Raw genomic sequence first — 53,936 nt, 5'->3', positions numbered from 1 at the left:
TTCCAGGAGCACCTCGACCAGCAAGGTATCCAGCGCTTGCGTTCCTGGCGAGCCGTCAGCTGACGCCGTAGCGACCAAGATCCCCGACAGAGTCAAGACTAGGGCGTGTTTGCAAAGTCGCGTCGGACCAGGCCGCGGCGGTGGGCGCCCGGCTGGGCGTGCGCCGGGATCGTCCTCGTACTGGACGTACTTGGGCGATTCGGGCGTGCGTCCAGGCGGGATGCCCGGCGCCGCGGACCCGGCGGGACTTTGCAAACACTAGGGCCGGTCCGGCCCTGGTCAGTCCGCCAGCCCCAGCGGGTCCGGTGAGGTGTCGAGCAGTTCCGGGCCGTTGGCGCGGACGCTGTTGACGGCGGTGGAGACGGCCCGCACCCGCAGGGCGCCGTCGGCGGGGCGGCGCAGCAGGTGGTGGAGTTCGCCGGCGTCGGTGAGGTCGGGGGCGAGCCAGGCGGACAGGTCGTCGGGGGCGATGGTGAGCGGCATCCGGTCGTGGACGCGCCCGGCGCTGTCGGTGGCGTCGGTGGTGATGACGGTGGTGGTGGCGAGCCAGGCCGCCGGGTCGTCCTCGGGCCGGGTGCGGTCGCGCCAGAACTCGTAGAGGCCGGCCATCAGCATGACCGAGCCGGTGCTGAGGAAGTACGGCTGCTTGTACTTCCTCCGGTCGGCGGTGGCGGGGACCTCGCGCCACTCGAAGTAGCCGTCGGCGGGGATGACGCAGCGCCGCGTGGTGAAGGCCTTGCGGAAGGCGGGCTTGAGGTGCACCGTCTCCGAGCGGGCGTTGATCATGCGGGCCCCGCCGGAGGGGTCCTTGGACCAGGACGGCACCAGGCCCCAGCGCAGCGCGCGCACCTGCCGCGACAGTTCGCCGGTCTCCCGGTCGACGCGCTCCAGGACGGCGGGCACCGGGTCGGTGGGCGCGACGTTCCAGCTCGGGGCGAAGGACTCGGCCGGATCCCAGCGGAGCTCCCCGAGCAGGGCGGCGAGGTCCTGGGGCGTGGTGGTGGAGACGAAGCGACCGCACATGCCCCCCACCCTGCCACCTCCCTCGGACAGCCGCTCAGCCCGCCGGGTGGCGGCCCGGGGTGTGGCCGAAGGTGCGGCGGAAGACGTCGATGAAGGCGCTCGCGGAGGACCAGCCGCAGCGGTGCGCGACCGCGGTGACGGGCAGGCCCTCGGCGAGCAGCACCAGCGCGTGGTGCAGCCGCAGCTGGGTGCGCCACTGGGGGAAGGTCATGCCGAGGTCGGCGCGGAACAGCCGGGAGAGCGTCCGGTCGCTGGCGCCGACCGCCCGGCCCAGCTCGGCGAGGGTGCGCGGGTCGGCCGGGTCGGCCTGCAGGAGGTCGCAGAGCGTGCGCAGCAGCGGGGTGGTGGGGGTGGGCAGGTGCAGCGGCTGAAGGGGCGAGGCGCGCAGCTGGTCGAGCAGGACGCCGCGCAGCCGGGCTCGTTCGGGGCTGTCGTCCTCGGGGGCGCGGGTGTAGGCGACGATCAGCTCGCGCAGCAGCGGCCCGACGGCGAGGACGGTCGGCTGGTCCAGGGCGAGCGGGTTCTCGGTGGCGGGCAGCCCGACCAGGTGGAGTTCCAGCTCCCCGTGGGCCTGGTGGGCGTGCACGGTGCCGGCCGGGACCCAGATGGCGCGGGTGCCGGGGGCGACCCAGGAGCCGGCGTCGGTGGTGATGGCCAGGACGCCCCGGGCCGCGTAGGCGATCTGGTGGTCGTCGTGGCGGTGGGCGTCGATCCCGGCGCCGGACGCCAGCCGTTGGGTGCGGGTCGGGGCGACGGGGTCATGGCGGATTGTCGGCATCACCTGTCAGATTATCGGAAGCCCGACAGGTGGCGGTGCGCCGAACATGGCGGCATGCCGACCAGCACACCTGACAATCCGCCGACGAGTACACCCGGCACCCCGGACGGAACGCCTGCCGAGCCGCACCGCACACCCGACGGGCTGAGCGGAACACGCGGCAGGCCGCACGGGACTCCCGGCAGGCGGAACTCCTCGATCACCCTGCTGTCCGTCGGACACGCCTGTGTGGACGTCTACCAGGGCGCGGTGGCCGCCCTGGTCCCGTTCTTCGTCGCCGAGCGCGGCTACGGCTACGCCGCCGTCTCGGGCGTGGTGCTCGCCGCCTCGCTGCTCTCCTCGGTGGCGCAGCCGCTGCTCGGCGCGATCACCGACCGGCGGCCGCTGCCCTGGCTGCTGCCCGTGAGCACGCTGGTGGGCGGTGCGGGCATCGCGCTCAGCGGGGTGAGCGGCTCGTACCCGCTGACCCTCGCCTTCGTGGCGCTGTCCGGGGTCGGGGTGGCCGCGTACCACCCGGAGTCCGCCCGGGTGGCCCGGCTGGCCGCGCGGGACGGCCACCGGGGGATGGCCTGGTTCTCGCTGGGCGGCAACCTGGGCTTCGCGGCGGCCCCGCTACTGGTGACCGTGGTGGTCGCGGGCGGCGGCCTGCGGCTGACCCCGCTGCTGGTGCTGCCGGCGCTCGCGGGCGCCGCACTGTGCCTGCCGGTGCTGCGCGAACTGGAGCGGCGGCGCGCCGCCGGGACCGGACCGGCACCGGTGACGGGGCCCGACGACCGGGCCTCCTTCGTCCGGCTGTCGCTGGCCGTGGTGTGCCGCTCGATCGTCTTCACCGGCCTGAGCACCTTCCTCTCGCTGTTCGCCACCCAGCGCGTCGGCGGCGGTACGGCGGCGGGCACCGCGGCGCTGGCGGTGCTGTACGCGGGCGGCGCGGTGGGCTCGGTGCTGGGCGGCGCCCTCGCGGACCGCTGGGGCCGGGTCGCGGTGGCGCGCTGGTCGTACCTGGTCGCGGCGGTGGCCGTGGCGGGCGTGCTGCTGGTGCCGGGCCCGGCGCTGTACGGGTGCGTGGCGCTGACCTCGGCGGGCCTGTACGTGCCGTTCTCGCTGCAGGTCACGCTGGGGCAGGACTACCTGCCCTCGCGCATCGGCACCGCCAGCGGGATCACGCTGGGGCTGACCGTCAGCATCGGCGGCCTGGCGAGCCCGCTGATCGGCGGCCTCGCGGACGCGACCTCGCTGCGCACCGCCCTGCTGCCGCTGGTGCTGATGCCGGTGCTGAGCTGGCTGCTGTTCCGCACCCTGCCGGAGCCAGCCGCGCCAGCCGCGCCGGTCGCGCCGGTCGTGCCCGAGGACCGGTCGGCGGCCGCGAAGGCGGGGGGTTGACGACGGACTCGCGGACCCCTGGACACCGCCGTGAGCGGTGGGGCCAGGGGTCCGGAGGGTCCGGTCAGCGGCTCAGGACGCGACGCTCCAGCCCTGCCCGGCGGCGGCGCCGTCGGCCGGGTCCGTGGTCACGGTCGAACCCGCCGTGCCGCTCCCGGCGTTGAGCGCCAGGCCGGTGGCGACGTTGGTGACGGTGAGCGCCCCGGTGGCGCTGTTCTGGGTGACCCGCCACTCCTGCGAGGGGTTGCCGGGCGAGTAGCTCAGCAGGGAGGCGCTGTTGCCGGGGGAGGTGCCGGCGGTGAGCACGGTGTGTGCGTGGGTGGCGGTGGCGCAGTTGTCGCTGATCCGGACGGTGCCGTCCGGGTTGGTGGTGAAGGTCCACTGCTCGGAGGTGTGCGTGGGCCACCAGGTGTTGACGTCCGCGACGGCGCCCAGCGGCGCGCTGCAGGTGCCCGCGACCTCCAGGACCAGGCCGCCGCTGCCGCCGGGGCTGAGCGCGTGGTAGCGGCCGTCGTCGACCACGGCGGTCGGGACGGTGGTCGGCTGCGCGCTGAGCCGGTACAGCGCCACGCCGTGCGGGGCCACCGTGGTGCCGAGCGTGCCGGTGACGGTCGAACTCGCGCCCGTCCACAGCTCCTTGGCGGTGTAGCCGGGCCCGGTGAGCCCGAGTTCGCCCAGGCTGGTGTTCACGGCGTGGCTCGCCGCCGGGTCCTGGTTGACCAGCAGCACGGCGGTGTCGCCGTTCGCCAGCTGCCGCTTGAGGACGACCGGCGCGGTGGCGTTCGCGGGCTTGGCGCCGACCAGGGTGGCGGGCTTGGCCAGGGAGTCCTGGTCGATGCCGATGACGTCGCGGTTCTTCAGGACCGCAAGGCTCGCCGCGTCGATCCCGGTGGACCAGGTGTGCCCGTCCGCGCTGTGCTGCGACTGGGCGGCGGTGCGCAGGTCGGCGCCGGAGATCAGCGGGGCGGCGAGCATCGCGAGGACCGAGGTCTCGGTGCGGGACTCGTCGTCGGTGAACGGCTTGTGGCAGGTGCAGGTGTCGGTGGTGCCCCAGAGGCCGAAGACGTCCTGCCAGCCGGTGAACATCATGTCGAGGTCGTTCCAGCTGCCCGGGCGCACGTTGCCGGGGTACTGCAGCGCGGTCTGCAACTGCCCGTTCCAGAGCACCCCGTCGAGTTCGCTGTCGCGGTCGCCGCCGATCCGGCAGAGGTTGGCGACCTGACCGCACCAGATGCCGGTCGGCGCGTAGCCGGGGGCCTGGAACGGCGCGGTGCCGGCCGCCTGGATCACCGGGTCGGTGCGCGCCGGGTCGTCCGCGGCGAGCAGGTACGGGACGCCGGTGTGGACGGGCTGGGCGGAGACGCTGAGGGTGACCTTGGGCCGGCCCTGCGCGGCGGAGGCGGCGTCGAGGGCGTGCTGGAAGGTCTGGACCCGGGCGTAGACGGAGCGGGTGAGCTCCTTGCCCTCGCCCTGGGTGCCGTAGCCGTGCCCGTCCGGCCCGGTGATCGGCGGGCCGTACGGGCAGTCGTCGTACTTGACGAAGTCGACGCCCCAGGAGACGAAGTCGGCGGCATCGGTGGTCTCGTGTCCGAGGCTGCCGGGGTGCATCTGGCAGGTCAGGTAGGTGTCGGTGCCGTACAGGCCGAACTTCAGGCCCTTGCTGTGCGCGTACTGGGCGAGGTACGCGATGCCGTTGACGGTCCGTCCGTTGACGGTCTGCGAGGGGAAGTGGTCGGGGCGGGGGACGAGGTGGCCGGAGGTGGGGTCGTTGCCGGTGCCGTCCGTGCCGGCGACCGGGTTGCCGGCGGCGTCGTAGAGCTGCATCGAACCGTACGAGGTCCGCACGATGTCGCTGCTCTGGCCGTCGCGGTGCCACAGCGACCAGCCGTCGTCGATGGTGACGGTGTCGTAGCCGGCCGCGACCAGGCCGTTGGCGGCCATGAAGTCGATGGTCTGGACGACCTGGTCCTCGGTGACCTCGGTCCCGAGGGAGTTCCAGGAGTTCCAGCCCATCGGCGGGGTGAGGGCGTTGCCGTTGCCGAGGGCGGCGGCGGGGGCGGCCGCACCAACGGTGAGGGCACCGAGGCCGGTGGTGGCGAGGGCCAGCGCGAGCAGGGGTGCCGCGAGGCGGTGGGGGATGTGGCGCATGCGCGCTCCTGGGGAGTGGGGGGAGGGGTGCTGCATCGGGCAACTCGTGGGCACGGCCGGTCGGTTGGGGGCGGATCGGCCGTGGGGCGCGCCCGGGGTCAGCCGGTGACGGCGTCCGGGGGTCAGTCGAGGACGGCGGCGGTCGAGGTGTGTCCGGGGGCGACGGTGACGGTGGCGTAGGTGTAGGTCACGCCGTCGACGGTCGTGGTGCGGGTGGGCCGGGCCTTGCCGTCGACGGTGAGTCCGTCGTGCCGGCCGGTGAAGCGGGCCTCCCAGGTGAGCGGGGCGCGTCCGGTGTTGGTGAGGGTGCTGCCGCGGTGGCCGTCGTGCCGGACGGTGACCGAGCCGGTGCCGACCGGGATGTCGGCGACCTGCAACCAGCCCATCGAGGCGGGTAGTTGGGAGGCGGTCACCAGGGTGCCGGCGGCGGCGTCGGGCTGGACGCCGAGCAGGCCCTGCACGGTCTGGCTGAGCAGGGTGAACGGGACCTCGGGGTAGTCGCCGTTGAGCATCCGGCCGCTCGCGTGGAGCTGGTCGACGCCCTGGTAGATCTGCCGCATCCACTTCCAGGCGGTGTCGCCGTCGTGGTTGGCGAAGAAGGCGTCCGGCAGGTAGGTGAAGGCCTCCAGGTTGGTCGAGCGCTGCGGGCCGGAGTCGGCGGCGTCGATCGCGGCGAGGAGGCCGTCGCGGCGCGGGCCCGGGTCGAGCAGCTGCTTGACCGGCATCAGCACGCTGGACTCGTAGCCCCAGCCGGTCACCGGCTTGCCGGTGGTGTCGTAGCCGTGCACGACCTCGCCGGGCTGCTGCGGGTCCACGCTCCAGGTGGTGTTGACGTACGTGCGCAGCGCGGTGGCGGCCCGCTGGTAGCCGGTGGCCGCGGCGGTGTCGCCGTGCGCGGCGGCCAGGGTCGCGGCGGCGAGGTACGCCTGGTACTGGGCGCCGAGGGCATCGCCGGCCTCGGCGTAGGTGCTGGTGGCGTTCTCGGCGTAACTGGCGGTGCCGGCGAAGATGCTGCGGCTGGTGGCCTGCGGGACGGGGATGCCGCCGTTGTCGACCGGGCCGGGGTGCTGGGCGATGAAGGGGCCGAGGGTGTTGCGGACGTAGCCGCTCAGCGTGGGGTCGTCGGCGTAGTCGCGGTCGCCGGTCCACCGGTAGGCCTCGCCGGCCTTCTCCACCAGTTCGAACGGCGCGGGCAGCTCGCGGACGAAGCGGTCGGGGCCGCGGTAGTCGATGCTGCCGTACGTCTTGGCGTCGAAGTTGAGCGCCCAGACCGGGTAGAGCTTGTTGACCTCGGTGGCGGAGGCGGCGAAGCCGCGCAGCATGGTCTTGTTCTCGGCGTCCAGGCCGAGCAGGTGGGCGCCGACCAGCTGGTGGGCGAAGTCGCGGCTGTAGAAGTCGGAGCGGAACGGGTAGCCGGCCCAGTAGGTGGTGTCGTAGGTGGTGGTGCCGGTGCCGCCGGGGTTGTTCTCGTCCATGTCGAGCACGCCGGTGGTGCCGGCCTGCTGCACCCAGCTGTTGGCCTTGGTCTTGGCCCAGTCGAACAGGGCGACGACCTCCGGGTCGGAAGAACTGATCTGCGGGTCCCTGGGGGCGGACGGGGCGACGGCGGTGTCGTCCACGTTGACCCAGCCGGTGGGGGAGGAGCCGATGGTGAGGGTGAGCTGGTCGCCGGCCGCGACGCGCACCCGGGGCAGCGTGTACTTCGCGTAGGTGGGCTGCTCGGGCAGGGTGGTCGAGCGGACCACGGTGCCGTTGACGCTGACCGCGAAGGTGCCGCCGGCGCCGCCGGTGGCGATCCAGGCGGACAGGTCGTAGCTGCCCGCGGTGACGGCGGTGACCTGCTGGCTGATCCGGTAGCCCGGGCCGGCGTCGAGGTAGGCGAGGCGGGTGCCGCTGTGCGGGTTGTTGGTGGCGACGCCGGTGTGCGCGGTGAGGGTCCAGCCGTCGGTGCCCTGTTCGAAGCCGGGGTCGGTGAGGGTGAGCGGTTCGCTGCGGGTGAGGGTCCAGCGGTGGGCGGGCCGGGCGTCGCAGTGCCGGCGGTCGGAGGCGGTGTTCGGCTCGGATGCGGTGTCCTGCTCGGGCGCTGCGTTCCGCTCGGGCGCCTCCGCCGTGGTGAGACAGGCGCCGTGCGCGGCCAGGGTGTAACTCCCGCCCGGCGCGGGGGAGATGGTGAAGGTCCCGGCGGCGGGTTCGGTGTCGCAGTCGGCGGTGCCGGGTCGGCGCCCGGTGCCGTCGAGGGTCAGGCAGCGCCCGCTCGCGGCGTTGACCAGCCGGTAGCCGTCGGTGGTGCGGCGCAACTGCCAGCGCTGGCTGAGCAGTCCCTGGCAGGCCGCCCCGACGACGGGCGTGCCGGCCGCCGACTGCGCGTACTGCGGGCCGAGGCAGCCGCCGTCCAGGGCGGCGCCGATGGCGTAGCCGCCGCCGTCGACCAGTGGGGCCGCGCCGGCCGCCCGGGCCGGGCCCGCGCCGACCGCCTGGACGGCGAGGACGGCCAGTACCGCGAGGCCCGAGGGCAGGGCGCGGACGGGTCGGCGGTGCGGGGCGCGGCTGGGGGGCATGGCGGTTCTCCTGTCGGGCGGGTGGCTGGGGCGTGACCGGGGTTTGAACGTTCAAATCCCTGGGCTGCGAGGCATCATGCGTATGACGGGTGACATGTGGTATTTCACATGCTCGTCCGAGTCCCGTCAACGGTCGGCGCACGGTCGGCTGCTTCGGGGTGAGCGCGAAGGTCCACTGTGCCTTTCGTACCCCCGGGGGTATCATCGACATCGTTCGGAGATGCCCCGCCCCGTATCGGCCGTCGAGGCCGTGCGCTGGCACCTATACCAGTGGGGGTATCGAGATCGCGCTGCGGCGCCCGGCGCCACCCGGGCCTGTCCAGCCAACGGCTCTGTCCCGTATCCGGTGGTAACGGGCTGTGATTCAGGCGAGGAGGATGTGGTGGCGGAGGAGCTTGAATCCGGCTCTGCCGTGCATCTGTCGCATGATCCTTTTGGTGCGGGTGTTCACGACCGCCGATCCCTTCAGCGGGCGGCCCTGACGAGAGCGACCAACGCCCATGGGTTACTGGTCATGCGCACATTCAAGGGAAGGAGACATCGCCGGGACGTATGCGTTTTTCGATAGGCTGACGACAGGCTCCGGTGCGTAGCATTGGTACATGCGTGTCTTGATCGTCGAGGACGAGCTGTACATGGCAGAGGCCATCCGTGACGGGCTGCGCCTGGAGGCGATTGCGGCGGACATCGCCGGTGACGGCGACACCGCCTTGGAGTTGCTGAGCGTCAACGCCTACGACATCGCCGTCCTCGACCGCGACATCCCCGGCCCCTCCGGTGACGAGATCGCCGAACGGATCGTCGCGGCGGGATCGGGCATGCCCATCCTCATGCTCACCGCCGCCGACCGGATCGACGACATGGCCTCCGGGTTCGGGCTCGGTGCCGACGACTACCTCACCAAGCCGTTCAAGATGCGTGAACTCGTCCTCAGGCTCAGGGCGCTCGACCGCAGGCGCGCGTACATCAGACCGCCTGTGCGGGAGATCGCGGGCCTGCGGCTGGACCCCTTCCGTCGCGAGGTCTACCGCGACGACCGTTACATCGCACTCACCCGCAAACAATTCGCCGTGCTCGACGTGCTCGTCGCCGCCGAAGGCGGCGTCGTCAGCGCCGAGGAACTGTTGGAGCGGGCCTGGGACGAGAACGCCGACTCGTTCACCAATGCCGTACGCATCACGGTCTCGACTCTGCGTAAACGCCTCGGTGAACCTCAGATCATCGCCACCGTGCCCGGCGTCGGATACCGGATCACTACCCAGGCGGACATCAGGCGTGAGGGCAATGCGGGCGCCTAGAACACCAGGCTTGAGCGTCCGCCTCAAATTCGCCCTCAGCTATGCGGGCTTCGTCATGCTCGCGGGCGTGCTGATGCTGGCCACCGTGTGGGTATATCTGCTGCGCGGCCTGCCCAGTGCAGCGAGCAGCCCTAACGGGCTCGTGCCCATCCGCACCATCGTGCTGCACGCCTACGCTCCGGCGGCGGCCGGAGTGCTGGCGCTCCTGCTGGTGTTCGGCCTCCTGGGAGGCTGGCTGCTCGCCGGCCGAATGCTCGCCCCGCTGACCCGCATCACCGACGCCACCTCCATGGCCGCGAACGGGTCGCTCTCCCACCGGATCGAGCTGGAAGGCCGCGAGGACGAGTTCCGCGAGCTGGCCGACGCCTTCGACACCATGCTCGCGCGCCTCGAAGCGCACGTCACCGAGCAGCGGAGGTTCGCGGCCAACGCCTCCCACGAGCTGCGCACCCCGCTGGCGATCACGAAGGCCCTTCTCGAAGTGGCTTTCAACGACCCGGCGCGAGACTCGGGCGAGCTGTTCCGACGCCTCAACAACGTCAATGCCAGGGCGATCGACCTCACCGAGGCGTTGCTCCTGCTCAGCCGTGCCGACCAGCGATCCTTCACCCGGGAGCCCGTCGACCTGTCCCTGAACGTCGAGGAGGCCGTCGAGACGCTGCTTCCCATGGCGGAGAAGCACGGCGTAACCATCGAGGCCTCGGGCGACATCACCCCGACCATCGGCTCCCGCGCGCTCCTGCTGCAGATGACAGTCAATCTCATCCATAACGCGATCGTCCACAACCTGCCCGGTCGGGGCATCGTGCGGGCAACGACCGGCATCCATCCCGGAAGCGTGACGCTCACCGTCGAGAACACCGGCGAGATCCTCTCAGCACAGCTGGTCTCGACCCTCACCGAGCCCTTCCAGCGCGGCACCGAACGCATCCGCCATGACCACGCGGGCGTCGGCCTGGGCCTGGCCATCGTCAAGAGCATCGTCGAAGCGCATGACGGAACCCTCACCATCGCCCCGCGCCCCGGAGGCGGCCTCCACGTCACGGTGCGGCTGCCGACCGCCCCTCCGCCGGCCCGGCCCGTGAAACCGATCACGTAGCCAGCGTGGACGTGACTCTGTGTTGTCGGCGATCGGCGGCGACGAGTAGAACTCGCTTGCGGAGCAGGGGATGTCCGGCACGACCTGCCATCTGCCGCTTCAGGAGCTTGATGTTCGTGACTCTGCCGAGGACGCCCGGACCGCGGCTCTGGAGACGGTGTCCGGCGTGGTCGGCCGCGTGAAAGCCTGCGCGGCGCTGGGCGTCAACCGGGCGACCTGGTACCGCCACCACCGGAAGTCCCCGCCCCCGCCGAGGCCGGTCCGGGAGTGCCGGCCGCGTCCGAAGGCGCTCACGCCCGCCGAGCGCGAGCGGGTGGTGGCCAAGCTCAACGGCGACCGGTTCAAGGACACGGCACCCGCCGAGGTCTACGCCACGTTGCTGGACGAGGGCGTCTACCTGTGCTCGGAGTCCACGATGTACAGGATCTTGCGCAAGCGCGGCGAGGTCCGCGAGCGGCGCCGGCAAGCGACCCACCCACCGTGCAGGAAGACCGAGTTGATGGCCAGCGCCCCCAGCCAGGTCTGGTCCTGGGACGTCACCAAGCTGCGAGGCCCGCACAAGTGGGTCTTCTACTTCCTCTACACGATGATCGACATCTACTCCCGCTACACCGTGGGCTGGATGGTCACCACGTGCGAGAGCGAGGAACTCGCCAGGTGCCCGGTAGCCGCGTCCAACTCGGGGCAGCGGGCCAGGATTTCCTTCAGCTTGCGCTGATCCTCGCCACGGATGCGGTCAGGGTTGCGCTTGATCAAGCCGGTCACTTGGCGCACTCCCGGTGACCTCGGCGGGGGCGGGTCGTCGGGTGTGAGTCGGAAACCAGTCAGCAGGGTTCGTCCCGCCCACTGATGCACCCCGCACTCAAGGACTCACCGACATCGACCGGTGAGTCCTTCTGCTTTCCGCTCCCTATATTCCCCAGTTGGTTCATTTCGCGACGCTGAGGAATTTTCGAGATCGGAATCAGGGGCCGTGTCCAAGTGTCGGAAATGCTCGCTTGGACACCGACTCGTGGACAGCGAGTCCGATCAGCACCATGGACCTGCGGACTTCGGTGACGTGGGAGAGGGGATGTCCGTATGGTCATGATGCCGTCCAGCAGGGGGGCGCAAAGGGCCGGCGGAGGCGACGATCCCGAGCCGGCCAAGCTCCGCCCTGAAACGCCACGCAGGGTGCTCGCCTACTTTCGCCCGCATACCGGCAGAATCGCACTCTTCGCAATCGGCGCCGTCCTGGAGTCGCTCATCGTGGTGGCGACTCCGCTGTTGCTCAAGCAGATCGTCGACGACGGGATCCTCAAGGGCGACTCCGGAGAGGTCACCCTGCTGGCCTGCCTCACCGCGGGGCTCGCCGTCCTCGACGCGCTACTGCAGCTGGTGCTCGCCTACCTCGCCGGGAGGATCGGGCAGGGGGTCAGCTACGACGTCCGGATCCAGGCGATCGAGCACGTCCAGCGGCTGCCGGTCGCATTCTTCACCCGCACCCAGACCGGTGTGCTGGTCGGACGGCTCCACACGGATCTGATCATGACGCAGCAGGCGTTAAGCCAACTGCTGATGGCGCTCCCCAGCGTGATCGGGGTCGTCCTGGTGATGGCCGAGCTGTTCTACCTGTCGTGGATCGTCGCCGTCATCACGCTGGTGCTGATCCCGCTGTTCGTCGTTCCCTGGGTGTACGTGGGGAGAGTGACACAGCGGTACACCAGGCAGTCGATGGAGGTGAACGCAGGCCTGGCCGGCCTCCTCCAGGAGCGGTTCAACGCTCAGGGGGCGATGCTCTCCAAGCTCTTCGGCCGTCCGGACGAGGAGATGGACGAGTACGAGGACCGGTCGGAAAGGCTCCGCAGGGCCGGCGTGAGCGTCGTCGTCTACGGCCGGATGGCCTTCGTCGTCATGATGCTGATCGCCGCGCTCGCCACGGCGCTCACCTACGGGGTCGGCGGCGGCCTCGTGCTCTCCGGGGCCTTCCAGCTCGGCACGCTGATAGCTCTCGCCGCCCTGCTCGGGCGGCTGTTCGGGCCGATCACCCAGCTGTCCGGGATGCAGGCGAACGCGTTGGTCGTCCTGGTGAGCTTCGACCGGCTCTTCGAGCTCCTCGACCTGAAGCCGCTGATCGAGGAACGCCCCGACGCCGTCACGCTCACGCGGAACACAGCCCCGGAGATCGAGTTCGAGGACGTGTCGTTCCGCTATCCGGGCGCGGACGAGGTCTCGCTGCCGTCGCTGGAGCAGAACGTGCGTGGCGGAGGGGATCGAGGGGAGACGGCGCCGGAGGTCCTGCGCCACGTGAGCCTGCGTGCGCCGGCCGGGACCATCACCGCACTCGTCGGCCCGTCCGGCGCGGGGAAGAGCACTCTCACCCACCTGGTGTCCCGGCTGTACGACCCGACCTCCGGCACCGTCCGTGTCGGCGGACACGATCTCCGGGACCTCTCCGTCGGCTCACTCCGCGAGGCGGTGGGCGTGGTCAGCCAGGACACCTACCTCTTCCACGACACGATTCGGGAGAACCTTCGTTACGCCCGTCCGACCGCCACCGAGGACGAGTTGATCGAGGCGTGCAAGGGAGCCCAGATCTGGGACTTGATCGAATCCCTCCCGAAGGGGCTCGACACCGTCGCGGGAGACCGCGGCTACCGGCTGTCGGGCGGGGAGAAGCAGCGACTGGCCATCGCGAGGCTGCTCCTGAAGGCGCCCTCGGTCGTCGTGCTCGACGAGGCCACCGCTCACCTGGACCCCGAGTCGGAGGCCGCCGTCCAGCGGGCTCTCAGGACCGCGCTGCGCGACCGCACCTCCCTGGTGATCGCCCACCGGTTGTCCACGATCCGTGAGGCCGATCAGATCGTCGTGATCGACGACGGAGGCGTCCGGGAGCGCGGGACGCACGAGGAGCTGCTGGCCGAGGCCGGTCTCTACGCGGAGCTCTATCACACGCAGTTCGCCGAGTCGGGCGGCGTCGGAGCCGCGCCCGAAGGCAACGGGGCCGGGCCGGTCCACCAGATGGTTCCTGAAGGGGGACGATGAATTCCGCAGCGCTGGCCACGCCGACGGTGCCGGAGCTGTTCGCCCGCCAGGCGGAGCGGACGCCCGACGCGGTGGCCGTAGTTGATGGGGACCGGGCGCTGACCTACCGGCGGCTGGACGAGCTCGCGGGCCGGCTGGCCGGGCGGCTGATCGGTCGGGGCGTCCGCCGCGGCGACCGTGTGGCGGTCCTGATGGAACGCTCTGCGGACCTGGTGGTGACGCTGCTCGCCGTGTGGAAGGCGGGAGCGGCGTACGTGCCGGTGGATGCCGCCTATCCCGCGCGGCGGGTGGCGTTCATGGTCGCGGACTCGGGGGCGTCCCTGGTGGCATGTTCGGCCGCGGCGGGCGACAGCGTTCCGGAGGGGGTCGAGTCGATCGTCGTCACGGACGACGTTTCGGGCGACGCGTCGACGGTCCCGGTGTGTCCGGGGGACCTGGCGTACGTGATGTACACCTCCGGGTCGACGGGAATCCCGAAGGGAGCGGCCGTCCCGCACAGGAGCGTCGCGGAGCTGGTGGGGAACCCCGGTTGGGCGGTGGACCCCGGTGATGCAGTCCTCATGCACGCGCCGCACGCCTTCGACGCGTCCCTTTTCGAGATATGGGTACCGCTTGCCTCGGGCGCCCGCGTGGTGATCGCCGAGCCGGGCGCAGTGGACGCCCGGCGTCTGCGGGAGGCGGTCGCCGCCGGCGTGACGAAGGTGCACCTGACCGCGGGGAGCTTCCGCGTGCTGGCGGAGGAGTCGCCGGAATCCTTCGCCGGCCTCCACGAGGTGCTGACGGGCGGCGACGTGGTGCCCGCACCCGCGGTGGAGAAGGTGCGAAGGGCGGTCCCCCGAGCGCGGATTCGGCACCTGTACGGACCGACGGAGACGACGCTGTGCGCGACGTGGCACCTGCTCCAGCCGGGCGATGCGCTGGGTCCCGCGCTGCCGATCGGCCGTCCGCTTCCGGGGCGCCGGGCTCAGGTGCTCGATGCGTCGCTGCTGCCCGTGCCTCCGGGTACGGTCGGCGACCTCTACCTTTCCGGCGCCGGCCTTGCGGACGGCTACCTGGACCGGGCGGCACTGACGGCGGAGCGGTTCGTGGCGGATCCGTCCGTACCCGGCGGCCGGATGTACCGGACAGGGGATATCGCCCGGTGGACTGCCGACGGCGAGCTGCTGTTCGCGGGCAGGGCCGACGACCAGGTGAAGATCCGCGGGTTCCGGATCGAGCCGGGTGAGATCGAGGCCGCGCTGACCGCGCAGCCGGATGTCCACGAGGCCGTCGTGGTGGCGGTCGACGGCCGCCTGATCGGCTACGCGGTGACGGACGTGGACCCCGTCGTCCTCCGTGAGCGTCTCGGGGCGATGCTGCCGGAGTACATGGTCCCGGCTGCCGTGATCACGCTGGACCGGCTTCCGCTCACCGGCAACGGCAAGGTGGACCGGGCGGCGCTGCCCACGCCCGTCTTCGGGGGGAATGCCGGGGGCCGCGAACCCGCCACCGAGGCGGAGCGCGTCCTGAGCGGACTGTTCGCCGAGCTGTTCGGCCTGGACCGGGTCGGTGTCGACGAAAGCTTCTTCGCCTTGGGCGGCGACTCGATCTCCGCGATGCGGCTGGCGGTCCGCGCGGCCACGGCCGGTCTGCTGGTGACGCCCTCCCAGATCTTCGAGGAGAGGACCCCCGCACGGTTGGCGGCCGCAGCGCGTCCTGTACCCGCCGACGCCCCCGACGCCCGTCCCCTGATCGCTCTCACCGCGGAGGAGGAGAGCGAGCTGGCGATCGCCGTACCGGGTGCCGAGGAGGCTTGGCCGCTCGCCCCGCTCCAGGAGGGGCTGCTCTTCCAGTCGACCCTCGAAGAAGAGGGCGTCGACATCTACCAGGCGCAGTGGATCCTGGAGCTGAACGGTCCGCTGGACGTGGCCCGGCTCCGGGTCGCGTGGGAAGCGGTCTTCGCACGGCACGCCGAGCTCCGGGTGAGTTTCGTACGGCTCGCGTCGGGGAGGACGCTCCAGGCCGTCGCCGGACACGTCGTCCTGCCCTGGCGGGAGGTCGACCTCACGGGCGTGAGCGACGCCGAGGCGGCCGTCGAGGCCCTCGCCCGGCGGGAACAGGAACAGCGGTTCGACCTGGCCGCGGGCCCGTTGTTCCGGCTGCTGCTGGTCCGGATCGGCGAGGACCGGCACCGCCTGCTGGTCGTCCACCACCACATCCTGACCGACGGCTGGTCGGTGGCGGTCATCCTCAACGAGGCGGCCGAGGCGTATGCGGTCGGCGGCCGGCTCCCGGAGCGGATCGGCGCGGCATCCTACCGGGACTACCTGGCCTGGCTGGATCGGCAGGACAAGGACGCGGCACGCGCGGCCTGGCAGGCGGAGTTGTCCGGCCTCGACGGGGACGCGTCGATCGCGAGGACGGCCGCCGGGACGGGATACGAGTACCGCATCGCCCACGTCACCCCGGAGCTCTACGCCAGGCTGACGCAGGTGGCCCGTGACCACGGGCTGACGCTGAACACGATGATGCAGGGCGCGTGGGCAATGGTGCTGGCCCGGCTCGCGCGGCGCACCGAGGTGGTGTTCGGCACCACGGTCGCTTGCCGTCCCGCAGAGCTCCCGGGGGTGGAGTCGATGCCCGGGCTCATGATGAACACCGTGCCGGTCCGGGTATCGCTGGACGGCGGGCAGACGGTCTCCGACCTGCTCACCGGTCTGCAGCAGCGGCAGGCGGCCCTGATCCCGCATCAGCATCTGGGACTGCCCGAGATCCAGAGAGCGGGCGGGCCGGGTGCGAAGTTCGACACGCTGCTGGTGTTCGAGAACTATCCGCGGGACTTCGCCGACCAGTTCACGTACCTGGGCACGGTCGAGGGCACCCACTATCCACTGACCCTCGGCATCATCCCGGGGGACCAACTCAGGATCCAGCTCGCCTACCGGCACGGGCAGATCGAGGAGACCGTCGCCGAGTCCGTGCTGGGGTGGTTCGTCGGCGCCCTCGGCGCGATGGCCGCTGACCCTTCCGGGCTGGTGGGGCGGGTCGGTGTGGCCGGGGGCTGGGTGGGCGACTCGGACGCGGCGCTGGCGGTGGGGGAGTCCCTGCCGGTGCTGGTGGCGCGGGTCGTGGCGGAGCGGCCGCACGCGGTGGCGGTGGTGGACGGCGACGGCGAGCTGACCTTCGAGCGGCTCTGGGAACAGGCATCGGCGCTCGCCGCCGTGCTGAGGGCCCGTGGGGCCGGACCGGAGTCCCGGGTGGGCCTCGTCGTGGGGCGGTCGGCGTGGCGGGTGGTCGGGATGCTGGGGGTGTCGCTGGCCGGAGGCGCGTTCGTTCCGGTGGATCCCGCGTATCCGGCCGAGCGCGTGCGACTGCTGCTGGGAGACGCGGATCCCGCGCTGGTGGTGTGCGACGGGAAGTCGCGGGACGCAGTGCCTGAGGAGTTCGCTGACCGGTCGGTGGTGATCGACGAAGTGGATCTCGCGGCGGGCCCGGATGCGGTGCCGCCGCAGGTGGGGCCGGACGACGCGGCGTACGTGATCTATACGTCGGGGTCGACGGGAACTCCGAAGGGGGTCGTTGTCCCCCACGCGGGTCTGGGGAATCTGGCGGCGGCACAGATCGACCGGTTCGCCGTGTCGCCGTCGTCACGGGTCCTGCAGTTCGCGGCACTGGGCTTCGACGCCACGGTCTCGGAGGCGCTGATGGCGTTGCTCTCGGGGGCGACGCTGGTGATGGCGCCGGAGCGGGACATGCCGCCGCGGGTGTCGCTGGCCGAGGCACTGGAGCGGTGGGACGCCACGCATGTGACGGTTCCGCCGTCGGTGCTCGCCACGGCCGACACGCTGCCGGCGGGGCTGGAGACGGTGGTGGTGGCGGGGGAGGCATGCCCGTCGGGCCTCGCGGATCGCTGGTCGGAGGGACGTCGGCTGATCAATGCCTACGGGCCGACCGAGGCCACGGTGTGTGCTGCGATGAGCATGCCGTTGACGGCGGGCCGGGACGTGGTCCCGATCGGGGCACCGATCGCGGGAGGCCGCTGCTACGTACTGGACGCGTTCCTCCGGCCGTTGCCGCCGGGGATCACCGGCGAGCTGTACGTGGCGGGGATAGGGGTGGCCCGTGGCTACCTGGGCCGTGTGGCGCTGACGGCGGAGCGGTTCGTCGCCGATCCTTTCGTCTCCGGTGAGCGGATGTACAGGACGGGAGACCTGGCCTGTCTGACGAGCCGCGGTGAGCTGGTGTTCGCCGGGCGGGCCGATGACCAGGTGAAGCTCCGTGGGTTCCGGATCGAGCTCGGCGAGATCGAGTCCGTCCTGTCCGGCCACCCGCGGGTTGCTCAAGCGGCGGCGGTTGTCCGGGACGACCGCCTCCTGGCCTATGTGTCGCCGGCCGAGGTCGATCCGCACGCGGTGCGGGAGTACCTCGCCTCCCGGCTGCCCCAGCACATGGTGCCCGCTGTGGTGGTGCTGGAAGCGCTGCCCACCACCCCGAACGGGAAGATCGACCGCAGCGCGCTGCCCAACCCCGATCTCACGGCCGGGACCGTCGGTCGAGAGCCGGTCACGGAGCACGAACGGGCGCTGTGCCGGCTGTTCGCCGGGGTGCTCGGCCGGGAGCGGGTCGGCGCGGACGACAGCTTCTTCGCCCTGGGCGGAGACTCGATCACCGCCATGCAGCTGGTGGCGCGGGCGCGGCGGGAAGGACTGGCCCTCGCCGCGCAGGACGTCTTCGGGCTGAAGACGCCGGAGGGACTCGCGCGGCTGGTGGCGGAATCGCCGCTGCCGGAACGCGCCCGGCCCGCGACGGTCGACGGTGCGGGCGAGGTGCCGTGGACGCCGGTGATGAGAATGCTGGGCGACGGGATCGCCGGTGCGGGATTCGCGCAGTGGGTGGTTGTGGGCGCGCCCGTGGACCTGGGCGAGGGGGTCCTGGCCGCCGCGCTGGCCGCCGTGGTGGATACGCACGACATGCTGCGAGCACGCGTGGAGCAGGGACGCCTGATCGTAGGCGACCGCGGCTCCGTGGACACGGCCGGTCAGGTCCGGCGAGTGGGCCTTGACGGAGGCTCGCTGGACGAGGCCGTGGCAGGCGCGGTGCGGGACGCAGTGGGACGGCTGGACCCGCAGACGGGCGTGATGGTGCAGGCGGTGTGGGTGGACGCCGGGCCGGGTCGGGTGGGCCGACTGGTGCTGGCGGTGCACCATCTGGCTGTCGACGGAATGTCGTGGCGAGTCCTGGTACCGGATCTGCGGGAAGCCTGCGAGGCGGCTGCGGCGGGACGGACTCCTGCGCTGGAGCCGGTGGCAGTGCCGTTCCGGCAGTGGGCGCGCCTGCTGGAGGAATGGGCGGCCGCGGCGGAACGGGTCGGCGAACTGCCGGCGTGGCAGGCGATCCTGGGCCAGGGGGACAGGCCGACCGGCGGGCCGGAGGTGAGCACGGGGAGCGTGCGCTCACGGTCGTGGGCGATGTCGGGAGCCGAGGTGTCGGCGCTGCTGGGACGGGTTCCGGCGCTGTTCTTCTGCGGGGTCCACGAGGTGCTGCTCGCGGGTTTGGTGGGGGCGGTGGCGCGCTGGTCCGGCGGTCGTGTGGTGCTGGTGGATGTGGAGAGTCATGGCCGTCATGCGGTCGGCGGGCTGGATCTGTCCCGGACGGTCGGCTGGTTCACCAGCGTGCATCCGGTGCGACTGGACACGTCGGGGATCGACCTGGCGTCCGGGGATCTGCTGAAGGCGGTGAAGGAGCAGTCGCGGGCAGTGCCCGGTGACGGGCTCGGTCATGGGCTGTTGCGTCATCTGAATGCCGAGACGGGACCGGTGCTGGAGGCCATGCCGGCACCCCGGATCGGATTCAACTACATGGGCCGGTTCGTCGTGGGCCAGCAGAACGACGTGGCGGAATGGCAGCAGGCCGGAGACATCGGCGGTTCCCTGGATCCGGCCATGGCACTGCCGCATGCGCTGCAGGCCGATGCGGTCGTCCGGGAAACGCCCGAGGGCCCGGAACTGACGCTCATGGTGAGCTGGCCGGCCGGCCTCTTCGAAGAGGCCGAGACCGAACGGTTCGGCCGGATGTGGTGGGACGTGCTGTCCGGCCTGGCCCGCCTGGCGGACGATTCCTCCGCCGGGGGACACACCGCGTCCGACTTCGACCTCCTCGACCTCGATCAGGACGAGATCGAGGGTTTTGAGGCAATAGCGGCGCACTTCGGCGGAGGCCAGGAATCGTGACCAAGTCGACCACGTCCCCCGGATCGGCGCTCGCGGAGATCTGGCCGCTGTCACCGATGCAGGAGGGAATGTTCTACCACTCCTCCCTCGACGACGAGGCCCCCGACATCTACGTCATCCAGCAGTCCCAGATCATCGACGGGCCGCTGGACACGGAGCGGTTCCGGAGGTCCTGGCAGGCCCTCCTCGACCGGCACGCGACGCTTCGGGCGTCCTTCCACCGGCGGAAGTCCGGAGAGACGGTCCTGCTCATTCCCCGGGAGGCGGAACTCCCTTGGACCGAATGCGACTTGTTCGGCCTGGCCGAGGAGGACGCGCTCGCCGAGGCGACCGTGATCGCGGAGAAGGAGCGCGCCAGGGGGTTCGATCTGACGCGGCCTCCGCTGCTGCGGCTGACGCTGATTCGGCTCGCTCCGGACCGGCACTGTCTCGTGACGACGAGCCACCACCTGCTCATGGACGGGTGGTCGCGGGCGATCCTCGAGTCGGAACTCCTCGAGGTCTACGCGGCCGGCGGCGTCGTGTCGGGTCTGCGGTCAGTGGCCTCCTACCGGAACCATCTGGCGTGGCTGGGGCGGCAGGACAAGGACGCCGCCCGGGCGGCATGGCGCGCGGAGCTGTCCGGCGCCGACGGATCGGCGCTCAGCATTCCCGAAAGGCCCGGCCGGGCTCCGGAACTGCCGGTCCGGAAGGTGATCCGCCATTCGCCGGCCTTCACCTCCGCCCTGGTGGAGTTCGCCCGCGGCCACGGGCTGACGCTGAACACCGTGGTGCAGGGCGCGTGGGCGCTGGTGCTGGCCCGACTGGCGCGCCGCCGGGACGTACTCTTCGGCGCGACGGTCTCCGGGCGTCCGGCAGACCTGCCGGGCGCGGAGGGCATGGTGGGGTTGTTCATCAACACCGTGCCGGTGCGCGTGCGGTTGGACGGAGCTAAAACGGTCCTGGAGACGCTGACGGAGCTGCAGGAGCGGCAGTCCGCGCTGATCGCGCACCAGCATCTCGGGCTCCCGGAGATCCAGAAGCTCGGAGGGGCGGGCCTGGACACGATCGTGGTGTTCGAGAACTACGTCGATCCCGCGGCGGGCTCGAAGTCCCCGCGCGATCTGAGCCTGACCCTGCGGGAGTTCCACCAGGCGTCCCCCTACGCGATCACCCTGGGCGTCATGCCGGGCGAGAGCATCGAGACCGAGATGCAGTACCAGCCGGGGATGGTCGATGCCTCGGTCGCCGAGGCTGCTCACCACTGGCTCGTTCGAGCCCTGGAACAGATGATCGCGGAGCCGGGCACGCCGGTGGGCCGCCTGGACCTGGTGAGCGACGCCGAACGTGAGCTGGTCGTCGATCGGTGGAACGAGACGGGCGACCCGATCGCCGCGCCGACGGCGGTGGACCTCTTCCTCCGGCAGGTGGAGAAGGCTCCGGACGCGACGGCGATGACGGCCGGGGGCCGGGACTGGTCGTACGCGGAGCTCGACGAGTGGTCGGGCCGGCTGGCGCGGGTACTGAAGGACCGGGGCGTGCGACGTGGCGACCGCGTCGGTGTCCTGCTGGAACGTTCGCCGGACGTGCCGGCGGCATGGCTCGGGGTGTGGAAGGCGGGGGCGGCGTTCGTGCCCGTCGATCCGGACTACCCGGCGGACCGGGCCGCGTTCATGTTGTCCGACGCCGCGGTCGCCGCGGTGGTGTGCTGTGCGGGAACCGCGGCCGCTGTGCCCTCGGGCCATGAGGTCATCATGATGGACGCCGCCGTCGACGGTGAGACCTCGCTGGTCCCGATCGGGGCGGACGATCTGGCGTACGTGATGTACACGTCGGGATCGACCGGGGCGCCGAAGGGCGTCGCCGTCCCGCACGGCGGCGTCGCGGCCCTGGCGGGAGACCCGGTGTGGGGCGTCGGAGCGGGCGACTCCGTGCTGATGCACGCGCCGCACACCTTCGATGCGTCCTTGTACGACCTCTGGGTGCCGCTCGTGTCCGGTGCGCGGGTGATGCTCGCCGAGCCGGGCGTGGTCGACGCGGAGCGCCTCGCTGCTCAGGTCGCACAGGGCCTCACCTCGGTGAACATCACGGCGGGCCAGTTCCGGGCGCTGGCGCAGGAGTCGCCGGAGTCGTTCTCAGGGTTGCGCGACGTGCTGGCGGGCGGCGACGTGGTGCCGCTCAGCGAGGTGGAGCGGGTCCGGCGGGCCTGCCCCGAGCTGGTCGTCTGGCACACCTACGGTCCGACGGAGACCACCCTGTGCGCGACGTGGAAGGCGATCGAGCCCGGCGACCGGCTGGGGTCGCTCCTGCCGATCGGCCGCCCGCTGCCGGGCCGACGGCTGTACGTGCTGGATGCCTTCCTGCGTCCGTTGCCTCCGGGCGTCGCGGGCGATCTCCACATCGCGGGCGCAGGGGTGGCGCAGGGCTATCTGGACCGTCCGGGGCTGACAGCGGAGCGGTTCGTCGCGGACCCGTTCGCCTCCGGTCAGCGCATGTACCGGACGGGCGACGTCGCGTACTGGACGGACGAGGGCGAGCTGGTGTACGTCGGGCGGTCCGACGACCAGGTGAAGATCCGCGGCTACCGGGTCGAGCCGGGCGAGGTCGAGGCGGTGCTGGCCGAGCGGCCGGGCATCGACCAGGCCGTCGTGGTGGCACGCGAAGGGCGCCTGATCGGCTATGTCGTGTCCGGCAGCGACATCGATCCGGAACGGCTGCGCGAGGACATCGCCAGGGCGCTGCCGAGCTACATGGTGCCGGCGGCGGTGATGGTCCTGGACGCGCTGCCGGTGACGGCCAACGGCAAGGTGGACCGGGCGGCGCTGCCGGACCCCGACTTCGGCGGACGCGTCACCGGCCGGGAACCGGCCACCGACGCCGAGCGGGCGCTGTGCGCGCTGTTCGCCGAGGTTCTCGGCCTGGAACGGGTCGGCGCGGACGACAGCTTCTTCGAGTTGGGCGGAGACTCCATCACCTCGATGCAGCTGGCGGCGCGGGCCCGTCGGTCCGGAATGGCCTTCGGCGCGCGCGAGGTGTTCGAGCACCGGACCCCGGCGGGAATCGCCGGGATCCTCGACCTGGACGGCGATCCGGCCGAGTCGCCCGATCCGGCCGAGGGTACGGGAGACGTCGCCTGGACGCCGATGATGAAGGTGTGGGGGACGGGACCTGCGGCGCAGTGGGTGACCGTCGGCGCGCCCGGCGATCTGTCGGTGGACGCGCTGGCGGCCGGGCTGAGTGTGGTGATCGACGCTCACGACATGCTACGGAGCCGGATCGTCGAGGCAGACCGGAAGCCCCGGGTGGTCGTGTCCGGCAGGGGCGCGGTGGACGCCGCGCATCTGGTCGAGCGGGTGGAGGCGAACCCCGGGGACCTCGATGACGTCGCGGAGCGGTGTGCTCGGGAGGCGGCCGCGCGGCTGGATCCTGCCGCGGGTGTGATGGTCCGTGCGGTGTGGGTGGACGCGGGACCCGGCCGTGTCGGACGGGTCGTGCTGGCGGCGCATCCGCTGGCGGTCGACGCGTGGTCGTGGCAGATCCTGCTGCCGGACCTGAAGGCTGCCTATGAGGCCGTCGCCGCGGGCAGGGAGCCGGTTCTCGACCCGGTGGACGTCTCGTACCGGGGATGGGCGGCCGCATTGGCGGAGCAGGCGACCGCCACGGCACGCGTCGCGGAGCTGACCGCGTGGACGGGGCTCCTCGACGGAGCGGAGCCACGGCTGGGCGAGCCCGGCGCCGGCCATGCCGCGGGACGCCGATCGTGGATCCTGCCGAAGGACCGCGCGGGTGCGCTCGTGGAGCAGGTCCCCTCGGCCTTCCACTGCGGTGTCCACGAGGTGCTGCTGGCAGGCATGGCAGGCGCGGTGGCACGCTGGCGCGGAGGCCACGTGCTGCTGGTGGACGTGGAGAGTCACGGCCGTCACCCGGTCGGCGGGATGGATCCGTCCCGGACGGTGGGCCGGTTCACGAGCGTGCATCCGGTGCGGCTGGACGTGGGCGGGACCGATCCGGCCTCCGGGTCGTTGCTGAAGGCGGTGAAGGAGCAGTCGAGGGCGGTGCCCGGCGACGGACTCGGCTACGGGCTGCTGCGATATCTGAACAGCGAGACGGGATCGGTGCTGGAAGCCTCACCGTCGCCTCAGATCGGATTCGCCTACCTGGGCCGGTCCGCCACGGGCGAAGTGCGGGAGTGGCAGCGGTCCGGAGGCATCGGCTGTTCATCGGACCCCGATACGAGGCCGTCGCACGCGCTGGAAGCCGAGGCGGCCGTCCGGGAACTGCCGGACGGCCTGGAACTGGCGCTCGCGGTGAGTTGGCCGGCCGGTCTCTTCCCGGAGGCCGAGATCGAACGGTTCGGCCGGCTGTGGCTGGACGTGTTGTCCGACCTGGCCCGCCTGGCGGGTGATCCTTCCGCCGGAGGGTACACCGCGTCCGATTTCGACCTCCTCGACCTGAACCAGGACGAGATCGAGGAACTCGAAGCCGAGTTTGACGACGACCTTTAAGCCGTTTGCTGGATCGAGGGAGATATCGATGGCTCAGTCGCGGATCGAGGACATCTGGCCGCTGTCGCCGCTGCAGGAAGGGTTGCTCTTTCACACGGTCTACGACGACGAAGGGCCCCAGATCTACCTGGGCCACTGGATCCTGGAGCTGCAAGGTCCGGTCGACCCGGCCAGGTTACGTGCGGCATGGGAGGAGCTGTTCACCCGGCACGCCGCGCTCAGGGCCTGCTTCCGGCAGCGTGCAACGGGCGAGACGGTGCAGGTCATCGCGAGCCGGGTGGAGCTGCCGTGGCGCATGGTCGACCTCTCCCACCTCGACGATCCGGACGAGGCAGTGCGGGAGCTGGCCGAGGAGGACCGGCTACGGCGATTCGACCTCGCGAAGGCCCCACTGCTGCGCCTCACGTTGATCCGTCTCGACGACGCCAGGCACCGCCTGGTGGTGACCTGCCATCACGCGGTCATGGACGGCTGGTCGTTGCCCATCGTGTTCACCGAACTGCTGACGCTGTACGCGGCCGACGGCCGGCCGGAACTGCCGGAAGTGGCGTCCTACCGGGATTACCTCGCCTGGCTGAACCGGCAGGACCAGGAGCGGGCGCTGGCGGCATGGGCGGAGGAGTTGCGCGGCGCGCAGGAGCCGACCCTGGTGGCGCCCGCAGACCCGGGCCGGGCGCCCGGCATACCGGAGAGCGTCACGGTCGAGCTCCCCGAGCACCTCACGCGATCGCTGGAAGACCTGGCCCGCAGCCATGGGCTGACGCTGAACACGGTGGTGCAGGGCGCGTGGGCGTTGGTGCTGGCGCAGCTGTCGTGCCGGACGGACGTGGTGTTCGGGGCGACCGTGTCGGCACGCCCCGCGGACCTGCCGGGTGTGGAGGGAATGGTGGGGCTGTTCCTCAACACCGTGCCCGTGCGCGTGCAGCTGAACGGTGCTACGCCGATCATCGGACTGCTGACGGAGTTGCAGCGGCGGCAGTCGGCGCTCATCCCTGAGCAGTACGTGGGGTTGACAGACATCCAGAAGGCAGCCGGCCCCGGCGCGGTCTTCGACACCCTGCTCGTATTCGAGAACTTTCCCCGCGACCTCGGTGAACCGGACTCCGCCGGGACCTTCACCGTCCGGGTGAACCAGGGCAGGGAGGCCGCCCACTATCCGCTGACGCTGGTCGCCGTCCCCGGTGACGCGATGCTCCTCAAGCTCGACCATCTGACCGACCTCTTCGACACGGGCGCGGCGCTCGCTGTCCTCGAGCGGTTCCAGGGGGTTCTGCGCCGGCTGACGGCCGACAGCGGGATCACCGTGGCCGACGTCGCCGTGACGACCGCCGCCGAGCGCAACCTGGTGAACGCCTGGGGCACGGGACCCGACGCCGATCCGGGCGGCCTGCCGCTGGCCCTGTTCGATCGCCAGGTGGAGCGTCGCGGGGACGAGACGGCGATCACCGACGGAGACCGGTCGACGTCCTTCCGAGACCTGGCCGGGCATGCGGACAGGCTCGCGGGCTACCTGACCGGCCGCGGCGTCCGGCGCGGGGATCGGGTCGCCGTGGTGATGGAACGGTCGTCCGACCTGATCGCGACGCTGCTCGCGGTGTGGAAGGCGGGGGCGGCGTTCGTGCCGGTGGACCCCGCCTACCCGGTGGAACGCGTGAAGTTCATGCTGGCGGACGCGGATCCGGCCGCGGTGGTCTGCCGGGCCGCGAGCCGGGCAGCGGTGCTGGACAGCGGGCTCGATCCGATCGTCCTGGACGACCCCGGGACGCGGCGGGCCGTGGCGGAGTGCGCCCGCCCCGCGGTGGAGGTCGGAGCCGACGACCTCGCCTACGTGATGTACACCTCGGGGTCGACAGGCACGCCCAAGGGCGTCGCGGTGTCGCACGGCAACGTGGCGGGGCTGGTCGGGGAGCCGCGGTGGGGGATCGGGCCCGGCGACGCCGTGCTGACGCACGCCTCGCACGCCTTCGACATCTCCCTGTTCGAGATCTGGATGCCGCTCCTGTCGGGCGCCCGACTGGTGATCGCCGAACCGGGCGCGGTGGACGGGGAGGCCCTGGCCCGATACGTGGCGGGCGGCGTCACGGCCGCCCACCTGTCCGCAGGAGCCTTCCGGGTGCTGGCCGAGGAGTCACCGGAGTCGATCGCCGGGCTTCGGGAGGTGCTGACCGGCGGGGACGAGGTGCCGCCGGCGGCGGTGGAGCGCGTACGGCGGGCGTGCCCGGACGTCCGGGTGCGGCATCTCTACGGCCCGACGGAGGCGACGCTGTGCGCGACCTGGTGGCTGCTCGAACCCGGCGACGAGACCGGTCCGGTGCTGCCGATCGGACGTCCCCTCGCAGGTCGGCGCGGCTACGTCCTCGATGCGTTCCTGCGCCCCGTGCCTCCGGGCGTGAAGGGCGAACTGTACGTCGCCGGGGCCGGTGTCGCGCGCGGCTACCTGGGTCGTTCGGCATTGACGGCCGAGCGGTTCGTTGCCGATCCCTTCGTCCCGGGCGAGCGGATGTACCGGACCGGTGACCTGGCCCACTGGACGGACCAGGGCACGCTCGTGTTCGGCGGCCGGGCCGACGACCAGGTGAAGATTCGCGGCTATCGCGTGGAGCCGGGAGAGGTCGAGGCGGTTCTCGCCGGGCTTCCGGGCGTCGGCCAGGCCGTGGTCGCTGCCCGGGACGAGCGGCTGACCGGCTATGTGGTCGCTGAGGCGGGACGGGACCTCGACCCGGTACTGCTGCGGGACCGGCTCGTCGAGACGCTGCCCGACTTCATGGTGCCGGCGGCGGTGATCGTGCTGGACGCGCTGCCGTTGACGGTCCACGGGAAGGTGGATCGGCAGGCCCTGCCCGAACCGGACTTCGCGTCGAAGTCGGTGGGCCGGGACCCGGCCACCGAGGCCGAGCGGATCCTGTGCAGGGTGTTCGCCGAGGTCCTCGGCCTGGAACGGGTCGGGGTCGAGGACGGCTTCTTCGAGCTGGGCGGGGACTCGATCTCTTCGATGCAGGTGGCCGCCCGCGCCCGGCGCGAGGGAATCGCCCTCACCCCCCGGCAGGTGTTCGAGCAGCGGACCCCCGGACGGCTGGCCGCGCTGGCGGGGGCCGCCGGAACGACGCGGCGGGGCCGCTCCGAGCCGGACGCGGGCATCGGAGAGATTCCCTGGACGCCGGTGATGCGCGCCCTCGGAGCCGACGCGCTGCGCCCCGGCTTCGCTCAGGCGCGAGTCGTCGTCGCCCCGCCCGGCCTCGACCGGGAAGCGCTGGTGGCCGCCCTGGGAGCGGTGCTGGACGTCCATGACCAGTTGCGCGGCCGGGTGGAGTCCGACGGACGGCTGATCGTGCCCGGTCGGGGCACGGTGGACGCGGCCGCACTGGTGACACGTGTGGAGGCCGGGACCGGGAACCTCGACGAGATCGCCGAACGCGAGGCCGGGACGGCCGCAGGCGCCCTGGACCCGTCGACGGGGACCATGGTGCGGGCCGTGTGGATCGATGCCGGAGGCGCCGAGCAGGGCCGGTTGGCGCTGGTGGCGCATCACCTGGTGGTCGACGCGGTCTCGTGGGGCATCCTGCTGCCGGATCTGCGCACGGCCTACGACGAGGTGGTCTCCGGAGGAACCCCGTCCCTCGAACCTGCGACGACGTCGTACCGGCAGTGGTCGCAGCGGCTGACCGAGCAGGCGTTCAGCGAGCGCACCGTCGCCGAGATCGATCACTGGGTCGGGGTCCTGGACGGCGTGGACCCGTTCCCCGGGGAACACGAGGGGCGGCCGCACTCGTGGTCCTGGACACTGTCCGGGCCCACGGCGCGGGGCCTGGTGGATCAAGCCCCGGGAACCTTCCACTGCGGGATCCGAGAAGTTCTGCTGGCGGGCCTGGCGGGTGCGGTGGCGCGCGGGCGGGGCGGTGACGCCGGGGTGCTTCTGGACGTGGAGGGCCACGGCCGCCACCCGGCCGACGGCGAGGACCTGTTGCGCACCGTGGGCTGGTTCACCAGCGTCCATCCGGTCCGCTTCGACGTTTCCGGCGTCGACCTGACAGCGGCGGCGGCCGGGAACGCGGCGGCCGGAGAGTTGCTGAAGGCCGTGAAGGAGCAGGTCCGCGCGGTGCCGGGCGACGGGCTCGGCTACGGGCTGCTGCGCCATCTCAACCCCAGCACCGGGGCCAGGCTGGCCGAACTGCCGTCCCCGAAGATCGGATTCAACTATCTCGGCCGGTCAGCCGCCACCTCCCCGGACACTCCGTGGCAGGTCAGCGAAGGGCCGCTCGGCGCGGGGACCGCCGGCCCCGAACCGGTACTCGCCCATGCCCTGGAGGTCGGCGCGGACGTTCAGGACACGCCGGCCGGTCCCCTTCTAAGGCTCACCATGGACGGCCGGGACCTCGACCCCGCCACGGTGGAGCGGCTGGGGGAGGCATGGCTGCAGATGCTCACCGGCCTCGCCGCCCACACCGCCGCCCCCGGCGCCGGAGGCCACACGCCGTCAGATTTCGACCTCGTCGAGGTGTCGCAGCAGGACGTGGCGGAGCTGGAGGCCGCCGCGCCCGGGCTGATTGACATCTGGCCCCTGTCGCCCCTGCAGGAGGGCATGCTCTTCGAACGGGCCCTCGACGACGAGGGAGTGGACGTCTACCAGAGCCAGCGGATCCTGGACCTCGACGGGCCGCTCGACCCGGAACGGCTGCGCGCGGCGTGGCAGCCGCTGGCCGCCCGGCACGAGTCGTTCCGGACGAGCTTCCACCAGCTCGGCTCGGGCGAGACGGTGCAGGTCGTCGTGGGTGCGGCCGACATCCCTTGGCGTACGGCGGACGTGTCGCATCTCGGCGAGGCCGACGCGGCCGCCGAGGTGGAACGCCTTCTCGCGGAGGACCAGGCGGAGCGGTTCGACGTGTCCCGCCCGCCGCTGCTCCGGCTGCTGCTGATCCGTCTCGGCGAGAACAGGCACCGGTTCGTCCTGACGTCGCACCATGTCCTCCTGGACGGCTGGTCGACGCCGATCGTCCTGGGCGAGATGTCGTCCGGCTACGCGGGCGGACCGAGCTCGTCGACGTCACCCTCCTACCGTGACTACCTGGCGTGGCTGAGCTGTCAGGACCAGGACGCGACGCGATCGGCGTGGCGGTCGGAGTTCGCCGGGTCGGACGAGCCGACAGTGGTGGACGCCGACGCGGGCAAGGCGATGGTCATGCCGGACGAGCATTGCGCATGGCTGTCCGCCGAGACGACTCGGAGGCTCACCGACTTCACCCGCGGCCACGGGCTGACGCTGAGCACGATCGTGCAGGGCGCGTGGGCCCTGGTACTGGCCCGGCTGGCGGGCCGGACGGACGTGGTGTTCGGGTCGGTGGTGTCGGGCCGCCCGGCGGACGTACCGGATGTGGAGCGGATGGTGGGAATGTTCATCAACACCGTTCCGGTCCGGGTGCGGCTCGACGGCGGCCTGCCGATGCTGGAGCTGCTCCAGGACCTGCAGCGACGCCAGTCGGCGTTGTCGGAGCACCAGTACATGGGTCTGTCGGAGATCCAGAAGGCGGTGGGGCCGGGCGCGGCCTTCGACACCATCATGATGGTCGAGAACTACCCGCGTGACGCAGCCGGCCTCGGCGACGACGGCGGTGTCACGATCAGCTCGGCTCTCACCCGGACCGGTACCGGCTACCCGCTGACCATGAGCGCCAGTCCCGGCGAGCGCCTGCAGATCCGCGTGTCCTTCCGGCCCGACCGGATCGACGAGCAGACCGCTGCCGAGGTCGCCGGGCAGGTCGTGCGTGTCATCGAACGACTGCTGGCCGAGCCCTCGCTTCCCGTGGGCCGCCTGGGCCTGACGAGTGACGTGACACGCACGTCCGTGGTGGAGCGCTGGAACGCGACCGGCGAGGCCGCCGGCGGATCGTCGGTGGTGGAACTGTTCCGGCGGCGCTCGGCGAGCGCGCCGGACGCGGTGGCCGTCATCGACGGGGACCGCACCCTGTCCTACGGCGACCTCGACCGGGAATCGGACCGGCTGGCAGGGCATCTGGCCGGGATGGGTGTGCGGCGCGGCGACCACGTCGGCGTGGTGATGGAGCGCGGCGCGGACTTGTTCGTCGCATTCCTCGGGGTCTGGAAGGCCGGGGCCGCGTACGTCCCGGTGAATGTGGACTACCCGCCGGTGCGGATCGAGCGGATGCTGGCCGACGCCGACGTGGCGGTGGCGGTCTGCGCCGAGGCAACCCGGAACGCGGTGCCGGACGGGGTCGAGCCCGTACTCGTGGACGCGCCGTGGACCGGGGGAACGAGGCAGGAGACGCCGACGGTTACGGCGTACGACGTCGCCTACGTGATGTACACGTCGGGATCGACCGGGGTGCCCAAGGGCGTCGCGGTGCCGCACGGAAGCGTCGCGGCCCTGGCCGGCGACCCCGGCTGGGCACTCGACGCCGATGACTGCGTACTGATGCACGCCTCGCACGCGTTCGACGCGTCGCTGCTCGAAATCTGGGCGCCGCTGGTCAGCGGGGCCCGCGTCATGGTCGCCGAATCGGGCGCAGTCGACACGCAGCGCCTGCGGGAGGCGATCGCACGCGGCGTGACGACCGTCCATCTGACGGCCGGGAGCTTCCGGGTGCTGGCCGAGGAGTCGCCGGACTCCTTCAGCGGGTTGCGCGAGATCCTCACCGGCGGGGACGTGGTGCCCCTCGCCTCCGTCGCACGGCTGCGCCGGGCCTGCCCGGATCTCCGAGTCCGGCACCTGTACGGCCCGACCGAGACCACCCTGTGCGCCACGTGGCATCTGCTCGAGCCGGGGGACGAGACAGGCGACGTCCTGCCGATCGGCCGCCCGCTGGCCGGGCGGCGGGCGTACGTGCTCGACGCCTTCCTCCAACCGGTCGCTCCGAACGTGGCCGGCGAGCTCTACCTCGCGGGCGCCGGTCCGGCGCTCGGCTATCCCGAGGCACGCGGCGCGACCTCGGAGCGGTTCGTCGCCGATCCGTTCGCCCCCGGCGAGCGGATGTACCGCACCGGCGACCTGGCACGCTGGAGCGACCGGGGCGAGCTGCTGTTCGCCGGACGGGCCGACTCCCAGGTGAAGATCCGGGGCTACCGGGTCGAGCCGGCGGAGATCGAGACGGCACTCGCCGAGGCTCCCCGGGTCGCGCAGGCGGTCGTCGTCGCGAGGGAGGACCGTCCGGGTGAGAAGCGGCTGGTCGCCTACGCGATCGCGGAACCGGGCCAGGCCCCGGACCCCGATGCGCTCCGCGAACACCTCGCGGCGCGGCTGCCGGAGTTCATGGTCCCGGCCGCGGTGGTGGTCCTGGACGCCTTCCCGCTGACGATCAACGGGAAGGTCGACCGCGAGGCCCTGCCCGCTCCCGAGTTCTCCGGGAAGCCCGCCGGCCGCGAGCCGCGCACCGAGGCGGAGCGGGTGCTGTGCGCACTGTTCGCCGAGATCCTCGGGCTGGACCGGGTCGGAGCCGATGACAGCTTCTTCGAGCTGGGCGGCGACTCGATCCTCTCCATGCAACTGGCCGCCCGAGCCCGCCGCGCCGACGTCGTCTTCGGCGCGAAGGACGTCTTCGCGCAGGAGACACCGGCGGGGATCGCGGCAGTCGCCGAGCGCGGCGGCGCGCCGCGGGCAGACCTCGCCGACGGTGTCGGCGAGGTCGCGTGGACGCCGGTGATGCGGGCGCTCATCGAACGCGACCCCGGCGCGCTGACCGGAGGGGCCCTGACCCAGTGGGTGACCGTGGGCGCTCCCGGCGACCTGTCGCTGGACGCGCTGGCGGCCGGGTTGGGCGCGGTGATCGACGCCCACGATCTGCTGCGGAGCCGGATCGTCACGGACGGGGGCGAAGAGCCGAGCCTGGTCGTGTCCGACCGGGGGGCGGTGGACGCGGCAGGTCTGGTCGAGCGGGTCGAGGCGGGCACCGGTGACCTCGATGAGGCCGCGGACCGGTGTGCCGGCGAGGCGGCGGCGCGGTTGGATCCCGCCGCCGGTGTGATGATCCGGGCGGTGTGGATGGATGCCGGACCCGGTCGCGTAGGACGGCTCGTGCTGGTGGCGCATCACCTGGTGGTCGACGCGGTGTCGTGGCGGATCCTGTTGCTGGACCTGCGTGCGGCATGCGAGGCCGTGGCCACGGGTGAGGAGGCTGCTCTCGACCCGGTGGAGGTCCCGTTCCGGCGATGGGCGCGGACACTGGCCGATCAAGCCGCGATCCGGGCCGCGGAACTCGAGACCTGGACGGAGATCCTCGACCACGCGGAACCGCGGCTGGCCCCCCTCGACCCCACGCGCGACACCATCGCGACTGCGGGACGCAGGTCGTGGACCCTGCCGCGCGACCGCGCGGGCGTGCTCGTGGAGAAGGCCGCCTCGGCCTTCCACTGCGGTGTCCACGAGGTGCTCCTGGCCACCCTGGCGGGCGCGGTCGCCCATTGGCGCGGCGACGACTCCGTCGTGGTGGACGTCGAAGGCCATGGCCGCCAGCCCGTCGGAGAGCTGGATCCCACGCGGACGGTCGGCTGGTTCACCGACGTCCACCCGCTCCGGCTGGATGTGACCGGGATCGACACCGACGAGGCGATCGCCGGTGGTGAGGCGGCCGGCCACCTGCTGAAGCAGGTCAAGGAGAACGTGCGAGCTGTGCCCGACGGCGGCCTCGGCTACGGGATCCTGCGCCACCTGAACGCCGAGACGGCACCGGTCCTGGCGGCGTTGCCGAAGGCGGAGGTCGGGTTCAACTACCTGGGCCGGTTCTCCTCCCACCCCGACGGCGCTCCGGAGCCCTGGCAGATGACGGGGACCGTCGGCGGCGCGGCGGAGCAGAACGCGCCGTTGCGCCACGCCGTGGAGATCGACGCCGTCCTCCTCGACTCCCCGGACGGACCCGAGCTCCGTCTGACCGTGACCTGGGCCGGACGGATCCTCGGCGAGGCCGAGGCGGAGTCGCTCGGCCAGGCATGGCTGGACCTGCTGTCCGGCCTCGCCGCGCACGCCGCCCCCGGAGCCGGCGGGCACACCCCCAGCGACTTCTCCCTCGTCGAGCTGACGCAGGCGGACGTGGAGGAGATCGAGGCCGCCGTTCCGGGCCTCGCCGACATCTGGCCGCTCTCTCCACTCCAGGAGGGCCTGCTGTTCCACGCCATGGACCAGCGAGGCCCGGATGTCTACGCGGGCATCCGCACCCTCGCCCTCGACGGCCCGCTGGACGTCGCCCGCTTCCGCGCGTCCTGGCAGGCCCTCCTCGACCGGCACGCCGCCCTGCGGGCGAGTTTCCATCAGCTCGGGTCCGGCCGGGCCGTACAGGCGATCGCACGTGAGGTGGCACTGCCCTGGACCGAGACCGACCTGTCCCATCTGCCCGAGGACGAGGCGCTGGCGGAGTTCGAGCGACTCGCGGAGGAACTGCACGCCGACCGGTTCGACCTGAGTCGGGCCCCGCTGCTGCGCCTGCACCTGGTGCGCGTCGGCGAACGCAGCCACCGGCTGGCCCTCGCCTCCCACCACGTCTCCTGCGACGGATGGTCTCTCCCGATCCTCTCCACCGATGTGATGGCGGCCTACGAATCGGGCGGTGACGGCCTGTCCCTGCCCGCCCCGACGTCGTACCGCGACTACCTTGCCTGGCTCTCCCACCAGGACAAGGAAGCCGCCCGGCAGGCGTGGCGGACCGAGCTCGCCGGGCTCGACGAGGCGACCCACGTCGTGGCGCCGGACACCAACACCGCGCCCGTCGAGCCCGAACGCGTCCGGTTCGAACTCGACGACGATCTGAGCCGTCGGCTGGTGGAGTTCACGCGTCGGCACGGCGTCACGATGAACACCCTCTTCCAGGGGGTCTGGGCGCTGCTCCTGGCCCGGCTGACGGGCCGGGACGACGTGGTCTTCGGTTCCGCGGTGGCCGGGCGTCCGCCCGAGATCCCTGGAGTCGAGTCCGTGGTCGGCCTGTTCATGAACACGCTGCCGGTCCGGGCCCGCCTCGCGGGTGGTGAACCGTTCCTCGACATGCTGACGCAGCTGCAGGAGCGCCAGGTCGAGATGATGGCGCATCAGCACGTCGGGCTGTCGGAGATCATCCAGTTCGCCGGGCAGGGAGCCGCGTTCGACACGATCGTGGTGTTCGAGAACTACCCCCGCCCGCCGCTCCCGTCCGAAGACCCCGATGCGCTCGTCATGCGCCCTGCGGGGATCCCGAACGACAGCGGGCACTATCCGGTATCCATGCGTGCCTCCCACGACGGCGGCGTCCACGGCGAGTTCATCTTCCGTCCGGACGTCTTCGACCGGACCCGGGCAGAGGAGATGCTGGCGGCGGTCGTGCGGGCGCTGGAGCAGGTGACGGCCGATCCGCGGACTCCGGTGGGCCGGGTCGGCCTGATCGGCACGGCGGAACGCGGCCTGGTGGTCGAGAGGTGGAACGCCACCGATGCGCCGTTCGTGCCGGAGCCGCTGCCGGTGCTGTTCCGCCGCCGGGCGGAACTCTCGCGGGACGCGGTCGCGTTGGAGGACGCGGCGCGGAGCCTGTCGTACGAAGGGCTGCTGGGAGAGGCGGAGGATCTGGCGCGGCTGCTGGTGGGGCTGGGCGTCCGACGCGAGACGCGCGTGGGCGTGCTGGTCGGACGGTCGGTGGAGCTGGTGGTGGCCCTGGTCGGAGTGTCGCTGTCGGGCGGGGTGTTCGTACCGGTCGACCCGGACTACCCCGCCGGTCGGATCGAACTGATGCTGGCGGATTCCGCGCCCGAGGTGCTGCTGTGCACGAGGACGACCCGGACGGCCGTGCCGGACGGGTTCGCGGGCGAGGTGGTCGCACTGGACGAGCGGCCCGCCGCCGACCCGGGAGTGGCGCTGCCGGCCGTGGCGGCGGGCGACGGAGCGTATGTGATCTACACCTCCGGGTCGGCGGGGACGCCCAAGGGCGTCCACGTCAGCCACGCCGGGCTCGGCAACCTGGCCGGCGCGCAGATCGAGCGCTTCGGTGTGACATCCTCCGCACGGATCCTGCAGTTCGCAGCCCTCGGGTTCGACGCCGCGATCTCCGAGCTGTGCATGGCTCTGCTGTCAGGCGGGACCGTGGTGCTGCCCGACCCCGGCAGCATGCCGCCGCGAGTGTCGCTGGGCGACGCGGTGCGCCGGTGGCGCATCACCCACGTCACCGTGCCGCCGAGCGTGCTGGCCGTCGAGGACGACCTGCCGGACTGCCTCGAGACGCTGATCGTCGCCGGTGAGCCGTGCCCGCTGCCTCTGGTCGACCGCTGGTCGCGGGACCGGCGGATGATCAACGCTTTCGGGCCCACCGAGACGACCGTGTGCGCGACGATGAGCTCGCCGCTGTCCCCGGGACGCGACGTGGTCCCCATCGGCCGCCCGATCACCAACGTGCGGGCGTATGTGCTCGACGCCTTCCTGCAGCCGGTGCCGCCCGGCGTGGATGGTGAGCTCTATGTCACCGGGGCAGGGCTCGCGCGTGGATACCTCGGACGTCCGGGCCTGACCGCGGAACGGTTCGTCGCCGACCCGTACTCCTCCGGGGGCCGCATGTACCGCACCGGCGACCGGGTCCGCTGGACCCGCGAGGGAGAGCTGGTCTTCGTCGGCCGGGCCGACGCGCAGGTCAAGGTGCGCGGTTACCGGATCGAGCCAGGCGAGATCGAGGCTGTGCTGGCGGACCATCCGGGGGCCGCACAGCTGGTGGTAGCCGCTCGTGAGGACGGGCCCGGCGAGAAGCGGCTGGTGGCGTACGTCGTCCCGGCGGCCGCGCAGTCGGCCGACGAGCTGATCGCCGCCCTCCGCGAGACAGCGGCCGAGCGCCTGCCCGAGCACATGAGGCCGGTGGCGTTCGTACCGCTGGATGCGATGCCCCTGACCCCGAACGGAAAGGTCGATCACCGGGCGCTGCAGGCCCCCGACTTCGCCGGGAACTCCTCCGGGCGTGATCCGCGCACGGCCGTCGAAGAGCTGCTGTGCGCACTGTTCGCCGAGATCCTCGGGGTGGAACGGGTCGGGGCCGACGACAGCTTCTTCGAGCTCGGCGGCGACTCGATCAGCTCGATGCAGCTGTCGGCCCGGCTTCGCGGCGAAGGGCTGGAACTGTCGCCGTGGCAAGTGTTCGAGGAGAAGACGCCCGAACGGCTGGCGGTGCTCGCCAAGGAGCTCCCGGCCGAGGGCGAGGAGAGCGGGAAGCCGGAGTCCCAGGACGGCATGCTCCTGGCTCTCTCGCCCGACCAGATGGACCGACTCCAGACCGGGCCGGTCGATGAATGACTTCCACAAGGAGCAGATCATGACCGTTGACAAACCTCGTCCAAAGCCGCGCTCCGGTGTGGAAGACGTCTGGCCCCTGTCGCCGCTGCAGGAGGGGATGCTCTACCACACCGCTCTCGACAAGGACGGTCCGGACACCTACACCGTGCAGTCCGTCTACGGCATCGAGGGCCCGCTGGACCCCGAGCGTCTGAAGGCGTCCTGGCAGGCGCTCCTGGACCGGCATGCCGCGCTGCGGGTCTGCTTCCGGTACGTCAGCGGCGCGCAGATGGTGCAGGTCGTCTTACGGGACGTCAAGCTCCCGTGGCGTGAGACGGACCTTTCCGGACTCCCGGACGACGTGGCCGACGGTGAAGTGGGGCGGCTGGCGGAGGAAGAGCTGGCCGAGCGCTTCCGGCTGGAGACGGCCCCGTTGATGAAGCTGAACCTGATCCGGCTCGGCCCGGAGAGCCACCGGCTCGTGCACACCCTTCACCACGTACTGGCCGACGGCTGGTCGATGCCGATCATTCACCGCGAGCTCTCCGCGATCTACGCGGCGGGCGGGGACCCGTCCGGGCTGCCGGCCACGACCTCCTACCGCGACTACCTCGCTTGGCTGGGCCGCCAGGACAAGGAGGCGGCCCGGACCGCCTGGCGCAAGGAGCTCGCCGGTCTGGACACCCCCAGTACGGTCGTCCCGGCCGATCCGAGCCGCGTGCCGGACATCGACACGGTGATGACCGAGCTCTCCCCGGAGCTGACGAACGAGCTGGCGCAGCTGGCCCGCGGCCACGGCCTCACGCTGAACACCGTCGTCCAGGGCGTGTGGGCCGTCCTGCTGTCGCAGCTGGCAGGCCGCACCGACGTGGTGTTCGGCGCGACCGTCTCGGGACGGCCGGCCGAGCTGGCCGGCGTGGAGACGATGGTCGGCATGCTGCTCGGCACCCTGCCGGTGCGCGTCCGGCTCGACGGCGGGCGGCGGTTCGTCGACTCGCTCGCCGAGCTGCAGCGGAACCAGTCGGCGCTCATGCCCCACCAGCATCTCGGCCTGCAGGAGGCGCAGGCCGCCGCCGGACCCGGAGCGATCTTCGACACGCTCGTCATCTACGAGAACTTCCCCCGCACCGGACTCGACCGGTCGGAGGACGACGGCCTGAACATGCGCCCGGTGCGGAAGGGACGCGACTCCTCGCACTACCCGTTCACCCTGGTCGCCGGGCCGGGCGAGCGGATGCCGGTCATTCTCAACTACGACCGGGGCCTGTTCGACCGGGAGGTCGCTGAATCCGTCCTGGGCGCGTTCATCCGGGTGGTGGAGCAGCTGGTCGCCGAGCCCGGCGTCCTGGTCGGCCGGCTGACCCTGCTGAGCGCCGCCGAGCGCGCCGTGGTGGTGAACGACTGGAACGCGACCGCGGGCCCGGTGCCCGGGGAGTCCATGGTCGAGCTGTTCGGGCGGCGGGTCGACACCGCACCCCACGCGGTGGCGATCACCGATGCGAGCGGTACGGACCTGACCTACGCCGAGCTCGACCAGGCGTCGAACCGGCTGGCCGGATACCTCACCGATCGCGGCGTCCGGCGCGGCGGTCTGGTCGGGGTGGCCATGGACAGGTCCGCCGACCTGCTGATCACGTTCCTGGCGATCTGGAAGGCAGGAGCCGCGTTCGTCCCGGTCGACGCGGGGAATCCGGCTGAGCGGATCGCGCTCGTACTCGCCGACCCCCAGGTCTCGACCGTCGTGTGCACGATCGCCACCAGCGCGGTCGCGCCGGAGAACGCCATCGTCCTCGACGCACCGGAGACCCGCGCGGCCGTCGACGCCCAGGCCGCCACCACCCCGGAGATCCGGGTCGGTGCCGACGATCTGGCGTACGTGATGTACACGTCCGGATCCACCGGCGTCCCGAAGGGTGTGGCCGTCACCCATGGGGGAGTGGCCGGGCTGGCGGGCGACGCGGGCTGGCGGATCGGCCCCGAGGACGGCGTGCTGATGCACGCGACGCACGTCTTCGACGCCTCGCTCTACGAGATGTGGGTGCCGCTCGCCACGGGCGGCCGGATCCTGCTCGCCGAGCCGGGAGTGGTGGACGCCGGCGGTGTGCGCCGGGCCGTCGAGCGGGGCGCGACCTCCATCCACCTCACCGCCGGAACCTTCCGCGCCCTGGCGGAGGCATCACCGGAATGCTTCACAGGTTTGATCGAGGTCGGCACCGGTGGGGACGTCGTTCCCGCCTACGCGGTGGAGAACCTGCGGCGGGCCCAGCCCGGTCTGCGGGTGCGGAACACCTACGGGCCGACCGAGACCACCCTGTGCGCGACGTGGAAGCCGATCGAGCCCGGTGACGTGCTCGGGGGTGAGCTGCCGATCGGCCGTCCCATGGCGAACCGCGAGATCTACATCCTCGACGCCTTCCTGCGGCCGGTCGCGCCGGGGATCACCGGCGAGCTGTACATCGCCGGCACCGGCCTGGCCCGCGGGTACCTCGGCAGGCCGGATCTGACGACCGAGCGGTTCGTCGCATGCCCGTTCCGCGCCGGTGAGCGCATGTACCGCACCGGCGACCTGGCGCGCTGGAACCGCGACGGAGAGGCGGTCTTCGTCGGGCGGGCCGATGACCAGGTGAAGATCCGGGGTTTCCGGGTGGAGCTGGCCGAGGTGGAGGCCGTGCTGGCGGCCCAGCCGGGCGTGACCGAGGCGGTCGCCGTGGCGCGCGAGGACGAGCCCGGCGAGCGGCGGCTGGTGGGCTACGTCGTCACCGACGGAAACGAGGCCGACGTGGAGGAGATGCGGCGGCGGATGAGCCTCGTCCTGCCCTCCTACATGGTCCCCGTGGCGATCGTCGTCCGTCCGGGCCTGCCCGTCACTCCGAACGGCAAGGTGGATCGCCGGGCCCTGCCCGCCCCCGACTTCTCGGAACGTGCTTCGGCGAAGGCCCCCGAGAGCGAGACAGAGAAGGTGCTGTGCGCGCTGTTCGCCGAAATCCTCGGCGTCGAGCGGGTGGGCGTCGACGACGCCTTCCACGACCTGGGCGGCAGCTCGGCCCTGGCCATGCGGCTCATCGCGCGGATCCGCGAGGAGATCGGCGCTGACCTGCCCATCCGGCAGCTGTTCTCCTCGCCCACGCCCGCAGGCATCGCCCGGGCGCTGGCAGCGAAGTCACGTCCCGCGCTGGAGGCCGCCACCCGGCCGGAGCAGGTGCCCCTCACCGCCCGGCAGCTCCGCGCCTGGCTGCTGGCCCGTCCCGGAGAGACTACCGCGGGCCTGCACGCCTCGGTCGCATTGCGCGTGCGCGGCCGTCTGGACGTGCCCGCGCTGGAGGCGGCGCTCGGTGACGTCGCGTCCCGGCACGAGATCCTCCGGACGACCTTCCCCGGCCAGGCCACGACGGTCCACCAGCACGTCCATGACTCCGCGGCGGTTCAGCTGACGCCGATTCCGGCCGCCGAGGAGGACCTTCCCGGGCTGATCGCCGAACGGGCCGAGCGGCCCTTCGACCTCACCCGTGACCTGCCGTGGCGCTGCGACCTCTTCGCAGTCGCGGAGCGCGAGCACGTGCTGGCGCTGACGGTGCACCGGATCGCCGCCGACGACGACTCGCTGGACGTGTACTTCCGCGACCTGGCGGCCGCGTACGGCGCGCGGCGCGCGGGCCGGGTCCCGGAGCGCGCGCCACTGACCCTGCAGTTCGCCGACTACGCGATCTGGGAGCAACGGCTGCTCGAGGGCGAGCGCGAGCAGGAGAGCCTGATCAACGACCAGATGTCCTTCTGGCGGGACCACCTCGCCGGCATCGACGGGGACACGGTCCTCCCCTTCGACCGTCCGCGCCCGGCCATCCCGTCGCGACAGGCCGACACGGTCGCGCTGCGGCTGGTCGGCGCCGCGCACGCCCGGCTGCTGGCGGCCGTGGACTCGGCCGGCGCGGACGCCCACCAGTTGGTGCATGCCGCGCTCGCCATGCTGCTGACCCGATTCGGCGCGGGCGACCAGCTCGTGATCGGCACGACGCTGCCGCGGGACGAGGACCTCATCGACCTCGAGCCGATGATCGGGCCGTTCGCCCGGCCGTTCCCCCTGCGCACCGACGTCGCCGGCGACCCGACCTTCCTGGAGGTCCTCACCCGGGTGCAGGAGACCGTCCGGGACGCCCGCCAGCACCTGGACGTCCCCTTCGAGCGGATCGTCGATCTGCTGGACCTGCCCGCCTCGCTCTCCCGCCACCCGGTGTTCCAGGTGGGCCTGGAGGTGGCCGAGGAGGACGCCGGCGCGTGGGCCGCGACGGAACTGCCGGCCCTGCGCACCAGTGTCGAACCCGGCCGGCCCGAGGCCATCGAGCTGGACCTCGCGTTCAAGCTCACCGAGCACCGCGACGAGGACGACCACGGCGCCGGCATCGACGGCGAACTCCGCTACGCCACCGACCTGTTCGACAGGGCCACGGCCGAATCGCTGGCACGACGGCTGATCCGCGTCCTGGAACAGGTGGCGGAGGACCCCCACCGGCGCGTCAGCGACCTGGACATCCTGCTGGACGACGCCGAACGCGAGCGTCTGGCCGAGGCCCCGGCCGTGTGGACCGGATCCGTGCCCCCGGCAGTCGCCGACCTGGCCCAGGGCGGCCCGCTCGGCGCGCTCGTGCTCGACGATCAGCTGCTCCCCGTCGCGCCTGGAGCCGTCGGCGATCTCTACGTCACCGGCCCTGCGGCCGACGCGGTCCCGGCCGACCAGAGCCTGGCCTGCCCCTTCGGGACCGAGGGGCGGCGCATGCTGCGCACCGGCTCGCTCGCCCGCTGGTCCGCTGCCGGAACCCTGACCCTCCTGGGCGAGCGGCGGCGATCCAGCGTCACGGCGAAGACCGCCACGGGCGACTTCGAGGTTCTGCTGCCGCTGCGCCCCGGCGGCGACCGTCCGCCGCTGTTCTGCGTCCACGCGAGCGGCGGCCTGAGCTGGAACTACGGACCGCTGCTGCGGGAGCTCCCGGCGAACCAGCCGGTCTACGGAATCCAGGCGCGCGGCCTGGCCCGCACCGAAGCCCTGCCCGGCGGCGTCGAGGAGATGGCGGCCGACTACGTCGCGCAGATCCGCACCGTGCAGCCGACCGGGCCGTACCACCTCCTCGGCTGGTCCCTCGGCGGGCGGATCGCGCAGACGATGGCCGCGCTGCTCGAGGCCGAGGGCGAGCAGGTCGGGATGCTCGCGCTGCTCGACGCCTACCCCACCTACATGGGGAAGAAGGCGCGCGGCGACGGGCGCGTCCAGGAGGCCGTCGACAAGCTGAAGGAACAGCAGATGGAGCTCGCCGCCGGACTGGTCCGGGGAGACGGGGCTCGGGCACGCCTGGAAGAGGTGATGCGGAACCTCGCCGAGGTCGGGCCGAGGCACGACGCCCCGAGCTTCGCCAGCGACATCCTGCTGTTCATCGCTACGCGGGACCGCCCCCCGCACATGCCCGTCGACTGGGCGATCGCCAGTTGGAAGCCCCTGACCAGCGGGACCGTGGAGCCCCACGAGATCCCCGCCGACCACAACGAGATGATGCAGCCCGCGTCGCTGGCCCAGATCGGGGCCATCGTCGCCGAGAAGCTCCGGCCGCGGCCGTAGCGGGAAAGGACACCACCATGACCAACCCCTTCGACAACGAAGACGGCTCCTTCTACGTGCTCGTCAACGACGAGGGCCAGCACTCCCTCTGGCCCGCCTTCGCCGAGGTGCCGGACGGCTGGACCCCCGTCCACGGCGAGGCCGCCCGCCAGGACTGCCTCGCCTATGTCGAGGAGAACTGGACCGACCTTCGGCCGAAGAGCCTGGTAGCGGAGATCGACGGCTGAGCGCTGTCCAGCCGCTCAATGTGGGCAGTTGGACGAGCTCGACGCTCGTCCAACTGCCCTGAGACCTTCATTCCGTGCACACCGGCCGGATGAGACGAAAGGACCTGCGGCATGTTCGAGGAGATCAACGTCGTCCGGGCGTCGCAGTTACACCGGAGGAGCCGGTTCGATCCGGTGCCCGAGCTCCACTCCCTGATGAGCGAGGGCGACCTGACCGTCCTGGGAACCGAGGACTCCGCCGAGGGGCGGACCGCGTGGCTCGCCACCGGGATCAAGGAGGTCCGGCAGGTCCTCGGCTCGGACAAGTTCAGCGCGCGCCTGCTGTACGGGGGGACCGCGGCCGGCTTCACCTGGCCCGGCTTCCTCACCCAGTACGATCCGCCGGAGCACACGCGGCTCCGGCGGATGGTGACCCCCGCGTTCACCGTCCGCCGGATGCAGGCGTTCCGGCCGCAGGTCGAGCAGATCGTCCAGGACAGCCTGGACGCCATCGAGGCACTCGGCGGCCCGGTGGACTTCGTCCCGCACTTCGGATGGGCCGTGGCGACGCCGGCGACCTGCGACTTCCTCGGCATTCCCCGGGACGACCAGGCGGATCTGGCACGGACCCTGCTCGCCAGCCGGGCTGACCGGTCGGACAGGCGGCGCACCGCGGCGGGGAACAAGTTCATGACCTACATGAAGCAGCACGTCGCCAACGTGCGCCGCGATTGCGGCGATGACATGTTCGGCGTCGTGGTGCGAGAACACGGTGACGCCATCACGGACGCCGAGCTGACGGGGGTGGCCGCGTTCGTCATGGGCGCGGGCGCCGACCAGGTGGCCCGTCTGCTCGCGGCGGGCGCGTGGCTGATGGTCGAAGCGCCCGAGCAGTTCGCTGTGCTACGGGAGAAGCCCGACACCGTACCGGATTGGCTGGACGAGATGATCCGGTACCTTACGACCGACGAGAAGACTCATCCGCGCGTCGCGACGCAGGACGTGCGGATCGGGGACCACCTCGTCAAGGCCGGCGACACCGTCACGTGCTCCCTGCTGGCCGCCAACCGCCGGAACTACCCGGGTGCGGACGACGAGTTCGACATCACCCGTGCGCGGCCGGAACATCTGGCGTTCGGGCACGGCATTCATCACTGCCTCGGCAGGGCCCTGGCCGAGCTGATGTTCCGGGTCGCGATTCCGGCGCTGGCGCACCGCTTCCCCACCCTGCGGCTGGCCGAACCGCACCGCGAGATCACCTTGGGGCCGCCGCCGTTCGATGTGGAAGCCCTGCTGCTCGACTGGTAGCACCGGAAACCTACGGAGGACCGATGGCACTTCCCCTGCCGCACCAGCGGCACCGGCTCGATCCTGTGCCGGAGTTCCATGGCCTACTGGACGAGGGGCCGCTGCACGAGTACGACACCCAGCCCGGGATGGACGGCCGTAAGCAATGGCTGGTCACCGGGTACGACGAGGTCCGGGAGATCCTCGCCGATCCCGAGCGGTTCAGCTCCATGCGACCGGTCGACGACGAGGCCGACCGGGCCCAACTGCCGGGACTCCTGCAGGCGTACGACCCGCCGGACCACAGCCGGTTGCGCAGGACCGTGGCCCCGGCCTACTCCGTCCGGCGGATGGAACGGCTGCGGCCGCGTGTCGAGGAAATCGTCGAAGAATGCCTGGACGATCTGGAGAACGTGGGGTCGCCGGTCGACTTCGTCAGGTACGCGGCCTGGCCCATCCCTGCGCTCATCGCCTGTGAGTTCCTCGATGTCCCCCGCGACGACCAGGCCGAGCTGTCGCGGATGATCCGGGAGAGCAGGGAGAGCAGGCTCCCCCGGCAGCGGACATCTTCGGGGCTGGGCGTCGTCAACTACACCAAGAAGCTCGTGGCCCGCAAGCGCCGCGATCCCGGCGAGGGGCTGATCGGTGTCATCGTGCGCGAGCACGGGTCGGAGGTCAGCGACGAGGAACTGGCAGGGCTCGCCGAGGGGAACCTGATCATGGCAGCCGAGCAGATGGCTGCCCAACTGGCGGTCGCGGTGCTCCTGTTCGTGACCCATCCCGACCAGGTGGCGCTGCTTCGCGAACGTCCCGAACTCGTGGACGGCGCGACCGAGGAGCTGCTGCGGCATGCTTCGATCGTCGAGGCCCCGGCCCCTCGGGTCGCTCTCGCGGACGTGCGCGTCGCCGGACGCGACATCCGGGCCGGAGACGTCGTGACCTGCTCCATGCTGGCGATCAACCGTCCGCGGGGCGACCGCTTCGACATCACCCGTGAGAACCCGAAGCACCTGGCGTTCGGATACGGAATCCACCATTGCCTCGGGGCGCCGCTGGCCCGGCTCCAGCTGCAGGTGGCCCTGCCGGCGGTGTTCCGCCGGCTCCCGTCGCTGCGGCTCGCCGTTCCCGAGGAGGACCTGCGGTTCAAGCCGGGCCGGCCCGAGCCCTTTGCTGTGGAGGAGCTTCCTCTTGAGTGGTGACAACACGCCTCCGATACACACACGTCGGCAGGGCTTCGACCCGGCCGACGAGCTGCGCGCCGCCGGAACGCTCACGAGGATCACGATCGGATCCGGAGCGGAGGCGACAACCACCTGGTTGGCCACCGGACACGCAGTCGTCCGGCAAGTCCTCGGCGATCACACCCGATTCAGTACGCGCCGCCGTTTCGACCGGAATGACGAGATCGGCGGAAAGGGCGTCTTCCGGCCGCGTGAGCTGGTCGGCAACCTGATGGACTACGACCCGCCGGAGCACACCCGGCTCCGGCGTCTGCTGGCCCCGGGGTTCACCCAGCGCCAGATCCGGCGGATCGCCCCGTACATCGAACAGATCGTGACGGAACGCCTCGACGCGATGGAGCGGGAGGGGTCCCCCTCGGACCTGGTCGAGATGTTCGCCGACGAGGTACCCGGCCCCGTGCTGTGCGAGCTGCTCGGGGTACCGCGAGACGACCGCGCCAGGTTCCTCCAACTCTGCCACCGGCATCTCGACGCTTCGCTCAGCGATCGGAAGCGGGCGGCCGCGGGCGAGGCGTTCTCCCGCTACCTGGTGACCATGGTCGGCAGGGAACGGAAGGATCCCGGCAGCGGGCTCATCGGTACGGTCGCCGCCGAACACGGCGACTCGGTGACCGACGAGGAGCTGAGGGGTGTCTGCGTGCAGATGATGCTGGCCGGAGACGACAACATCTCCGGCATGATCGGCCTGGGCGTGCTGGCGCTGCTGCGGAACCCTGAGCAGATCGCCGCGCTGCGGGGTGACGTGCAGTCGGCGGACCGGGCGGTCGACGAGCTGATCCGGTACCTGACGGTCCCCTATGCTCCGACGCCCCGGACCGCCATCGAGGACACCGCCGTCGGCGACCAGGTGATCAAGGCAGGGGAGACGGTCCTCTGTTCTCTCCCGACGGCCAACCGCGACCCCGCCCTGCTGCCGGACGCGGATCGCCTCGACGTCACCCGAGAGCCCGTGCCTCATGTCGCGTTCGGGCACGGTGTGCACCATTGCCTGGGAGCCGCGCTCGCCCGCCTCGAACTGCGCATCGCCTATACCGCGCTGTGGCGACGCTTTCCCGAGCTGCGGCTGGCGGATCCCGCCGGGGCGACCGCGTTCCGGCTGAGCACCCCCGCATATGGACTCAGCAGTCTGATGGTCGCGTGGTGACCGGTTGGACGGCTTGAGCGGCGATCCATCGCACTGGACAATCGCAAAGAACTCAATTGAGGGACGGTGGGAGATGTCGGTGGAAACGTTCGACGTGGTGGTGGCGGGTGGCGGGCCGGCGGGCTCGACCGTGGCTTCCCTGGTAGCCATTCAGGGCCACCGAGTATTGCTGCTGGAGAAAGAGGTCTTCCCGCGGTATCAGATCGGCGAGTCGCTGCTTCCGTCCACCGTTCACGGGGTGTGCCGAATGCTTGGTGTCACCGAGGAACTCGCGGCGGCGAATTTCCCGGTGAAGCGCGGCGGTACTTTCCGGTGGGGGGCCAGGCCGGAACCGTGGACGTTCTCCTTCGCCGTGTCCCCGCGGATGAGCGGGCGGACCTCGTTCGCCTATCAGGTGGAGCGGGCGCGGTTCGACGAGATCCTGCTGAACAACGCCAAGCGCAAGGGCGTGACGGTCCGTGAGGGATGCTCGGTCACCGAAGTCGTGGAGGAGCGCGACCGGGTCACCGGCCTGCGGTACACCGACTCCGACGGCGGTGAGCGCGAGGTCAGCGCACGTTTCGTGATCGACGCGTCAGGCAACAAGAGCCGGCTGTTCTCCAGTGTCGGCGGCACTCGCGACTATTCGGAGTTCTTCCGAAGCCTGGCGCTGTTCGGCTACTTCGAGAACGGCAAACGGCTCCCGGAGCCCTATTCGGGAAACATCCTGAGCGTCGCCTTCGACAGCGGCTGGTTCTGGTACATTCCGCTGAGCGATACGCTCACCAGCGTGGGCGCGGTGGTCCGCAGGGAGATGGCCGAGAAGGTCCAGGGGGACCGGGAAGCGGCCTACAAAGCCCTGATCGCTGAATGTCCGCTGATCTCGGAATACCTGTCGGACGCGCATCGGGTGACGACCGGGAACTATGGGGAACTGAGGGTTCGAAAGGACTACTCATACCTCCAGACGACGTTCTGGCGCCCGGGAATGATCCTCGTGGGCGACGCCGCGTGTTTCGTCGACCCGGTATTCTCCTCCGGCGTTCATCTGGCAACCTACAGCGCCCTGCTCGCCGCCCGTTCGATCAACAGCATTCTCGCGGGCGACCTGGACGAGAAGACCGCCTTGAACGAGTTCGAGGCCCGGTACCGCCGCGAGTACGGGGTGTTCTACGAGTTCCTCGTGTCGTTCTACGAGATGAACGTGAACGAGGAGTCGTACTTCTGGCACGCCAAGAAGGTCACGAACAACAAGCACACGGAGTTGGAATCGTTCGTGGATCTGGTCGGCGGGGTGTCGTCCGGCGAGGCGGCGCTCGAGGCCAGGATCGCCAAGCACAGCGCCGAGTTCGCCGCGGCCGTCGACGACATGGCCGCCGGCGGTGACGGGGACATGGTGCCGATGTTCACGTCGCACGTGGTCAGGCAGGTGATGCAGGAGGGCGGCCAGGTCCAGATGAGGGCGGTGCTCGGTGAGGACGCCGCGCCCGAGGAGCCGGTGTTCCCGGGCGGGCTGGTGGCCTCGCCCGACGGGATGAAGTGGATGCCCTACCGTGGATGAGGCCGCGCCGATCGTGCGACCGACGGCGAACTACATGAGGAGGACGCTCTACGATCCGCACGAGGACATGTTCGCCCTCAGGGCGCACGGCCCGCTGATCCGGATCGCGGGGAACGCGTCCGATCAGATGAGCACGGACTACGTCTGGCAGGCCATGGGCTACGACGTGGTGCGCGAGATCCTCGGTGATCACGAGAACTTCACGACGCGGCTCCGGCTGACCGAGGCGGAACCGCTCAGCGGCGAAGGGGTGCCGGTCCCGCCGGAGCTGGCCGGACAGCTCTCGATCTACGATCCGCCCGAACACACGCGGCTGCGGCGGATGCTGACGCCCGAGTTCACGGTCCGACGGATCCGCAGGCTCGAGCCCACGATCGAGGGCATCATCGAAGAGCACCTCGATGCGATGGAGGCCGCGGGACCGCCCGCGGATCTCCAGGTACTGTTCGCCGACCCGGTCGGCGGCGAGGCCCTGTGCGAGCTGCTCGGGGTTCCGCGCGACGACCGAAGCGAGTTCATCCGCCGCGTCAGGCAGAACGTCGACCTCAGCCGCGGGTACAAGGCCCGGGCGGCGGACAGCGCGGCGTTCAATCGGTACCTGAACGCTCTCATCACCCGGCAGCGGAAGGCGCCCGACGAGGGGTTCCTCGGCATGCTGGTGCGTGAGCACGGCGAGCGGATCGGCGACGAGGAATTGAAGGGCGTCTGCACGGCGCTGATCCTCGGCGGCGTCGAGAGCGTCGCGGGGATGATCGGCTTCGGGGTCCTCGCGCTGCTCGACCATCCCGACCAGAGGCAGTTGCTCTTCGCCTCCCGCGAGGAGGCCGACCGCGTGGTGAACGAACTGCTGCGCTTCCTTTCGGCCGTGCAGCAGCCGACTCCGCGAATGGCCGTCAGGGATGTCGTCGTCGGCGGGCAGCTGATCAAGGCGGGGGAATACGTCCTCTGCTCGATTCTCATGGCCAACCGGGACGAGGGGTTGACGCCGGATCCCCATCTCCTCGACGCGAACCGCGAACCACTCCCGCATGTCGGATTCGGGCACGGTATCCATCACTGCGTAGGCGCCGCAGTGGCAAGGGCGGTGCTCCGCATCGCCTATCAGGCCCTGTGGCGGCGGTTCCCCGGACTGAGCCTGGCCGTGCCCGCGGAGGAAGTGAAGTTCCGCAACGCGTTCATAGACAGCCCGGATCGGTTGCCGCTCACCTGGTAGCGGACGCCACGACGGATCAGCGATCAATCGAGGGACGGTGAGAGATGTCGGCGGAAGCGTTCGACGTGGTGGTCGCGGGGGGTGGGCCGGCGGGTTCGACCGCGGCCTCCTTGGTGGCCATGCAGGGCCACCGGGTGCTCCTGGTGGAGAAAGAGGTCTTTCCGCGGTACCAGGTCGGTGAGTCGTTGCTTCCGTCCACCGTTCACGGGGTGTGCCGGATGCTCGGCGTCACCGATGAACTGGCGGAGACGGATTTCCCGGTGAAGCGGGGTGCGACGTTCCAGTGGGGCGCTCGGCCGGAGCCGTGGGCCTTCTCCTTCGAGGCGTCATCGCGATTGACCGGCTCGACGTCATTCGCCTACCAGGCGGATCGGGCGCGGTTCGACGAGATCCTGCTGAACAACGCCAAGCGCAAGGGCGTGGTGGTTCGTGAAGGGTGCTCGGTCACCGCAGTGGTCGAGGAGGGCGATCGGGTCACCGGCCTGCGGTATCTCGACCCTGACGGCGGCGAGCACGAGGTCGGCGCACGTTTCGTGGTCGACGCGTCAGGCCATGAGAGCCCGCTGTTCTCCAGCGTCGGCGGCACTCGCGACCATGCGGAGTCCTTCCGCGGTCTGGCGCTGTCCGGCTACTTCGGGAACGGCTGCAAGCGGCTGCCGGAACCGCATGCGGGTGACGCCTTGAGCGTGACCTTCGACAAGGGCTGGTTCTGGTACGTCCCGCTGTTCGGCGGGCTCACCAGCGTGGGTGCGGTGGTGCGCGGGGAGGTGGCCGAGAAGCTCCCGGACGACCGGGAGGAGGCGTTCAAGGCCCTGATCGCCGAATGCCCGACCATCTCGGACCTGCTCTCGGAGGGGATGCGGGTGACAGCCGGCAAGTACGGGAAGCTGCGAATCCGCGAGGACTTCGTCTACCACCAGACGACGTTCCGGCGTCCGGGGATGATCCTGGTGGGAGACGCCGCGTGTTCCGTCGACCCGCTGTTCTCCAGCGGCGTTCATCTCGCGACCTACAGCGCCCTGTTGGCCGCCCGTTCGATCAACAGCGTCCTCGCGGGCGATCTGGACGAGGAGACCGCCCTGACGGAGTTCGAGGCGCGGTACCGCCGCGAGTTCGGGGCGTTCTCCGAGTTCCTCGCGGCGTTCCACGCGATGACCGGCGACGAGCACCCGGAACCGGAGTCGTTCGTGGATCTGGCCACCGGAGTGTCGTCCGGCGACGAGGCGTTCGCGGCAGGGGGCGAGGGGGCGGCCGCGCCCGGGGAACCGATGTTCCCGGGCGGGCTGGCGGTCTCGCCCGACGGAATGAAGTGGTTGCCTCGCCCGCCCGCAGCCCTGTAATCATTCGATCGTGAGGAGCAGAGGTGACTGAGGAACGGCTCTTTCTCCGGTCCGACACCATCATCGAGCCATTGGTCGACCGGTTCTACGCCCAGCTGTACACGATGGCCCCCGTAACTGGCGCCATGTACCTCGCCTTCCGGCAGATCCCGATGCTGGAGTCCTACCTGCAGACCCCGGACTGGCATTTCTCGGGCAGCCGCGATCCGAAGTTCCGCGGCGGATTCTTCGTCGGCATCGAGGAGAAGCGGAAGGGCGAGGTCGAGGCGCTGCTGGCGGCCATCCGGCGCGACAGCGCGGACATCATCCGGTTCGCCCATGCGATCGCGGAGGCCGAGAAGATCGTCCGGGAGGAGGCGACCGGCTACGACCTCAGGCCGCTCTACCCGAAGCTCCCTCCCGAGCTGGCGGGCCTGGTGGAAGTCGCCTATGACACCGGCAACGAGGCTTCGCTGCACTTCCTGGAGCCGCTCGTCTACCAGAGCAAGGCTTACACCGAGGACCGCCAGTCGGTTCAGCTCTCGGTGGAGTCAGGCATCGAGCGGCCGTTCGTGATGAGCACCCCACGGCTGCCCTCGCCCGACGTGCTGGAGCTGGACATCCCCTTCCGGCACCCCGGCATCGAGGAGCTGTTCCGCTCCAGGATCCGGCCCACCACCTTGGCCGCGCTCCGCGAGGCGCTGGAACTCGGCGACGCGGAAGCCGCCCAACTGTCCCGCTTGCTGCTCGCGGAGCCAGGGCTGGCCGCCGACCGCCACGTCACGGCCGGAGCCAGGATCCGTTACCTGGGGCATGCCTGCCTCCTCCTGCAGACGCCCGAGGTGTCGATCCTCACGGACCCGTTCATCAGCGCCGACACCAGCGCGACCGGCCGGTACACCTATGACGACCTGCCCGACCACATCGACTACGTCCTCGTCACTCACGGGCATTCCGACCATCTCGTGTCCGAGACCCTGCTCCAACTGCGTGGCCGGGTCGGCACGTTCGTCGTGCCGAGGAGCTCGCGCGGCAATCTGTGCGACCCGTCGCTGGCGCTCTTCCTGAGGTGCCTCGGGCTCCCCGTCATCGAGGTGGACGACTTCGACGAGGTGGCCTTCCCCGGCGGGAAGATCGTCGCCACTCCGTTCTTCGGGGAGCACGCCGATCTCGACATCCGTGCCAAGGCGACCTACTGGATCCGTCTCGGCGGGAAGTCCGTCTACGTGGGAGCGGACTCCTCCGGCCTTGATCCGGTCCTCTACCGCTACGTCCGCCGGCATCTCGGACCGGTCGACATCGCGTTCCTCGGCATGGAGTGCGACGGTGCGCCGATGAACTGGAAGTACCAGCCGCTGTTCACCACGCCGATCCCGAAGAAGATGAGCCAGACCCGCAAACTGTCCGGCTCCAACGCGGAGCAGGCGAGCGCGATCGTCACCGAGCTGGGGGCCGAAGAGGTGTACATCTACGCCATGGGTGAGGAGAGCTGGCTCGGCCATGTCATGGCCACCAGCTACAACGAGGACTCCTACCAGCTCCAGCAGATCGCCGAGTTCGAGGAATGGTGCTCGCGCAAGGGAGTTAAGTCCGGTCATCTGCTCGACCAGGCCGAATGGCACTGGTCGTAGCTCCGCCGGCAGCATCAAGGCTAGGGGCCGGCACATATCGTCCGCGTGTCGAAAATCGGATACGTGCCGGCAACGTCCGGTCGTCTTCTCTTGTGGCATGTCTCGAACCCAGCCCTCAGCACGAACGACGACCCGGAGGCTGCCCGTTGGGTGGCCTCCGGGACGGCGTCTCCTCACGTGTCGGGAGCGAGAGCAGACGATGACACAGGTGAACACGGCCGAGACCGGGCAGTGCAGCCCGGCGGCTGACGACGAAGGAACTCGGCCTGCGGGCGGCTCCCGGCCGGGCCCGTGGAAGCGCGGCCCGGTACTCACGGCGTGTGCGCTGCTGCTCGGCCTGCTTCTGCTGCTGCACGGGTACCTCACGGACTGGGCCGGTCTGGGCAGTCTGGTGGACACCTTTCTGCCGTGGTTCGGTCTGTTGGTCCCGGTGCTGCTTGCCGGGGCGCTGTGGCGCCGCTCCGCCTCCGCGGTCGTCGCGCTGCTGTTGCCGGTCACCGTGTGGCTGAACCTCTTCGGCGGGCTGCTCGTCGACAAGTCCCACCAGGGCGGCGATCTCACGGTGGTCAGCCACAACGTGTCCGCCGAGAACCGTGATCCGGCCGGCACCGCCCGTGACCTGGCCGCCTCCGGCGCGGATGTGCTGGCGCTCGAGGAGCTGGCCGACCAGGCCACGGGTACGTACGAGACGGAGCTGGCGAAGGCGTACCCGTACCACACCGTGCAGGACACGGTCGGGCTGTGGAGCAAGCTGCCGCTGTCCGACACCCGGCCGGTCGACGTCCTGTGGGGCACGGACGGGCCGTCGGCCGAGAAGCCGCGGCCCGAGGACGTCCCGGTGGAGCCTACTCGTGCGCTGCGCACCACGGTGGCCACCCAGAAGGGGCCGCTGGCGGTGTACGTGGCGCATCTGGGTTCCGTAAGGGTGATGCCCAGGGGCGGTTTCTGGACGGAGACGCGGGACGGCGGCGCGACGAAGCTCGCCCGGGCAGTCGCCGCCGAGCGCAGCGAGCGGGTGCTGGTGCTCGGTGACTTCAACGGCACCATGGACGACCGTGCGTTCGACGGCCTCGCCTCGCAGCTGCGTTCGGCCCAGGACGTGGCTGGGGACGGGTTCGGCTTCAGCTGGCCGGCGGAGTTCCCGGTGGTGCGGATCGACCAGATCCTGGTCCGCGGTGTGGACCCGAGGAGTGCGTGGCTGTTGCCGGCCACGGGCAGTGACCACCGGCCGGTGGCGGCCAGAATCAGCTGGTAACGCCGTGAGCCGCCGGGTGGTGACATATCGTCGGCGTATCGAGAATCGCATACGCCCGGGCAACACCCCACGAGATTGACTGGCGACATGTCCTACAACTTCTCCAGCGCACCAGGTCGAACTGCAGCCGGGACAGCAGCAGTCGGGAATCCGGTCGTCAGGCCGATCAGCGCCGCCGAGCATCTGGCGTTCGTGCGGGCCCAGCGGTCGGTCAGCTTTCTGCAGACCCCGGCGTGGGGTCGCGTCAAGACCGAGTGGCGCAGCGAGTCCCTCGGCTGGTTCGACGGTCAGCGCCTGGTCGGTGCCGGGCTCGTCCTGCACCGCCCGGTGCCGCGGCTCGACCGTTTCACGCTGGCGTATCTACCCGAGGGTCCGGTCATCGACTGGAGTGGTGAGATCGGTGCGTGGCTCGATCCGCTGGCGGCGTATCTCAAGGAGCACGGCGCGTTCGCGATCCGGCTCGGCCCGCCGGTGGAAACGGACTACTGGAGCGCCGCCCAGGTCAAGGAGGGCATCGCCGACCCGGACATCCGGCGGTTGACCGACATGCCAGGACAGGGGGGCGACCCGGTCGGCGCCCGCGTGAGCAGCAGGCTCAAGGACGCGGGCTGGCTGCCGCAGAACCCGCTGGACGGGTTCGGGGTCGGGCATCCGCAGTTCAAGTACGTGGTCCCGCTGGCGGGCAGGACCGAGGACGAGCTGTTCAGGGGCATGAACCAGCAGTGGCGCCGCAACATCAAGAAGGCGGCCAAGGAGGGCGTCGAGGTCACGGTCGGCGACGGGGGGCCGGAAGGCCTGAAGGCGTTTCACGACCTCTACGTCCACACCGCCGAGCGCGACCACTTCACCCCCCGGCCGCTGCGCTACTTCGAGACCATGTTCGCGGTGCTGAGCGCCGAGGACCCCGAGCGGATCAAGCTCTACCTGGCCCACCACCAGGGCGACTTGGTCGCCGCCACTGTCCTGGTCCGCGTCGGGGCCCACGCGGTGTACTCCTATGGCGCCTCCGCCACCGCGAAGCGCGAGGTGCGCGGCTCCAACGCCTGTCAGTGGGCGATGATCCGCGACGCGCTCGCGGCCGGCTGCGACGTCTACGACCTGCGCGGCATCACTCCCACCCTCGACGCCGACGACCCGCACGTCGGCCTCGTCCAGTTCAAGGTCGGCACCGGCGGCCGGGCGGTGCGGTACGTCGGCGAGTGGGACCTGCCGCTGCGACCGATGGTCTACCGAGTCTTCGACCTCTACATGAGGCGGCGCGGACGCTGAGCCGTACGGCC

The 53,936-nt window shown here is 71.1% G+C and carries 23 protein-coding genes; 19 read left to right on the top strand and 4 right to left on the bottom strand.

What is annotated here, in order from left to right; genetic code table 11:
* Positions 1–279: 279 nt before the first annotated feature.
* The gene (locus P3T27_RS30455; RefSeq protein ID WP_280684286.1) at positions 280–1,023 is read right to left on the bottom strand and encodes an SOS response-associated peptidase; all 744 of its coding nucleotides are present in this window, start codon (positions 1,021–1,023) and stop codon (positions 280–282) included.
* A gap of 34 nt (positions 1,024–1,057) precedes the next feature.
* Entirely contained in the window at positions 1,058–1,801 is a 744-nt protein-coding gene (locus tag P3T27_RS30450) for a helix-turn-helix transcriptional regulator (RefSeq protein WP_280684296.1), read from the bottom strand.
* 54 nt (positions 1,802–1,855) lie between these two features.
* On the opposite strand from P3T27_RS30450, the gene P3T27_RS30445 reads away from it, so the two are divergent.
* On the top strand, positions 1,856–3,181 hold the full coding sequence (locus P3T27_RS30445) for an MFS transporter (protein WP_280684284.1): 1,326 nt from the start codon (positions 1,856–1,858) through the stop codon (positions 3,179–3,181).
* Between the two features lie 72 nt (positions 3,182–3,253).
* Here P3T27_RS30445 and P3T27_RS30440 read toward each other — a convergent pair whose 3' ends face one another.
* Together P3T27_RS30440 and P3T27_RS30435 are read right to left on the bottom strand one after the other, a co-directional pair.
* Positions 3,254–5,329 carry an RICIN domain-containing protein gene (locus P3T27_RS30440; protein WP_280684282.1) on the bottom strand — a complete coding sequence of 692 codons (2,076 nt, stop codon included), beginning with the start codon at positions 5,327–5,329 and terminating at the stop codon, positions 3,254–3,256.
* Positions 5,330–5,451: 122 nt separating this feature from the next.
* Positions 5,452–7,887 carry an RICIN domain-containing protein gene (locus P3T27_RS30435; protein WP_280684280.1) on the bottom strand — a complete coding sequence of 812 codons (2,436 nt, stop codon included), beginning with the start codon at positions 7,885–7,887 and terminating at the stop codon, positions 5,452–5,454.
* Positions 7,888–8,489: 602 nt separating this feature from the next.
* Here P3T27_RS30435 and P3T27_RS30430 point away from each other — a divergent pair.
* The 18 genes from P3T27_RS30430 (at position 8,490) to P3T27_RS30345 (ending at position 53,925) form a co-directional block, all read left to right on the top strand.
* Entirely contained in the window at positions 8,490–9,185 is a 696-nt protein-coding gene (locus tag P3T27_RS30430; RefSeq protein WP_280684278.1) for a response regulator transcription factor, read from the top strand.
* 10 nt (positions 9,186–9,195) lie between these two features.
* Positions 9,196–10,284 (top strand): HAMP domain-containing sensor histidine kinase, encoded by a 1,089-nt coding sequence (locus tag P3T27_RS30425; protein ID WP_280684276.1) that lies wholly within the window; start codon positions 9,196–9,198, stop codon positions 10,282–10,284.
* Between the two features lie 70 nt (positions 10,285–10,354).
* The gene (locus tag P3T27_RS30420; RefSeq protein ID WP_280684274.1) at positions 10,355–11,002 is read left to right on the top strand and encodes a DDE-type integrase/transposase/recombinase; all 648 of its coding nucleotides are present in this window, start codon (positions 10,355–10,357) and stop codon (positions 11,000–11,002) included.
* Positions 11,003–11,364: 362 nt separating this feature from the next.
* Complete coding sequence (locus P3T27_RS30415) at positions 11,365–13,308, top strand: ABC transporter ATP-binding protein (RefSeq protein ID WP_348534152.1); 1,944 nt, start codon at positions 11,365–11,367, stop codon at positions 13,306–13,308.
* Positions 13,305–19,517, top strand: a complete 6,213-nt coding sequence (locus P3T27_RS30410) for a non-ribosomal peptide synthetase (RefSeq protein ID WP_280684271.1) — start codon at positions 13,305–13,307, stop codon at positions 19,515–19,517. The genes P3T27_RS30415 and P3T27_RS30410 overlap by 4 nt, the downstream gene beginning before the upstream one ends.
* Positions 19,514–24,001: an amino acid adenylation domain-containing protein gene (locus P3T27_RS30405; protein ID WP_280684269.1), complete on the top strand. Its 4,488-nt coding sequence runs from the start codon at positions 19,514–19,516 to the stop codon at positions 23,999–24,001. Before P3T27_RS30410 ends, P3T27_RS30405 begins: the two co-directional genes overlap by 4 nt.
* Before the next feature lie 28 nt (positions 24,002–24,029).
* Positions 24,030–36,236: a non-ribosomal peptide synthetase gene (locus P3T27_RS30400; RefSeq protein ID WP_280684267.1), complete on the top strand. Its 12,207-nt coding sequence runs from the start codon at positions 24,030–24,032 to the stop codon at positions 36,234–36,236.
* A gap of 19 nt (positions 36,237–36,255) precedes the next feature.
* Positions 36,256–41,820, top strand: coding sequence for a non-ribosomal peptide synthetase (locus P3T27_RS30395; protein ID WP_280684265.1), 5,565 nt, complete (start codon positions 36,256–36,258; stop codon positions 41,818–41,820).
* Between the two features lie 17 nt (positions 41,821–41,837).
* The gene (locus P3T27_RS30390; protein ID WP_280684263.1) at positions 41,838–42,047 is read left to right on the top strand and encodes an MbtH family protein; all 210 of its coding nucleotides are present in this window, start codon (positions 41,838–41,840) and stop codon (positions 42,045–42,047) included.
* A gap of 111 nt (positions 42,048–42,158) precedes the next feature.
* Positions 42,159–43,334, top strand: coding sequence for a cytochrome P450 (locus P3T27_RS30385; RefSeq protein WP_280684261.1), 1,176 nt, complete (start codon positions 42,159–42,161; stop codon positions 43,332–43,334).
* Positions 43,335–43,357: 23 nt separating this feature from the next.
* Positions 43,358–44,512 carry a cytochrome P450 gene (locus P3T27_RS30380; RefSeq protein WP_280684259.1) on the top strand — a complete coding sequence of 385 codons (1,155 nt, stop codon included), beginning with the start codon at positions 43,358–43,360 and terminating at the stop codon, positions 44,510–44,512.
* Positions 44,502–45,698, top strand: coding sequence for a cytochrome P450 (locus P3T27_RS30375; RefSeq protein ID WP_280684258.1), 1,197 nt, complete (start codon positions 44,502–44,504; stop codon positions 45,696–45,698). The genes P3T27_RS30380 and P3T27_RS30375 overlap by 11 nt, the downstream gene beginning before the upstream one ends.
* A gap of 73 nt (positions 45,699–45,771) precedes the next feature.
* Positions 45,772–47,238 carry a tryptophan 7-halogenase gene (locus P3T27_RS30370; protein ID WP_280684256.1) on the top strand — a complete coding sequence of 489 codons (1,467 nt, stop codon included), beginning with the start codon at positions 45,772–45,774 and terminating at the stop codon, positions 47,236–47,238.
* Positions 47,231–48,451: a cytochrome P450 gene (locus P3T27_RS30365; protein ID WP_280684254.1), complete on the top strand. Its 1,221-nt coding sequence runs from the start codon at positions 47,231–47,233 to the stop codon at positions 48,449–48,451. The genes P3T27_RS30370 and P3T27_RS30365 overlap by 8 nt, the downstream gene beginning before the upstream one ends.
* Positions 48,452–48,495: 44 nt before the next feature.
* A complete protein-coding gene (locus P3T27_RS30360) occupies positions 48,496–49,791 on the top strand; it encodes an FAD-dependent oxidoreductase (protein WP_280684252.1) in 1,296 nt (431 codons plus the stop codon).
* A 23-nt stretch (positions 49,792–49,814) separates the two neighbouring features.
* Positions 49,815–51,401, top strand: a complete 1,587-nt coding sequence (locus tag P3T27_RS30355; protein WP_280684250.1) for an MBL fold metallo-hydrolase — start codon at positions 49,815–49,817, stop codon at positions 51,399–51,401.
* 199 nt (positions 51,402–51,600) lie between these two features.
* A complete protein-coding gene (locus tag P3T27_RS30350; RefSeq protein ID WP_280684248.1) occupies positions 51,601–52,656 on the top strand; it encodes an endonuclease/exonuclease/phosphatase family protein in 1,056 nt (351 codons plus the stop codon).
* An 87-nt stretch (positions 52,657–52,743) separates the two neighbouring features.
* Entirely contained in the window at positions 52,744–53,925 is a 1,182-nt protein-coding gene (locus P3T27_RS30345; RefSeq protein ID WP_280684246.1) for a peptidoglycan bridge formation glycyltransferase FemA/FemB family protein, read from the top strand.
* Positions 53,926–53,936 lie beyond the last annotated feature (11 nt).

Origin of the sequence: Kitasatospora sp. MAA19, from assembly GCF_029894125.1 — a bacterium.
Taxonomy (GTDB): Bacteria; Actinomycetota; Actinomycetes; order Streptomycetales; family Streptomycetaceae; genus Kitasatospora.
Note: the sequence above shows the minus strand (reverse complement) of the source record. Positions and strands in the feature narration are given on the sequence as shown.

Bases quoted from the DNA above. Each gene is read 5' to 3' on its own strand.
- P3T27_RS30390 (WP_280684263.1), top strand. From the start codon at position 41,838: ATGACCAACCCCTTCGACAACGAAGACGGCTCCTTCTACGTGCTCGTC.
- P3T27_RS30450 (WP_280684296.1), bottom strand. From the start codon at position 1,801: ATGCCGACAATCCGCCATGACCCCGTCGCCCCGACCCGCACCCAACGG.
- P3T27_RS30410 (WP_280684271.1), top strand. From the start codon at position 13,305: ATGAATTCCGCAGCGCTGGCCACGCCGACGGTGCCGGAGCTGTTCGCC.
- P3T27_RS30420 (WP_280684274.1), top strand. From the start codon at position 10,355: ATGTCCGGCACGACCTGCCATCTGCCGCTTCAGGAGCTTGATGTTCGT.
- P3T27_RS30385 (WP_280684261.1), top strand. From the start codon at position 42,159: ATGTTCGAGGAGATCAACGTCGTCCGGGCGTCGCAGTTACACCGGAGG.
- P3T27_RS30350 (WP_280684248.1), top strand. From the start codon at position 51,601: ATGACACAGGTGAACACGGCCGAGACCGGGCAGTGCAGCCCGGCGGCT.
- P3T27_RS30360 (WP_280684252.1), top strand. From the start codon at position 48,496: ATGTCGGCGGAAGCGTTCGACGTGGTGGTCGCGGGGGGTGGGCCGGCG.
- P3T27_RS30445 (WP_280684284.1), top strand. From the start codon at position 1,856: ATGCCGACCAGCACACCTGACAATCCGCCGACGAGTACACCCGGCACC.
- P3T27_RS30345 (WP_280684246.1), top strand. From the start codon at position 52,744: ATGTCCTACAACTTCTCCAGCGCACCAGGTCGAACTGCAGCCGGGACA.
- P3T27_RS30435 (WP_280684280.1), bottom strand. From the start codon at position 7,887: ATGCCCCCCAGCCGCGCCCCGCACCGCCGACCCGTCCGCGCCCTGCCC.
- P3T27_RS30380 (WP_280684259.1), top strand. From the start codon at position 43,358: ATGGCACTTCCCCTGCCGCACCAGCGGCACCGGCTCGATCCTGTGCCG.
- P3T27_RS30370 (WP_280684256.1), top strand. From the start codon at position 45,772: ATGTCGGTGGAAACGTTCGACGTGGTGGTGGCGGGTGGCGGGCCGGCG.
- P3T27_RS30430 (WP_280684278.1), top strand. From the start codon at position 8,490: ATGCGTGTCTTGATCGTCGAGGACGAGCTGTACATGGCAGAGGCCATC.
- P3T27_RS30455 (WP_280684286.1), bottom strand. From the start codon at position 1,023: ATGTGCGGTCGCTTCGTCTCCACCACCACGCCCCAGGACCTCGCCGCC.
- P3T27_RS30395 (WP_280684265.1), top strand. From the start codon at position 36,256: ATGACCGTTGACAAACCTCGTCCAAAGCCGCGCTCCGGTGTGGAAGAC.
- P3T27_RS30415 (WP_348534152.1), top strand. From the start codon at position 11,365: ATGGTCATGATGCCGTCCAGCAGGGGGGCGCAAAGGGCCGGCGGAGGC.
- P3T27_RS30440 (WP_280684282.1), bottom strand. From the start codon at position 5,329: ATGCGCCACATCCCCCACCGCCTCGCGGCACCCCTGCTCGCGCTGGCC.
- P3T27_RS30400 (WP_280684267.1), top strand. From the start codon at position 24,030: ATGGCTCAGTCGCGGATCGAGGACATCTGGCCGCTGTCGCCGCTGCAG.